This is a genomic window from Promicromonospora sp. AC04, assembly GCF_003058225.1.
Taxonomy (GTDB): Bacteria; Actinomycetota; Actinomycetes; order Actinomycetales; family Cellulomonadaceae; genus Promicromonospora.
The window spans coordinates 282,469-339,386 of sequence record NZ_QBUG01000006.1 but is presented as its reverse complement, the minus strand read 5'-3'; the positions used below and the strand labels follow the sequence as shown (position 1 = coordinate 339,386).

Below are 56,918 nucleotides of genomic sequence, written 5' to 3'. Positions count from 1 at the left end.
ACCCTGGAGCTCCCGGGCCCGTACCAGCAGGTCCGGCTGGCGTGCACCGACCCGGCCGCCCCGTACGACGTGCTGGGTTTCGCCTTCCCGGGCGTGCCCGGCATCCCGCACTTCGGGCATGCGGTCGGCCCCGACGGCGGTTCCGTGGCCTGGGGCATCACCAACGCGGCGGCGCACCACGTGGAGGTCGTGTCGGACGACGGGGCCGGCTGGCGGCTGAACTGGCCGGCCCGCGAGCTGTCCGACGTCGGCGTCGGCGCCTGGCGCGCGCTGCTGCACGCCCGCACCGCGCGTGACGTCGCGGGAGCGTTCGGCCGGTGGGTCGACCCGGTGAACCGGGTGCTCACCGCCGACAGCGCCGGCGACGTCCTCAGCCTGACCGCGGGCAAGGTGCCCGCCGTGCTCGCCGGCACGCCGGACCGCGCGCTGCCGGCCGCGAAGCCCGCTGAGGGCTTCGTCGACCTCCCGGCGCCGACGCCGGTGACCCAGGTCGCCGTCGACGCGAACGAGCGGCCCAGGAACCAGCCGCCCGCCGAGGTGGACGGCCGGCCGGGTACGGGACCGCGCGACGTCCGCCCGGGCCGCGAGGCGCACGACCTGGGCTGGTCCTACGTGCCGTACCGCGCGGAGCGCATCCGGCAGCTCCTCGCAGCGGGGACGGTCCCGGAGTCGCCCGAGACCCAGGCCCGGATCCACGGCGACACCCGCGACCTGGGCGCGGCCGGCCTGGTCGCGCACCTGGCGGGCGACGCCTCCGAGGCCGCCGCCCGGCTGCGCGCCTGGGTCGCCGACGGCGCCCACGTGGAGGCCGCCTCGACCGACGCCGCCATGTACATGCGCTGGCGCCACGCGCTGGCGCACCGCCTCGCGGCCCACCCGGTGTTCGCCGCGCTGCACGAGCCGCACGGGCAGGACCCCGCGCTCGCCCCGACGCTCGCGTCGGTCTTCGACGTCCCGACGGCGGTCGGGGCCGGGCTCGCGCGGATCCTGGCCGCGGACTGGCTCGTCGTCGACGGACCGGACGGGCGGCGCTCGCGCATCGACGCCGCGGCGGAGGCGAGCGCGGCGCTGGCGGAGGTGGGGCGTGCCGCCGCCGGGCAGGGCAATGGGCAGGGCAATGGGCAGGGCAATGGGCAGGGCAATGGGCAGGGCGAGCGGACCTGGGGAGACCTGCACGTCCCGGCCCCGCTGCTGCCGCTCCCGCTCCCGGCGTTGATGCGGAACCCGAGCCCGGCGGACCTCGCGCCCGGCGTGACCCCCGCTCCGGTCTCGGGAAACAACGAGACCGTGCGCTGCACGGGCGGGTCGCCCGGGGTCGCGCCGACGGCCTACCGCGGGTCCGTGGCACGGTACGTCTGGGACCTGTCGGACCGCGCCAACAGCCGGTGGGGCGTCCCCTTCGGCGCCGACGGCCGGCCGGGCAGCCCCCACTTCGACGACCAGCACGCCACCTGGGCCGACGCCCGCACCACCGCCGTCGTCACCGACTGGGACCGCCTGCACGCCGTGGACACGAGCGGGCGCCTGCTCAACGGCGCCCGCGGCGAGGAGGTCTGGCGGGGGAGCTTCGGCGCGCACGGCGTCGTCACCGTGCACGTGCTGGACCCCGACGCCGACGCCGACCTCCTGCACGGGTGGTTCACCCAGCCGCGCGCCGCGTTCTGGGGGATGGGCGAGCACACCCGGGACGAGGTGCGGGACACCTACGCGTTCGTCGACTCCCTGGAGACCCACCACGCGTACCTGGTCCGGTGGGACGACGAGCCGGTCGTGCTCCTGCAGGCCTACCACCCCGAGCACGACCCGGTCGGCACCGCCTACGACGTCCGGCCCGGCGACCTGGGGATCCACTTCTTCCTCGGGAACCGCGGGCCCACCGCGCGGCACGGGGCGCCCGCCGACCCGTGGACCGTGCTCGGGCCCGCCATGGCCGCCTTCCTGTTCGCCGGGCCCGGCACCCGCCGCCTCGTCGGTGAGCCGGACGCGCACAACGAGAAGGCCCTGAGCCGCATGGTCGCCATGGGCTTCACCGCCGGCGAGCTCGTCTCGTACGAGTCGCCCCAGGGGCCCAAGGAGGCCCGTATGGCGTACCTGACCCGGAAGCGGGCGTTCGCCGGCACGGGCGTCGGATAGCGTCGGATCATGGCCTCCGCACCCACCGCATCATCGACCGCTTCGTCGCCCACCGGGCCGGCGCACCGCACCCTGCTCGTCCGCCCGCCGTCGCCCCGCCTGGCCGACGGCGAGCTGACGCACCTCGAGCGGGTCCCCGTCGACGCTGGCCTGGCCGCCCGGCAGTGGGGCGCGTACGTGGACGTGTTCCGCGGCCTCGGCTGGGACGTGCGCGAGCTGCCGGCGGCCGACGGCCACCCCGACGGGGTGTTCGTCGAGGACACGGTGGTCGTGTTCGACGGCCCCGCCGACCGCCGTACGGACAACGGGTCCGTCGGTCTCGCCGTCCTGACCCGGCCCGGCGCCCTGTCCCGGCGCGGCGAGGTGGAGTCGATGCGGCCCGCGGCCGAGGCGACCGGGCGCGAGATCGCGGGGATCGTCGACCCCGGCACCCTGGAGGGCGGTGACATCCTCAAGGTCGGACGCACCGTCTACGTGGGCCGCACGGCGCGCACCAACGCCGAGGGCGCGGCCCAGCTCCGGGCGCTGCTCGAACCGCGCGGCTGGCACGTCGTCGAGGTGCCCGTCACCAGGGCGCTGCACCTGAAGTCCGCCGTCACCGCCCTGCCCGACGGCACGGTGATCGGGTACGAGCCGCTCGTCGACGACGTGACCCGCTTCGAGGCATTCCTGCCGGTCCCCGAGGCGGAGGGCACCGCCGTCGTCGTGCTGGACGACGCCACCGTGCTGCTGTCCGACGCCGCGCCGGCCACCGCCGAGCTGCTCCGCGGCCGCGGGCTCACCGTGCTCACCACGCCCGTCACCGAGTTCGAGAAGCTCGAGGGCTGCGTGACCTGCCTGTCCGTGCGGGTGCGCTGACGCCGGGCCATGCTGGGCCGGGCCGGGTGTGGCCCAGGTCACGGTCAAAGAAGGGTGCTTACCCAAACTAACAACTTGCGCCCCGCGAGACAATGGAGGCGATGCCTCCCACAGACGAACGCTCGAATCGATCCGACCCTTCCTCTGAGCGCAGCACATTCGCCTCGATCCGCCGCCTCTACCCCTACGTCCGCAGCGCCCTGCCGCGCCTGATCGGCGGCCTGGTCGCCTCGCTCGGCGCCAGCCTCATGGCGCTCGCCATCCCACGGGTCCTGCAGTGGGTCACCGACGGCCCGCTCACCGCAGGCGCCCGCGAGCACGACTGGTCCGGCCTGATCTGGTCCGTCGTCCTCGTGGCGCTGCTCGGCGCGGGTGAGGCGGGCCTGATCCTGCTGCGCCGCACCCTCGTCATGTTCCCCGGCACGCGCGTCGAGGCCGTGATGCGCATGGCGCTGTTCCGCCACCTGCAGGACCTGCCGATCGCGTTCCACGACCGGTGGCCCGGCGGGCAGCTGCTCAGCCGCATCATGGGCGACCTCGGCCTGCTGCGCCGCTGGCTCGTGTTCGGCATCCTGCAGCTCGTGGTCAGCTTCGTGACCATCGTCGTGGGTGTCGGCATGCTCGTGGTCACGGGCGGTTGGCTCGGCATCATCTTCCTGTGCGGCGCGATCCCGGTGACCATCCTGGCCTTCCGGTTCTCCCGCAAGTACCGGAAGATCTCGCGGCTCTCGCAGGACCAGTCGGGCGACCTCGCCACCACGGTCGAGGAGTCGGTGCACGGCATCCGCGTGCTCAAGGCGTTCGGTCGCGGCCCGGACGCCCTGGACTCGTTCACCGACCAGGCGTCCGAGCTGCGCGAGACCGAGATCCGCAAGGCCACCACCGACGCCGGGCTGACCACCGCGCTGCGCGTCATCCCGGAGGTCACGAACGGCGTGGCGCTCGTGGTGGGCACCTACCTGGTGGCCCAGGGCGACATGACGCTCGGCGCCCTGGTCGCGTTCTTCACCACGACGGCGGTCATCAACGGCCCCGTCGTCGACCTCGGCATGACCCTGTCGATGACGCTGAACGCACGCACCGCCGTCGACCGGTTCTTCGAGGTCATCGAGACCGTCAACCCGCTGACCGACCCGGCGCGGCCGGCCGGCCTTCCCGCCGTCGGCCACGGGCGGGACGGTCAGCCGGGCGGGGCGTCCGGCGGGCACGTCGCCTTCCGCAACGTCACCTTCCGGTACGACGACGCCGCGCGCCCCGTGCTCGACCAGGTCGACCTGGAGCTGCCGCCCGGCACCACCACGGCCCTGGTCGGCCTGACGGGCTCCGGCAAGTCGACCCTCGCGATGCTCCCGCCGCGGCTCTTCGACGTCACCGCGGGCGTCGTCGAGGTGGACGGCGTCGACGTGCGCGACATGACGCGCGCCCAGGTGCGCGAGCGGGTGGCGGTCGCGTTCGAGGACCCGACTCTGTTCTCCGCGTCGGTGCGGGACAACGTGCTCCTCGGCGTCTCCGACACCGTGCCGGCGGCCGAGCGCGAGGCGCTCATGACGCAGGCCCTTGAGGTCGCCCAGGCGCACTTCGTGGCCGACCTGCCCGACGGCGTCGACACCCGCATCGGGGAGGAGGGCCTGTCGCTGTCCGGCGGGCAGCGACAGCGCCTCGCCCTGGCCCGGGCCATCGCGGCCCGGCCGCGCGTGCTCGTGCTCGACGACCCGCTGTCCGCGCTCGACGTCACCACCGAGGAGGCCGTCACGGCCCGCCTGCGGGAGGTGCTCGTGGCCACGACCAGCCTGATCATCGCCCACCGGCCCTCGACGGTCGCGCTCGCCGACAGGGTGGCGGTGCTCCAGGGCGGCCGGATCACCGCCGTCGGGACGCACCACGAACTGCTCGCGAGCGACCCGCACTACCGGTACATCATCTCGAGCCTCGAGGAGGACTACGAGGCGCACGACCATGACTGCGCCGACCAGGACGCCGATGCGCAGAGTCCCGATGCGCAGAGTCCCGATTCGCAGAGCTCCGATCCGAAGAGCCAGCAGAGCCAGGAGGCGCTGTCATGACGGCAACCACTGAGCCCACTTCCGGGCCCACCACCGAGCCGGCCGACCGCCGTCGGCCCACCGACGCCGCCGCGGACGACGAGACGCGCCTCGGCAAGGACGCGTCGCGCAGCGTGCGGCGCCGGTCCATGCAGCTGCTGGGGGACCTGCTGCGCCCCCACAAGCGGGCCCTGGCCTGGGCCGCCGTGCTCGTCGTCGCGTCCACGCTCGGCCAGGTGGCCGGGCCGTGGCTCGTCGCCGTCGCTATCGACCAGGCGGTGCCGGCCCTCCAGGACGGGTCGGTCACACCGCTCGTCCTCACGGGCGCGGGCTACCTCGTCGCGGCCGTGCTGGGCGGCGTCGCAGCAGGCGCCTACGTGCGGGCCGCCGCCCGCATCGCGCAGGCCGTGCTGCTGGACCTGCGCCGCCGCGTGTTCCGCCAGACCCAGCGGCTGTCGCTGGAGTTCCACGAGTCGTACACGTCGGGCCGCATCATCTCCCGGCAGACCTCCGACCTGGAGGCGCTGCGCGAGCTGCTCGACGGCGGCCTGACCGGCGTCGTCTCCTCGCTGCTGCTCATGGTCTTCACGTTCGTGGGCCTGCTGCTGCTCGACTGGCGGTCCGGCCTGGTGCTCGCCGTGGCGTTCATCCCCGCGTGGCTGCTCACCCGCTGGTTCCAGCGCATGTCGCAGCGGTTCTACCGGGAGCAGCGCACGGCGTCGGCCCGGCTCATCGTGAAGTTCGTCGAGACCATGACCGGCATGCGCGCCGTGCAGGCGTTCCGCCGCGAGCCCACCACCGAGGCCGACTACCGCAAGCTCGGCGAGGACTACCGCGACGCCAACCTGCAGATCTTCGGCGTCAACGGCCGGTTCCAGCCGGGCCTCATCCTGATCGGCAACATGACGGTAGTGGCGGCCCTGGCGGTCGGCGGCTGGCGCGTGCTGGACGGGACGCTCGCGGTGGGTGTGCTGGCTGCCGTGCTGCTGTACTGCAAGCGGTTCTTCCAGCCCGTGCAGCAGCTGGGCATGTTCTACAACTCGTTCCAGTCCGCGACGGCGGCGCTGGAGAAGGTGTCGGGCCTGCTCTCGGAGGAGCCCACCGTGACGGAGCCCGCCAGCCCGACGCCGCTGCCGCTGACGGAGGGCCGGGCCCTGGGCGACCTCAGGCTGGACCACGTGCGGTTCCAGTACGGCGACGGCCCGGTGGTGCTGCCCGACCTGGACCTCACGATCCCCGCAGGCCAGACCGTGGCCGTGGTGGGCACCACCGGCGCCGGGAAGTCGACGGTAGCCAAGCTCGTGACGCGGTTCTACGACGCGTCCGCGGGCGCGGTGCGCCTGGACGGCATCGACGTGCGTGACCTGGCGTCGCCCGACCTGCGGCGTGCCGTCGTCATGGTCACGCAGGAGGCGTACCTGTTCAGCGGGTCCGTGCGCGAGAACATCGCGCTCGGCCGCCCGGGCGCCACCCAGGCGGAGATCGAGGCGGCGGCCCGAGCGGTGGGCGCGCACGAGTTCGTGCTCGACATGCCCGACGGCTACGACACCGACGTGAACAAGCGCGGCGGGCGCGTGTCGGCCGGGCAGCGGCAGCTGCTGTCGTTCGCCCGGGCGTTCCTCGCGGACCCGGCGGTGCTGGTGCTCGACGAGGCGACGTCGTCCCTCGACATGCCCGGCGAGCGGCTCGTGCAGCGCGGGCTGCAGACCCTGCTCGCCGACCGGACGGCGATCATCATCGCCCACCGACTGTCCACCGTCGCGATCGCCGACCGGGTGCTCGTCATGGAGCACGGGCGGATCGTCGAGGACGGCACGCCGGCCGAGCTGATCGCCGGCGACGGCCGGTACGCCCGGCTGCACGAGGCCTGGCAGGACTCGCTGGTCTGACGGTCTCAGCGGTCGCGCGTCGGTGATCGGCGCGGGACGTTGGGGCTGGTCCGACTGTCTGACCGGCCTGGTCGTCTCGACCGGCCTAGCCCTCTCGCCTGCGCGAGCGGTGCTGCGTGCCCTGCGCACGCAGGCCGCCCGCGATCGCCGCCAGCGCGCGGTCGAGCTCGGCGTCGGTCACGCCGCCGAAGCCCAGCACCAGGCCGGTCAGGCTCGCGCCGCGGCAGTACTCCGCCAGGAGCCGGACGTCGAAACCCGCGGCGCGCGCGGCCGTCCGTGCGGCAGCGGCCGCGGCCGGGTCCGTGAGCCAGGTCGAGTACATCCCGGCCAGCGGACCGGCCAGCTCTGCGTGCGACCCCAGCGCGGCTGCGACCCGGGGCGCACGATCGGCGTAGACGCGCCGGGCGGTGCGCACCACCTTGTCGACCCAGCCGTCGCGCAGCAGGGTCAGCAGGGCGCGCTGGCTGGGCCAGGGTGGTGTGTCGTGGGTGATCGTGCGGCGTCGGACAAGACCCTCGTGGATCTCCGGGGGCGCGACGAGCCAGCCGAGCCGCAGGCTCGGGCTGACCGACTTCGACGCGGTCCCGAGGTACGCCACGCGCGACCTGTCGAGGGCCGCGAGGGCGGGCACGGGGGCGACGTCGTACCGGAACTCGGAGTCGTAGTCGTCCTCGACCACGACGGCGCCCGCGGCACGGGCGGCGGCCAGCAGCGCGAGCCGGTCCGCCGCGGGCATGACCCTGCCCAGCGGGTGCTGGTGGGCGGGCGTGACGTAGGCGGCGGCGCAGCCGGTCAGGTCCATGACGGGCGCGAGCGCCGGATGGTCGACGACGCCGCGCCCCGACAGCCGGATCGTCTCCACCGCGGCGCGGTACCCGGGGTCCTCGACGAGGACGTCCCCGCGGCCGAGCACGCCCAGGAGCTGGCGCAGGCCGTCCGTGGTGCCGGCGGTCAGCAGGATCTCGTCCGGCCCCACGGTGAGGCCGCGGGTGCGGGCAAGCCGCTCGGCGAGCGCCTCGCGCAGCTCGGGGAGCCCGCTCGGGTCGGGGTAGCCCCGTGGCGGTCTGGTCGTGGAGACCTCACGCCACGCCCGACGCCAGCCCGCGAGGTGACGCGGATCGATCCAGGGCGTGCCCGCGTCCAGGTGGGTGTACTGCGGCGCTCGTGTCGCGGGCCGGGGCGGCGGGGGCTGCGTGGGGAGCGTCTCGCCCGACGCCACGAACGTGCCGGACCCGCGCCGCGTCTGCACCCAGGCCTCGGCCAGCAGCTGGTCGTAGGCCTGCTCGACGACGGCGCGCGCCACACCCAGGTCGGCCGCCAGCGCGCGGCTCGAGGGCAGCCGGTCGCCGGTGATGAGCGTGCCGTCGGTCACGAGCGCGCGGACGGCGGCCGCGAGCTGGGCGGGGAGCGGCTCGGCGCGGGCGCGGTCGAGGTGGACGGGGAGCATGGTTCTGTCTCCGGGGTGGGTTGTTCGGCTGGTCGGCTCGGTTGAGTCACTGGTTGGTAGGAGAGCGAGGTGGTCGGTCAAGTGGCCTGTTCAGGTGGCGGCGAACTGGCCCGTGTCTCTGAGCCACTCCTGGGTGAGGCTAGCGGTATGACGACGCAGCAGCTCTCACCGACCCCCCGCACAACCCCGACCCGCGGCCGGAACCGCCAGGTCGACGACCGGCGTCGGCTCATGGCGTTGCTGTCCGACGCACTTGTGGCGCACCTCGGCGTCCTGGCCGGCGCGCACCCGGTGGTCCTGCCCACCGCGTTCGGCGTCGATGCGTCCGGGCCGGACGACGGCGGCTCGCTCTACCTGCACGGATCGGTCGCCGCGGGGTGGCTCGCGCCGGCGCTCGAACAGGACGTGTGCGTGACGGTGACCGAGCTGGACGGTCTGGTCCTCGCACGGACGGGCTTTCACCACTCGATGAACTACCGGTCGGCGGTCGTGATCGGGCGACCGCGGCGAGTGACCGATCTGGAGGAACGGCGCCGAGCGCTCGACCTGATCGTGGACCACATGGTGCCGGGCCGCACTGTGATGCTGAGGCCCGCGACGCGCAAGGAGCTCGCGGCGACCGTCGTGATCGCGCTGCCGCTGGCCGAGGCCTCGATGAAGCAGCGCGACGGAGGCGCCACGCTCGAGCCGGGCGACCTCGACCTCACCGGGTGGGCCGGGATCGTGCCGGTGCGTCGGGTCGCGTCGGTGCCGGTCACCGAGGACTACGTGTCCGAGCCCGTGCCCGAAGCCGTGCTGCGACGTGTGGCGGAGCTCGGGAGGGGGTGACGCGCGGATCGGGCGCCAATGCGTGGGCGTGGACGGACACGTCGAGGGCGGCGGGCTGCCCCCTCAGAAGGGCGGATTGTCGGGGAAGGGTCGCGGTTGTTGTTCGCTGGTCGGTTGTTGGCTGCTCCGTTGTTCGGCGGTCGGCTGGTTGGCGGTGGGCTGGTTGGCGGTGGGCTGGTTGGCGGTGGGCCGGTTGCCGAGTGGTGGTTGTCCGAGGCGGGCTCGGGTGTCGTCGGTGAGGCTGGTGGTGTCGTTGCTGACGTGCCCGGTCGTGGGTCCGGTGGTGGTGGGTGGTCGGGTGTAGCGGTGACCGGTGGGTGCGGTCCAGGTCGTGATGCCGGTGTCGGGGTCGCGTTCGGGGTTCCAGCCGTGGTGGGTCTTGGCCAGGTGGTGTGCCCGGCACAGCGGTTGCAGGTTGGTGGCGCGGGTCTGCCCCGGGGTGTCGGGCGGGAGCGTGGTCGGGTCGAGGTCGTGGTCGTAGGGGTGGATGTGGTCCAGGTCGGCCCAGCGGGCGGGCCGGTCGCACTGGGGAAAGCAGCAGGTCTGATCGCGGTGGGTGACTGCTTGGCGCAGGACTTTGCCGGGTTGGTAGGTGGTGGTGGAGTAGTCGGTCAGGATTCCGGTGACCGGGTCGGTGACCAGTCGTTGCCAGGTCGCGTCGGTCGCGATGCGTGCGGTCAGGTCGGCCGGGATCGGGCCGTGGCCGTCCAGGTGGCCGGGGGTGTTGTCCAGTCCGAGGAGCATGGTGGCCGGGACGGTGATCCGGATGTGGGGTTTGACCGGGATGATGCGGATGGTCGTGCCGCCGCAGAGGCAACCACCACATGTGCAGCCGGTCGTGGCCATGGTGGTGCGCGGCAGGGCAGGCGTGTCCGGCTCACCGCCGCCGCTCGGGCCGGCGGCATCCTCGCTGGTGCTCGTGCCGGTGGCATCCGTGCCGGTGCTCGTGCCGGTGGCATCCTCGCCGCTGCTCGGACCGGTGGCATTCTCGCTGGTGCTGGTGCTGGTGCTGGTGCTGGTGCTGGTGTCGGTGTCGGTGCTCGTGCTGGTGCTGGTGCTCGTGCCAGCGCTCGTACCGGTGCCGGTGCCGGTGCCGGTGCTCGTGTCGGTGGTCGGTGTCGGTGTGCATTCGGGGTGTGGCGGGACGATGATGCGGCCGGTCGTGATCGCGACCAGGGCGTCGGCGCGGGCCTGGGCCAGGGTCCGGGTGGCGCCCGGGGTGCGGCGCAGGGTGTGCGCGGCCTGCTCGATCGCGTCCCAGACCGCTGCGGCATCGGTGGCGGGCAGGTTCGCGCTGAGCCAGGCCATGGAGTTGTCGGCCGGGTCGAGGAACACCGCGCGACGTGTCATCGCATGCTTCGTCGTCTCGATGGTGCCCTTGAGGCCAGTGGCGAACTCGTTCATCTTCTCGCGTAGCCACCGGCGGGTGTGGTCGGGCGCCTGGGGCAGGTAGAGAGTGATGGCCTGGTCGCGTTCCTCGGTCGTGAGGGGGTTGCCCGAGCGGAGCAGGATGTCGGCCTTCGCGGTGTCGATGACTGCGTCGTGCAGGGCGTCCATGACCTGGGGGTGCTCGGCCAGGCCTGCGCCGCGGGCCATGTGCTTGTTCGCCTCGCCCTGCGGGATACGCAGCCGGGCACTGATCTCCGCCGCTGCGGCGTTGTGCTCCTCGGTCCACGCCCGGCGGCGCGCGATCTCACCCACTGCACGCGACTGCATCGCGGTGGCCCAGGAGATGACTTCCTGCCACCGCGCCGCCACATCGACCAGCCCGGCATCGTCGGAGTCCGCGACCTCGACGCGGGCCAACGCATCCACCAAGCCCGCACCCACCGGCAACCCACCAAGCTTGCCCAGGTCGGTCGGCTCGTCCGCCCGGTCACCCGGGTCGGCTACACCTGCGGCGTCGGCCACAGCACCGGACCTGCCAGCGGCAGGGATCGCGAAGGTGGTCGAGATGTCAGCGGTGGGGACGGCGACGGTGGGGACGGCGACGGTGGGGACGGCGACGGTGGGGACGGCGACGTCGGTGGAGGCGGCAACGGTGCCGACAGCAGGATCAGCAGCCGGATCGGCAACGGACTCGTGACCAGTCCACGTGACGCTGGCCCCGCGCAGGACACCCTCCTGACCGGGCGGCAGCACACCCCAGTTCAAAGAAGGCGAGCTCAACGCCGGCGGCAGGAGCGCGGCCGACGCCCTGGCAGATCGCACTACAGATTCTCTGGCGGTGAGGGCATGCGCCAGGGAGGTTTCCACGGCTGTAACCCGGCCCGTGCTCGCGCCAATGTCTCCGTCCATGCCTGCCCCCATTCACCGGTCGAGCCGTTCAATATCCATCTAGGCATCGAATATATGTTCGATTCAGTGCGGCCGCATCCTCAGATCCGAAGATGTGGATAACTCCGCTGGCCCGGTATGCCATGGTCCTGGTCATCGCCGAACGCCGCCGGCCGCTCACGGACCCACGGCTCGCCCTGCGCCGTCGGCCCGAAGGACCCTGCGCCGCTGACCCTAGCCGGACCCACCGACACCCCGGCCGAGACTCCCCACCGACACACGAACCACCGCTGCTAGCATCCCGTTCGTGACTCCGATCTGCTCCGTCCTGCCGCCCCCGGTCGTCTGACCGGAGCGGCACAACGACCGGCCCGAGCGGGCCGGCGACCAGGCGTGCTCCGCGACGAATCCTGTCCTCGGAAGTCCCTCGGATCAGGCCGGAACCTGCTGGAACCGGCCAGGAGCACACATGTCATCCACTCGAATCGGCCTGCTCTTCGTATGCCTCGCCGGAGTCCTCTGGGGCACCGGCGGCCTCGCCCTTGAAATTCTCCGCGACCACTCGTCGATGTCCGTCCTCACGGTCAGCGCGTACCGCATGCTCATCGCCGCCGTCGCGCTGGTCGCGGCCTCGCTCGTCCTGCGGCGCGGGCCGCAGCTCGTGGCGCTGGTGCGGGCTCACCCGGCGCGCGCCGCCGTCGTCGGGCTGGGGACGGGCGCCTACCAGGCGCTCTACTTCGGGTCCGTGGCGACCGCGGGGGTCACCGTCGCCACGGTCGTCAGCCTGGGCCTGGCGCCGGTCCTCCTCGCGGGTGTGGACCTCGTCCGTGCCCGACGGCGGACGGCGGTCCGTCCCCGCAGCACCCTTCGCCTGGCACTTGTCGTGACCGCCGCGCTGTCCGGCCTCGTGCTGGTGAACGCGGCGTCGGGGACCGGCACCGTCGGTGCCCGGCCGGTGCTCGGGCTGTTGCTGGCAGTCGCCTCCGGATCCGTCTACGCGGCGACCACGACGCTAGGTGGCACCTTGCTCGCGTCGCCGGGCGTGGACCCGCTCGCCCTGACGACCGTGGCGACGACGGCGGGCGCCGTCGGCCTCGTTCCGGTGGCCCTGGCCGGCGGAGGACCGTTCGTCACGGGCGACCCCACGACGCTCGGCACGCTCGCCTACCTCGGGGTGTTCACGATGGCCCTCGCGTACGGGCTGTTCTACGCGGGGCTGCGGACCACACGCAGCGGTGCGGCGGTGGTTGCGACCCTCCTGGAGCCGGTGACGGCGGCGGTCGCCGCGGCAGTCGTGCTGGGGGAGCGGCTGGGGCCCGCGGGGATCGTCGGCTCGGTGCTGATCCTGGCAGCGGTGGCGGGACTGGACGAGTAGGGCTCCCGAACCGCTGTCAGGCGTACGACCAGCGCCCGTCCTGGCGCGGCTTCGGCTGTGCCGGGGCGGGCAGGTATTCGACGGCGGCCACCTGGCCGGTGTTGTACTGGTCCGCGATGTACTGGCTGAACTGGCCCGAGTCGACGGTGTGGGAGTTGTCCTCGTAGTCGTACCCGCGGGAGGCGCCCTGCGGGACGTGCCCGGCCGCGGCCGGAGCGGCGGCGTGCGCCCCCACGGGCGCGGCAGCAGGTGGCGCGTAGGCGGCGGCCGGCGCGTAGGCGGCTGGGGTCGGGTGCGCCACGGGTGCGGCGGCGTAGGAACCGGTGCCGTAGCTCTGCTGGCCGGCCGCGTAGTCCAGCTCGGAACCGGCCGCGTACGCCGTCTCGTACCCGGTCTCGGGGACCGGCTGGTACGACGGGTAGGCGCCGGTAGGCACCTGCTGCGCGGTCGGTTCCCACGGGTCTGCCTGCGGGTTGGGCGAGTCGAAGGACGAAGCGGCAGCGTTCTGGGCCGCCTGGTTCTCGGCAGCGAACTTCTGCGCGGCGAACAGGGCGGACGCGCCGGCGTCGGGCTGCACGCCGTTGAGCTCGCCGTGGATGCGCCCGGCGAGGTTCGCGGCGATGGCGAAGCGCAGCGGCGCGAGCGAGTCCACGGACATGGTGCCGGTCACCGCGGGCGGCGGGAGGAACGCGAAGACCTCGTCGTCGCCGAGTCGGAGGCCTTGTCCCAGCGCCGTGTTGAGCGTCTCCTCCAGGAGGTACTCGGCGCGTCCGTCGTCGCCCTGCAGGTCGGCGAACATGGCGTCCATGGAGTTCCAGCGGCGCTCCAGCGTGCCCTCGACCGTGTCGAGGAACCACCACCCGTCGAGAGACTCGAGGAACATGTCGCCGAAGCAGGAGGCGAAGCGCGGGGTCTTGTCACCGGTCCCGATCCACGACCAGGACGACAGCGCGAACTCGTAGGCGTCAGGTGCGAATTCTCGGATCAGGTGCACCTTGCGAATGTTGCCACGGTCACACTCCGAGCAAAAGAGGCGTACTGGACATGTAACGATTCGGCTCGGGTGAAATGCCCAAGTGTTTTCCTGCCGGAAACACTTGGCGTCCAGGTGCCGGACGTCGTTACGGTCGCGCCATGGAGAGCAGTGGGCAGGGCGGCGGGCAGAGCGACCAGCAGGGCGGCGGGCGGGTCACCGGGAGCGGGACCGGCCAGCACGAGAGCGACGGGCCGCACCGAGCGGGCCAGAGCGCGCTCGACGCGCGAGTCCAGGAGTACTACTCGGGCCGGAGCGGCTGGGACGAGCACGCCCGCCTCACGTCCCGCTCGGCGCAGGGCCCGCTGGAGCACATCAGGACCCAAGAGCTGATCCGGCAGCGGCTCGCGCCCGGCGCCCGGGTGCTCGACGTCGGCGGCGCCACCGGCGTGCACGCGGCGCCGCTGGCAGCGGACGGCTACGACGTCCTGCTGGTGGACCCGGTCGCCGGTCAGGTGGCGCGCGCGGCGGAGCACGGCACCTTCGAGGCGCGCGTCGGGGATGCCCGGGACCTGTCCGCGGTAGGGCTGGACCTGGGCGACGACGAGTTCGACGCCGTGCTGCTCCTGGGCCCGCTCTACCACCTCGCGACCCGCGACGACCGCCTGCGCGCCCTGCGGGAGGCCGCACGCGTGACGCGTCCGGGCGGCACGGTGGCCGCCGCGGGGATCACCCGGCTCGCGGCACTGGTCGGCGGTGGCTACGAGCTGTTCGAGCCGTCCACCTGGCAGCCGATCCTCCAGCTCGGTCTGCCCCCTACGGACATCAGGTTCCCGGCCGCGCACTTCCACGACGCCGCGGAGCTCGGCGCGGAGGCGGCGGAGGCCGGCCTGTCCGACGTCGTCGTGCACGGCATCGAGGGGCCGGCCGGCGCGGCGCTGGAGCGGATCGCGCTCGACGCCCCGGAAGCACCCGCGCTGATCGACGCCGCGCTCACGCTCGCCCGCGCGCTGTCCACGACACCGGGCGTGCCGGACATGAGCCAGCACGTCGTGGCGATCGGTACTGTCGCGCCATGAGCTCCGTACCCGGCCAGGCGTCCAGCCCCGTGCCCAGCCAGGCGCCCGGCCCCGCGGCCGACGCCGTACCCAGGACCGACCCGCCGCTCGCCGCGGACGAGGTGACGATGCTGCGGTCGTTCATCGACTTCTACCGCGCCACGATCCGGCGTCAGTGCGCGGGCCTGACGGTCGAGCAGCTGCGAACTCCGCACCCGCCGTCGACCATGACGCTCGCCGGGATGCTCAAGCATCTCGCGTACGTCGAGGACATCTGGTTCAACGTGCGGCTCGCCGGCAACGAGCCCGCCCCGCCGTGGGACACGGTGGACTGGGCGGCAGACCGGGACTGGGACTGGAACAGCGCCCTGGCGGACACGCCGGAGCAGCTCACCGCCCTGTTCGACGGCGCTGTCGCGGCCTCCGAGCGGATCCTCGACGAGTTCCTCGGGCGGGCCGTCGACCAGGCGCCGGGCGCCGGCGCCCTGGACCAGCCCCTGGCGCGGTCCGGCGGGCACGGCGGGAGCATCACGCTGCGCTGGCTCCTGGTGCACATGGTGGAGGAGTACAGCCGGCACGCGGGGCACGCCGACCTGCTGCGGGAGGCGTTGGACGGCGCGACCGACCTCTGAGCCCGAGGGCGATGACGCCAAGCCGACCGGCTCAGAGCAGGAACCACGCGTAGTCGGCGGCCTCGAGCACTATCCAGAACCGGAAGAACCGGCCGACCAGGCCGGTGCTCAGGAACAGCCACATCCGCACGCGCAGCACGCCCGCGACCACGGACATCACCATGAACGGCGGGATCCCGGCAAACGCGGAGGCGAGCAGCACCAGGCCGGTGTAGACCGGGCGGCCGTCGGTGCGGTCGCGCCAGCGCGTCATCGAGGCGGCGACCTTGGGCGACTCCAGCTTGCGGCGCAGCCACGGCAGACGGGTGGTCCCGGCGCCGGCCCAGTACCAGAGCAGCTTGCCGGTGATCTGGCCTGCGGCGGCGACCGCGGCCAGGACGACGCTCGGGTAGGCGTCGTTGGTGGCGGCGACCGCCAGGTACGCCTCGAGGGCCATGAATGCCGCGACGGCGGCGCCCGCGGAGTAGAAGAACGTGGACAGGAGAAGCATCAGGCCGGGTCTGTCAGGTCGCCCGGGTCGCCCAGGTCGCCCGGCTCGGGCTCTGTGGCCGTGGTCACACGGGGACGTTAGCGCCTGCGGCCACGAGCTGCCGAATCAGGGCCGCCGCTGGCGGGGCGGGCGGGCCGACAGTCAGGGCCATGACACGCCGGAGCGCGCCCGGCAGGGGAGCGGTGGCGATCCCCGGGTGGCGGTGGGCGAGGAGGGTGAGGCCGGGCAGGAGGCTCACGCCCGCCCCGGCGGCGACCAGGGCCTGCACGGCCACGTAGTCGTCGGTCTCGAACGCGATGCGGGGGGCGAAGCCGACCGCGGCGCAACGGGCGACCAGGTCGGCGCGACAGCGTTCGCAGCCGGCGATCCACTCGGCGTCGTGCAGTGCCTTCAGGTCAGGGACCGAGCCGGGCATCGGCGCGGCGTCGAGGTCCGCCGCGGTGACGAGGTTGACGGGCTCGTCGAGGATCGTGGTCGACTCGAAGCGGGACAGGTCGTCCATGGAGCGAGCGTGGCGCACGTCGATGTGCTCGAACACCAGCGCGACGTCGACCGCCCCGGACTGCAGGGCGGCGACGGCGTCCGGCGGCTCGTGCTCGACCAGGCCCACGGAGAGGCCTGGATGCTCCTGCACGAGGCGCGAGACGGCGTCGGGCACGAGGGTGGCCAGGGCGGAGGGAAAGGCGGCGAGGCGGGCCCGGCCCGCACGCAGGCCGGCCAGGGCGTCGAGCTCACGGCGGGCGCCCTCGACGCGGCCGAGGATCTCCTCGGCGCGGCTGGCGAGCAGGCGCCCGGCCTCGGTGAGGCGGACGCCGCGCCCGTGGCGCTGCAGCAGGGGGATCCCCGCGTCTGCCTCGAGGCGGGACAGGTGGTGGCTCACGGACGGCTGCGCGTAGTGCAGCTCCTTCGCTGCTGCCGTGACGGAGCCGGTACGGGCCACCGCCGCGAGGACGCGCAGCCGGGTCAGGTCGAGCTCTGCGGTCATGTCCCCAGGCTAGCGCAGAAGGATAGGCGCCATCGATGGAAAGTCAACGTAACAAGTATTGGACCTATGGGTCATGTGCGGGTCACGCTGGGTTCATGATGCTTGCGACCGCACCACCCACGCCGACGACGGAGGCAGGGCTCCCGACCATCGCCGACGTCCTCGTCGCGCAGTCGCGCCTGGACGGCATGGTGGTCCGGACACCGGTGGGGGAGTACCCCGACCTCGATCGCGCCGCCGGCGCCGCCGTCGTCGTCAAGCACGAGAACCTGCAGCGCACCGGCGCCTTCAAGGCCCGCGGCGCGAGCAACCTCCTGCTCTCGATGTCCGACGCCGAGCGCGCCCGCGGCGTCGTCGCCTACTCCACGGGAAACCACGCGCAGGGTGTCGCCTATTCCGCCCGCCTCACCGGGACCGCCTGCACCATCGTCATGCCCGACGACCCCAACCCCGTGAAGCTGCGGGCCGTGCTGGACCAGGGCGCCGACGTCCTGCTGCACGGCGCCACCTTCGACGACGCCCGCGCCCAGGCGACCGCGCTGGCCGAGGCGTCCGGCGCCCGCCTCGTGGGCGCCGCGAACGAGCCAGCCATCATCGCCGGAGTCGGCACCCTGTACCTCGAGCTGTTCCAGCAGGCACCCGGCCTCGACGTGCTCGTGGTGCCCGTCGGCGGCGGGTCCGGCGCCGCGGCGGCCGGCCTCGTCGCGGCCGCCGTCGCCCCTCGCACCGAGGTGATCGGCGTCCAGTCCGCTGCCTCGCCCGCGGCGCACGACTCCTGGCACACCGGGGTCCTCGTGGAGCGCGAGAACACCACCCGCGCGGAGGGCCTCGCCGTCGGCTGCGGGTTCGAGATCACCCAGGCGCTGATGCGCCAGGACCTCACCGACTTCGTGCTCGTCACCGACGAGCAGATCACCGCCGCCCAGCAGCTGTACCTCACCGGCGCGCGCACCGTCGCCGAGGGCGCGGGCGCTGCCGCGCTCGCGGCGGTCCTGGCCGACCCGGGGCGGTTCGCGGGGCGCCGCGTCGGCGTCGTCTGCACCGGTGGGAACGCCAGCGCGGACGAACTGCGCCGCGCCCTGGCCTGAGCGCCGGACCACGCGTCCGGGCACGTGCCCGGCAACGCGCCCGACCAGGCAACCGACCATGCGCCCGACTAGGCTCGGGCGCATGGCCCGCTACTTCGACGTCCACCCTGTCGACCCCCAGCCGCGCACGATCGCGCAGGTCGTCGCCATGTTGCGCGACGACGCCCTGGTCGCCTACCCGACCGACTCCTCCTACGCGCTGGGCTGCCGCATGGAGTACCACGACGGCGCGGACCGGATCCGCAGCATCCGGAGGCTCGACGACAAGCACCACTTCACGCTGGTGTGCTCGGACTTCGCGCAGCTCGGCCAGCTCGTGAAGCTCGACAACTCCGCGTTCCGGGCCATCAAGGCAGCCACCCCAGGGCCATACACGTTCATCCTCCCGGCCACCTCGGAAGTACCCCGCAGGCTCGCGCACCCCAAGAAGAAGACGGTGGGCGTGCGCATCCCCGACTCCGCCGTCACCCAGGCGCTGCTGCGCGAGCTCGGGGAACCCCTGCTGTCCTCCACGCTGATCCTCCCGGACCAGGCCGAGCCCATGACCGACGGCTGGACCATCAAGGAGGAGCTCGACCACGTGCTCGACGCCGTCGTCGACGGCGGGGACGCCGGGACCGAGCCGACCACTGTCGTCGACTGGTCCGACGGCTACCCGCAGGTGGTGCGCGCGGGCGCGGGCGACTCCTCCCGCTTCGAGTGACACCGGCCTACAGAGTGTCACCGGCGTCGAATAACCTGTGGCCATGACGGACGCTCCCACCGCCGAGGCCCCCGGGCTCGAGCAGGCCCGCACCAAGATGACCGAAGCAGGCGTGGCCCCCGCCGCGATCGAGACGTTCACGCGGTTCTACCACCTGCTGGAGTCGGGCGAGACCGGTCTGATCCGCGAGGACGACATCGACCCGCTCGTAGACATCCCGAGCCGCGCCGAGCTGACCATCAGCGACGACGACGCGTCCGCCGCCCTCGCGCGCACCGCGATGCTCAAGCTCAACGGCGGGCTCGGCACCTCCATGGGCATGGACCAGGCAAAGTCGCTCCTGCCCGTGCGCGAGGCGCCCGGCGGCGCCGGTGAGATCCTGACCTTCCTCGACATCATCGTCGGTCAGGTCCGCGCCGCCCGGCAGGCCACCGGAGCCCGCCTCCCGCTCCTGTTCATGAACTCGTTCCGCACCCGCGACGACACGCTCGCCGCCCTCGAGCGGTACCCCGACGTCGCCGTGGACGGCCTGCCCGTCGACTTCCTGCAGAACCGCGAGCCCAAGCTCCTCAGCAACGACCTCACGCCCGTCGTCTGGGAGCGCGATCCCGACCTCGAGTGGTGCCCGCCGGGACACGGCGACCTCTACCCGGCCCTGCACGCCTCCGGCGTCGTCGTCGCCCTCCTCGAAGCCGGCTTCCGGTACATGTGCGTGTCCAACTCCGACAACCTCGGCGCCACCCCCGACGCCACCATCGCCGGGTGGTTCGCCGCCTCCGGCGCCCCCTACGCCGCCGAGCTCTGCCGCAAGACGCCGGCCGACGTCAAGGGCGGCCAGCTCGTCATCCGCAAGGCCGACGGCCGCATCGTCCAGCGCGAGACCGCGCAGACCCACCCCGACGACGTCGCCGCGTCGCTGGACCCCACCCGCCACCCGTTCTTCCACACCAACAACCTCTGGTTCGACCTGGAGGCGCTCGCCGCCGAGCTGGAGCGGACCTCGGGTGTGCTCGAGCTGCCGCTGATCCGCAACGACAAGACCGTGGACCCGGCCGACTCGTCGTCGCCGAAGGTGGTCCAGATCGAGTCCGCGATGGGCGCCGCCGTCGCCGTCTTCGAGGGCGCGACGGCGATCGAGGTCGAGCGGTCGCGGTTCCTGCCGGTCAAGACGACGAACGACCTGCTCGTCCTGCGCTCGGACATCTACGCCCTGACGCCGGACTACCTGCTCGAGGCGCAGGCGCCCGCGCCCCTGGTCGACCTCGACAAGGACCACTACAAGCTGATCGACGGCTTCACCGAGCGGTTCGCCGCGGGCGCGCCGTCGCTGCGCGACGCGGACTCCCTGACGGTCCGCGGCGACTGGACCTTCGGCGCGGGTGTTCGGGCCGAAGGAAAGGCGGAGCTCGCGGGGGAGGGCGGCACGGTGCCCGACGGCGCGACGGTGGGACCGGAAGGCTTCTGAGCCCTACCTCTCCGCGCCTTGGACCAGGCCCGAGACGATGTACCGCTGGGCAAGGAAGAAGACGATCACCACCGGAACGGTCACCGCGATCGAGCCGGCCAGGAGCACCGTGACCGGCACCTGGAAGTCGCCGAGCTGGGCGATGCCGAGCGGCGCCGTCCAGCGCTCGCGGTGCTGCACCAGGAACAGCAGGGCGTAGAAGTACTCGTTCCAGGCGATCATGAACACGTAGATCGCGGTGGCGACCACGCCAGGGACGGCGATCGGCAGCACCACCCGGACCAGGAGCTGGCCCAGGGTGCAGCCGTCCATGATCGCGGCCTCCTCGACGCTCTGCGGCAGTGCCAGGAAGAAGTTCCGCATCATGTACAGCGCGACCGGGACCGTGGCCGCGACGTAGACGATGAGCAGCCCGATCAGGGAGCTGGTCAGACCCAGCCGGGACAGGATCACGAACTTCGGCACGGCCAGCACGATCCCGGGGAACAGGTAGACCGCCAGGATGATGCCGTTCGTCAGCGCCCGGCCGCGGTAGCGCAGCCGGGCCGCTGCGTACGCGCCGAGTATGCAGACCACGATGCTCAGCACGACGGTCCCCGCGGCGACGCCCAGCGAGTTGAGCACGAACCGGCCGAGCCCGAACCCGCCGTCCGCCTCGTCCCGCATGGCCGTGGCGAAGGCGGACAGGTCCAGCCCGGACGGCAGGCCCAGCGGGTCGCGCGTCACCTCCGCGTACGGGCGCATGGACAGCACGACGCCGTACGCGACCGGGCCCAGCGACCACAGCAGTGCGATCGCGACCACGAGGGCGCGGCCTGCGCGCGCCGCGCGGGTGGGGCGGGCGCCGCTCATGACTCGTCCGTCCGTCGGGACAGCACCACGTACCCGATCAGGAGCACGCCCAGGATCAGGCTCATGAGCAGCCCGAACGCGGCCGCGCTGCCGATGTCGGCCTTGGTGACGAGCTCGGTGTAGACCTGGATGGCCATGACCTGGGTGCTCCCGGCGCCCTCGGTGAGCAGGTAGACGTCGTCGAAGCTCTGGAACGACCAGATGAACCGCAGCAGCAGGAGCAGCAGCGCCACGGCCCGCAGCTGCGGCAGCAGGATGAACCGCAGGGCCTGCCGCCGGTTCGCGCCGTCGAGCGCGGCGGCCTCCTCGATCTCGCCGGGCACCGACTGCAGCCGGGCGGTGAGGAACAGGAACGCGAGCGGCGCCGACTTCCAGATGTCGAACAGCACCACGACCAGCAGGGCGACGGGTACGGGGATGCCCCAGACGTCGGCGGTGGTGGTGCTGAGGAAGCCCACCGGCGTGTCCCACCCCAGATAGGCGCGGCCGAACGCGTTCACCACGCCGTACTGCGGGTTGAGCATCGTCCTCCAGATGGTCGCGGCCGCGACGACCGGCAGCACGTACGGCACCAGTAGCAGGGCCCGGACCAGTCCACGTCCGGCGAACGGCCGCCGCAGCGCCAGCGCGAGCACAAGCCCCACGGCCAGGGAGCCGACGGCGGTCAGCCCCGCGTACAGGACAGTGGTCCACAGGGCACCCCAGAAGGCCTGCGACGCCATCGCCCCGCGGAAGTTGTCCAAGGTCCACTCGATGGGCTCCGTCCCGAGGTAGGGGATGTCGACCAGGCGGATGTCGGAGAACCCGAACACGACCACCAGCGCGAACGGCAGCAGGACCACCAGGCCCACCACCGCAAGGGACGGGGAGACGAGCAGCCACCCCGAGCGGTTGGTCCGCTGGGCCTGCGTGGTCAGGCGAACCTTTGGCGGGCGCGCGGTCGCCGGGCTGGCCGTCCTCGAGCGGGCCGTCACTGGTCCTGCTGCAGCGCCGTCACCTCTGTGGCCATCTGCCGGGTCACCTCGGCGGGGTCGGTGCCCTGGTACAGCGGGTCGAGCTGCTGGGCGAGCGTGCCCTGGGTGGCCACCAGGCCGGCGAGCGTCGCGTCGGGCGTGCCCTGGCCCCACCGGGCGACGGCGGCCATGCCGTCACCCATGGCGGCGACCAGGTCGTCGCCGTACACCTCGGCGACCGAGGACTCGACCTTCGGCCCGAAGCCCAGGTCGCCCCACGCGTCGAGGTACTCGGTCGGGTTCTCCGGCGTCCCGGTGCGCAGCGGGAGCCTGCCCTCGGTGGCGACGGCGAGCGTGTCCGCGTAGCCCTCGCCCAGGACGTACTCGATGTACTGGCGCGCCTCGGGGCTGTCGGCGTGGGCGGGGACCGCGTAGGCGAGGGTCGCGCCGAACTGGGCCGGGTGAGCCTCGTCGAGCACCGTGATGAAGCCGGAGCTCTCCGCGAGGAACGCCGGGGCGTCGGCGCACTCCTTGCACGAAGGCGGCACCGCCTCGTCGAGGTCCGCCAGCTCGTCGAGGATGTGGGTCGAGAAGAGCAGCATCGCGGCGTCGCCGGCCAGGTACGCGGCGCGCGCGGACTCGACGTCGTAGTCGCCGGCGACCGACGAGTCGCGCAGCTCCTTGAAGTAGCCGGCGGCCTCGGTGCACTCGGGCGAGTCGATGGTGACCGCGCCGTCGGACACGAGCTCGCAGCCCGCCGACTGGAAGATCGACTCGATGCCCTCCGTAGCCGATGCTGTCCCCGACTGCGTGCCCAGGGCGATGCCCGTGACGTCCAGCTCCTGCTTGACGGTGGTAGCGGCGTCGGCGAGCTCGGCTACGGTGGTGGGTACCGCGACCCCCGCCTCCTCGAGCAGGTCGGTGCGGTAGGCGATGAGGTGCACCCAGCCGTCGCTCGGGACGGCCGCCGCCACGCCGTCCACCGTGACCGCGCCGAGCGCGTTCTCGTTGAAGGTGGCCGGGTCCAGCGTGTCCATCGCCTCCTGGACGACGTCCGTGTCGAGCAGCCCCTGGGCCTGCCAGGAGGTGACCTGCGAGGCGCCGGCCAGGATCACGTCGGGCACCTCGCCCGAGGCGGCGCCAGTGACCAGGGCCTGGTCCTGGTCGGCCGCCGCGAGCGGGACGACGTCGACCTCGATGCCGGTCTCCTCGGTGAACCGCGCGGCGACCGCTTCCTGCGCGGCCACCCGCTCGGGCGTGGACTGCGGCGTCCAGAAGGTGATGGGCTCTGCCTGCTCTTCCTCTGCGGCGGGTGCGCCGCAGGCGGCGAGGAGGGCAGCGGTGGCGGTCAGTGCGACGACGACGGCGGACGAGCGGATGCGACGGTGCATGGACTCTCCTCTGCGGGGTGCCTCGGAGCGGGGGTGCCCCAGAGACTTCACCCGCGTGCGGGGCCAGTCAAGGACGACGCGCCGGTGGGCCGGGGTCGCCGGGCAGCGAAGGCGACCCCTACACGCTGCACGCGACACGCCGACGACGGCGCGCAGTGTGTAGGGGTCACTACGGGTGGACAGGCATGGCCACCACACGGGCGTCGCCGATGGTGGGGGCGAGGGTGCCTGCCGAGGCGGCAGCGACGTCGGCGAACAGGGACTCGAGCTGGTCCTTGGGGACCAGCAGGTTCAGGTGCGCGACGGCGTCGTAGGCCGGTGGCTCGATGACCGAGCCGTGCGAGGCCGCCCAGTCGCGCAGGACGTTGTCGATGCGGCCGGCGTCCGCGTGGGGGACTGGCACCTCGACCTCGAGGAGGAGCTCCCGGCGGAGCATCGCCCCCGAGGAGGCGGCGACGTCGAGCGCCGCGGTCACCGCGCCCGAGTAGGCCCGGACGAGCCCGCCCGCCCCGAGCTTCACGCCCCCGAAGTACCGGGTGACGACGGCGACCAGGTCCGTGACGTGCCGGTGCCTGAGCACCTCCAGCATCGGGACGCCCGCGGTGCCGCTGGGCTCGCCGTCGTCGGAGGAGCGGGCGGTCAGGCCCGCACCGTCGGCGTGCGTGCCGAGGACCAGCGCGACGCAGTGGTGGCGCGCGTCCCACAGCTCCTTGCGGAGGCGGGCGATGACGGCGTCGGCCTCCGCGACGCTGCCGACGGGGGCGAGGTGGGCCAGGAACCGCGACTTCTTGATGACCAGCTCGTGGTCGACGGGGCGGGCGATCGTGCTCGGGAGGTCCACCGAAAGAGCGTATCCCGGCGTTTCTCCCTTGATTAATAGTGTGCCAAGCGTAGATTTACACCCATGACCAGTAGCGATACACCCTCACCGGAAGCACGGAGCGGAGAGCTCGGCCGGTACCCGCGACCACCGGTGACCCTCAATGAGGCCGAGTGGGTGTGGCGTGAGCTGTCCACGGAGGCGATGCGGCCGGGCGCGAAGCCGGAGATGGCACGGCTGGCGGTGATCACGGGGCTGGTGCGCGCGACCGGTGCCCGGTACGGCGACCTGCTGCGAGTGCGCGTCGAGGACATCGACCTCGGTCCGGCGCGCGCCAAGGCGTCCGAGGGGAGCGTGCTGGTACGGCACGGCAAGCACCGCACGCCGCGGCGGCATCTGCTGCCGGCCGACCTGGTGGTGCTGCTCAGGCACTGGATGATGGTGCGCGAGGAGCTCGCGTCCGAGCTGGAGGGATCGATCCCGCGGGCGCTGCTGCTCACCGTGCACCACACCCACGACAACGGGACCACCGTCGCGTCCGGCCTGCCGATCACCCGGCAGGGGCTGGTGCTCTCGTGGCGCCGTTTCGTGCACCGCACCAACGCCCGCTATGGCGCCCTGCGCCCGCCGCTACCCACCCGCTTCGAGCAGATCCGCCGCGCCTGGACGGACGCCGCCCAGGAAGAACGTTGAGTGCTGGATATTCGCCCTTTTCCGTGTGCCAGGAGGGCGAATATCCAGCACTCGACGAAGGGGTCAGGAGGTGGTTGCGATCCCGAGCAGCGGCGCCTGGGGGGTTGAGGACGGGAGCTCCGCGAAGCCGTACCGGTCGTAGAACACCCGGGCCGCGGTGTTCTCGGCCGCGTAGCCGAGGTGCACGCCCGGCACGCCGCGCTCCGCGAGGGCCGCGCGGAGCGTGTCGATGAGGCGGGAGCCCAGGCCCCGGCGCTGGAGCACGGGCAGCAGGTCGATGTGCAGGTGCGCGGGGTGCGTCGTGAGCTCGCCGTGGCGCAGGCCGCGGACCATGCGCTGGGGGTCGGCGCCGTCGTGCAGGAGCTGGGCCTCGGTGTAGCCCGGGTTGCGGCCGGTGGCAGGGCCGGGCGCGGGGTGCCGGGCGACGAAGCCCGGCGTCCACTCGCGTGCCCACCAGTCGGCGAACGCCAGGGTGTCGGCGGCCGCGATGATGTACCCGGTGGCGCGGCCCTCGTGCTCGACTACCCAGGCGAGGTCGGGGGAGTGGTCCACGTACGGCAGCGCGTACACGTCGGGCATGAGCAGGTCGGACGAGTAGACGCCGCGCGCGTCGCCGCCGGCCGCGGCGGTGCGGACGCAGATGTCGGCGACGTCGGCGCGGTCGGCGACGCGGTACGGGCGGATGTAGGGCTCGGTCACCCCGGAACCCTAACGCGCCGGCGGGGCCTGGTCGGAGCCGGTCGCCAGCGCGACGAACGCGATCCCGGCCACGGCGAGCGCGGCGAGCAGGACGGCGCCCGGTACGGTCGCCCCGGAGGCGAGCATCGCGAGCCCGCCGAGGAGACCGGTCCCACCCAGGACGACGACGTCGCGCCGCCAGCCGGTCAGCAGGGCCGCGACCTCCGCGCGTCCGCCGAACGGGACGTGCGCCGCCCACCAGGTCAGCCGGACCACGAGGTAGGCGAGCAGCGCGACGAGGAGCGACCACGGGTCGAACGGCTCGGCGGTGAAGCCCCACACGAGCACGCCGGACACCACGACGACGCCGCCCGCCGTCGTGGGGGTAGGGCGCAGCACGACGAGGCCCGTGCACAGGGCCACCGTGGGCCAGACGAGCGCCGTCGACAGACCCGGCGTGCGGGAGGCGGCGGTGAGGACCAGCAGGGGCACGAGCACCAGGAGGGCGGCGCGTAGCACCCAGCCGCGCACGGTGGGGCCGGTCTCGACGGTCACCTCGGGCAGGGGCCGTCTGGCCGGGTCGGCCAGGTGGAGCTTGAGACGGGCCCACACCCGCTCGGTCCAGGCGTTGCGGATCATGGCGCTGCCGTCCCCGGGACCCGGCCGGGTACGTGCCGCTGCGCGGCCCGGGCCAGGGCCTCGAACCGCACGGCGGCTCGTTCGCGCTCCTGTCCTGCCCAGCGCAGCACGGGTACCGCCTCGCGTTCCAGGGCGGCCAGCCGGTCCTCGCGTTCCATGCGGGCGATGCGCCACGCGATCCACAGGTGGTTCTCGGCGATGGGGTGCACGTCCGGCAGGGTGTCGACGACGACCACGGGGTGGCCCTTGGCCCGCCAGGTGCGCACCAGGTGGAGCGGCTCGTCGTCGAGCACGGTGGTGAACAGGTAGACGATCGCATCGGCCGGGACCTGCGGCGGGCGGACCCGGTGCCCCGCTGCCCGGTCTCTCGGGTGGGCCAGCGCCAGGCCGTGCACCACACGGCGCAGGTGCCGGCGCCCGGCCGCGGGCGGGAGCGGACGACGTCGGCGGGCCAGGTCCTCCAGGCCTACCCGGTCGCCCGCCTCGAGGAGCGCGCGGGCCACGGAGGCGGCGGCGTGCCGGGCGAGGTCGAGCGACGTCGGCTCGTCGACGCGGAGCGTGCCGTAGCCGCGCCAGGTCCGCAGGTCCGGCCCGACGTCGTCGCGGGAGTCCACGACGAGCACCGCCGTCGCCTCGGCGGTGGCGTACGTGCGGCGCACGTACAGCGTGTCGAGGTCGGGCGACCGGCGCGCGGTGGTTCGCCAGTCGATCCGGCGCAGCCGGTCGCCGGGCGTGAAGGGGTGGATGTCGCGCAGCTCGGAGCCGTCGCCCAGCCGGCGCGACGAGTGCGGGCCGGTCAGGCCGCGCAGGCGCTGCGGCAGCGGCAGCCGGCCCAGGGGTGCCGCGGCCGGCAGCACGAGGCGGCTCGCCCCGCCGACCTCGATCGGCTCCTGCTCCCAGGTGCCGTGCCGGGACGCGCGCAGGTCGATGGCGAACGTCTCCTGCGGTCCGGTGCGCACGGAGGAGAGCCGGAGCGGGACGCGCCGCTCGCCGGGTTCCTCAGCGCGCGAGCGCGCCGCGAGCGCCACGTGGGTGGTGCGGTGGCCTGCGGCTTTGATGCGGAGGTGGGTGATGTCGGCGGTGTCGGGGGTGGTGAGGTGGAGGGTGGCGGTGAGCTCGCCTGCTGTGGCGGGGGTCTCGGGTTCGTGGAGGGTTCCGTGCTGGGGTGCCTGGGGGCGGGTGGCGTGGGCCCAGGCTGCGGTGAGGAGGGCGGGGACGCCGATGAGGGCGATGTCGGCGCGGCCTGCGAGTACGCCGGTTCCGAGGAGGATGACGCCGGTGACGACGGCGGCGGTGTGTGCGGAGGTGGGGCGCCAGCCGTGGTGTCCGTCGGCTGGTTTGCCCTGGGGGGTTCGTCCGCGGGCGACGATGATGCCGCCGATGGTCATCGGGTGGGGACCGTGGTGGGTGTGGGCACGGTGTGCAGGAGGTCGGTGACGATGGTTTCGGGGCGGGTGGCGGATGCCCAGGCGGTGGGGGTGAGGGTGATGCGGTGGGCGAGGACGGGTACGGCGACGCGTTTGACGTCTTCGGGGAGTACGTAGTCGCGTCCGTCGAGGACGGCGATGGCGCGGGCGAGGAGGACGAGGTTCTGTGATCCGCGGGGTGAGGCGCCGACTTCGAGGGCGTGGTGGCCGCGGGTGGCGGCGGTGAGGTCGACGCAGTAGCGGACGACGTCGGGGTCGATGGGGACGGCTTCGGTTCCGGCTTGCATGGCGAGGACGGTGGTGGGGTCGACGACCTTGCGTACGGGTGCGGCTTCTTGTCGGCGGGCGAGGCGGCGGGTGAGGACTTCTGCTTCTTGGGTGGTGTCGGGGTAGCCGATGGCGAGGCGGACCATGAAGCGGTCGAGCTGGGCTTCGGGCAGGGGGTAGGTGCCTTCGTACTCGACGGGGTTGGAGGTGGCCAGGACGTGGAAGGGGTTGGGCAGGGGGCGGCTGGTGCCTTCGATGGAGACCTGGCGTTCGGCCATGGCTTCGAGGAGTGCGGACTGGGTCTTGGGGGCGGTGCGGTTGATCTCGTCGGCGAGGAAGAGGCCGGTGAAGACGGGGCCGGGGCGGAACTCGAAGGTGCGGGTGGCGGGGTCGAACACGGAGGAGCCGGTGATGTCTGCGGGGAGCAGGTCGGGGGTGCACTGCAGGCGGGCGAAGTCGAGGCCGAGGGCGGTGGCGAGGGAGCGGGCGGCGAGGGTCTTGCCGAGGCCGGGGACGTCCTCGAAGAGCACGTGTCCGCCGGCGAGGATGGTGGCCAGGGCTACCTGGAGTGCGTCGCGCATGCCGACGACGGCGGTGCCGACCTCGGCGAGGACTCGTTCGCCCAGTGCCGCGACGTCGGCGACGGGGAGGGGGCCGGGGGTGTCCGGCGTGTTCGGGCTGAGGGTGTTCGGGTCAGGCACGGTTCTCCTCGGTGGTGGGCACGGTGGTGGGCGCGGCAGTGGGCACGACGGCGGGCGCGGTGGTGGGCGCGGCGCCCAGGCGTTCGATCGCGTCGAGCCAGGTCTGCATGGTGCGCGCCGTCGGCGGTGCGTGGGACAGGAGCTGCCGGTGGACGCGGGCGCCGAGCAGGCGTTCGGCGTCGGGCCGGGCGGCGGGGTCGGACGGGTCGACGCCGTGCGCGCGCAGCCGGTCCGCGGCGAGTGCCCGCACGCGGCGCACCACCCGGTCGGTGATGAGTCCGTCGCGGCCGAACACGGACCAGCCGAGGTCGGACACGTCGTGCCGCCCGCCGGCGCGGGCCTCGATGGCGACGGGTGGCCACTGCGGGTCGTCGACGGTGGCCTCGGTCCCGGACCACAGGACGCTCGCGGCGACGGCGAGCGCCACGGCTGCGATGGCGTGCCAGAGGCTGATGATCTGCCAGAAGACGAGCCCTGCGGCGATCAGGCCGGTCACTGTCGTGACGGTGACGATGCGCCGCCGGTTCCAGGGCCTCACGCGGGGTCCCGCTCGCTGTCGGTGCGGTTGGCGGGAGGGTCGAGGGCGGGCTCGTGGACGTCGAGGCTGCGGGCGATGTCGGCGAGCGCCGTCCGGGCCTGGTCGACGGCGGGGCGGTCGATGGGCCGGTCGGTGAAGCGGGCGCGTTGGTAGAGGGTGCGTAGCCGGTTGACGGCGGTGGGTGGTGCGGGGGTGGCGGCCAGGACGGTTCCGGCGAACTCGGTGGGGGTCTGGGCGGGGTCGCGGTGGGTGCCTGCGCGTTCGGCGGCTTCTTCGAGGGCTACCCAGGCGGCGATGACGGCGTCGCGGGGGCGGGCGTGGCCGTCGAGGTGGGCGAGGGCGCGGGTGACGGCGTCCTGCAGCTCGGGGAGGTCGACGTCGGTGCCGATGCTGCCTGCGGCTGTGCCGGCGGCGAGGTTGTCGGGTTTGGTGCTGGTGCGTTCGCGGTGGGTGGCGAGGAGCTGCCGTACGGCGGCCGTGATGATGGCGGCGACCAGGAGTCCGAGGAGGACGGTGGCGACCAGGACGATCCAGCGGGTGTCGAGCGGAGGGGGTTGCTGCGCCGGGGCCGGGGACGGGCTGGGGTCGCTGGATGTGCTGGGCTGGGCCTGGGGGATGGAGAGCTCCGGGGTGGGTAGCTGGGGCGGGCTGAGCTGCCAGGGGGTGGCGGTGGCGGCGCCGAGGACCACTGTGGCGACGAGTGCGCAGGTGATGGCCAGGCGGGTGGTGGCTTTCATGCGGGCTGTGCCGGGTTGCGGGCTGCTGGGGTGTCGGTGGTCGTGAGGTGGTGGGCGTGGAGGCCTGCGACGGCGGCTGCGACGAAGGAGGCGGGGTCGCGATCGAGGCTGCGGCCCATGGTGCGTAGCCCGGCGGGGGAGGTGCGCAGGGTGTCGAGGAGGGTGGTGTCGGCGGGGATGTCGACGAGGGTGTGCCGGGCGGCGTTTCGGCTGGTCTCAGCGGGCGGTACCAGCGATCGGGCCTGTTCGTGGATGCGGTGGGTGAGGTCGGCGCCCCAGGCGGGCAGGTTCTCGACGTCGGCGGTGGGGGCCGGGACGGGGATGTCGGCGGGGGCGAGGGCGACGCGGCCGTAGGCGGTCAGGGAGTGGTGGGAGATGCCGAGGTGCCGGTCGCGGGGGTCGGCGCCGGACACGCGCAGGGAGGCGACGGGCCGGCCGCCGAGGGCGGCGGCGGCGTTGACGGCTTCGCCGGCGGCGACGCCGGAGTAGCCCCAGCGGGTGCCGGTGCCGAGGTTGCCGGGGCCCTGGGTGACGATCGCGACGTCGCACCCGGCGACGTGCCTGGCGGCCAGGAGGCCGGTGTGCACGGTGACGGCTTCGAGGTCGCCGCCGTAGGCCTGGCCGACGGTGACGCAGGTGGTGAGCCAGCCGGTCTCCCGCAGGGCGGCGATGGTGCGGGAGAACGCGGCGGGCAGGGCGCCGCCGTCGGTCATGACGTAGGCGACCTTCAGCGTGTCGGGAGCGGTGCCGGACACGGCGGCGGCGTGGCGCAGCCCTGCGACCACGGCGGGCAGTGCGGAGTGCAGGTCCGCGACGACGACGGGCAGGCCGTCGAGGCTGTCGGCGTCGGCCAGGGTGGCGTGGTGGGGCGACTCCTGCTCGTCGACGCCGAGCACCATGGTCTGCAGGGGGGTGTACCGGGCCTTGACCAGGTGGCCCGGTCCGACGGGCGGGTCCGGCGGGAGGCTGGTCGTGCCGGCCGCCGGGCCGACGACTAGGGCGTACCCGCCGGTGCCCAGCCCGCGCGCCAGGGCGGACACGTTCAGCAGCAGGGCGTCACCCGGGACGGGCTCGCCGACGAGGTCCGTGTACGCCAGCGCGCGCACGGTCACGGGCGCGACGGCGCCGTCGGCTCCACCCGCGGCCGTGCCCTCGACCGCCCGGCCGGGCAAGGGCCGGTTCAGCGTCACCTCGAGCTCGAGGGCACCCCGCCACGCCTTGCCTGTGGAAATCACGGTCCCGATCCGCCACGTCATCACACCGTGGAGGCTACCCAACGATAGCGTTGCCCTGATGTCCACCGACCTGCCCCCCACCCTGAACCCCGCCGAGCGGCTCCTGAACCTCGTCATCGCGCTCGTGAACACGAACGCGGCAATGACCAAGCAGCAGGTGCGCACCGCCGTCGCCGGCTACTCCGACGCGCCCAGCGACGAGGCGTTCGAGCGGATGTTCGAGCGGGACAAGGACATGCTGCGGGCCCTGGGCGTCCCCGTGGTGACGGTCGGCACCGGCGGGCACACCGACGAGCTCGGGTACCGGATCGACCAGGACGCCTACGCGCTGCCGTCGATCGACCTCACGCCGGCCGAGCTCGGCGTGCTGTCCCTGGCGGCCCAATTCTGGCAGGACAAGACCTTGCAGACCGACATCACGCGCGCCATGGTCAAGCTCCGCGCCGCCGGAGCCGGGGACCCGTCCGCCGACGCGCTGGCCGGGCTCGCGCCGTCCGTGCGCGCCGTCGGCGACGCCTACGGGCCCCTCATGGAGGCGATCGAGGCCCGCCGCGTGGTCACGTTCGCCTACCGCGCCGCGTACAACGGGACGGTCCTGACCCGGCACGCCGAGCCCTGGCGCATCGCGGCGCGCGACGGCGGCTGGTACCTCATGTGCTTCGACCGCGACCGGCAGGCACCCCGCGTGTTCCGCATGTCCCGCATCGAGTCCCGCGTCCGCGTCACCGGCCCGGCGAACGCCTACGAGATCCCCGACTTCGAGACCGACGTCATGCTCGGCAAGGCCCACGGCGAGGTCAAGGAGGCGGTAGTCGCCGTCCGCCCCGAACGTGCCGGGGCCCTGCGCGCCCGCGCCAAGGCCGTGCCCGACGGCGAGCGCGCGGCCTACACCGAACGCCTGGCCGGACCAGGCGGTGGCGCCGGCGGCCCCGTCGGTGATCCGGCCGGCTGGGACATCCTGCAGGTGCCCTACCGGTCCCTGACCGGCATGGCGTCCGAGGCCGCCGGGTACGGCGCCGCGCTCGTCGTGCTCGAACCCGAACCCGTCCGGGCCGAGACCCTGCGCCGGCTCACCGCCGCGGCAGCGCTCGGCACGGCCGCAGGCACCGCTGTACCGGGCACCGGGACGGAGGCGTCCCGTGGCTGAGCGCGCCGACGACCGGCTCCTGCGCCTGCTCGGCATCGTCGCCTACCTCGACGGCGCCGGCCCGGTCTCCGTGGCCGACCTCGCCAGGAGGTTCGGGACCACACCCGCACAGATCCAGAAGGACGTCGACGCGCTCTGGGTCTCCGGCACCCCCGGGTACTGGCCCGACGACCTCATCGACTTCGACGCCGCGTCCATCGACCGCGGCGTCGTGCACCTCACCGAGGCCCGCGGCATGACCAGACCCCTGCGGCTCGGCACCCGCGAAGCGGTCGCCCTGGTCGCGGCCCTGCGGGCCATGAAGGCCACCGACGCCGTCAAGGCCGACCCCGCACGCTCCGCCGTCGTCGAGTCCGCCCTGCGCAAGCTCACCGACGCCACCGGCGAGGCCGCGAGCGCCGTGGACGTGCGGCTCGCGCCGGGCGGGGACCGGCAGGTGGTGTCGGCGATCTCGTCGGCGCTGGCGGCGCGGCACCGGTTGCGGATCAGGTACGTGACGTCGTCGGACGTGGTCAGCGAGCGGGACGTGGACCCGGTGCGGCTGCACACGCAGGACGAGTTCGCCTACCTCGCGGCCTGGTGCTACCGGGCCGAGGCGCCGCGAACGTTCCGGGTGGACCGCATCCTGGAGGCCACGGAGACGGACATCCCGGTGCGGTCCCATCCGGGGGAGCCGTCGGAGATTGATTTCGGTGCCTTGTTCGCGGGTGGTTCGTCGCCGCTGGCGACGATCCGGTTCGCGCCGCGGGCGCGGTGGTTCGCGGAGGAGACCCCGGTGGAGTCGGTGCGTAACCTGCCCGACGGCGACTTCGAGGTGACCCTGCGGGTGACCAACCCGGGCTGGTTGCGCAGCTCCCTGATCCGGCTCGCCCCGTACGTGCGGTCCGTCTCGCCCAGGGCGTTGGCCGACGACGTCGCGGGCGCCGCCGCACAGGCGCTGGCGGTGTATGGAGCGGGTGCTGGTTCCTGGGATGCGGACCGGGTGACGGCCGCAGACGCAGCCACATCGCCGAATCCGCACTAGGCTGAGCGACCATGTGGTTCTGGGTGTGGACCCTGCTGATCATTGGCAGCCTCGTCGGAGCGTTCTTCCTGGCCCGCTCGCTGTGGCGGTCGGCGAAGGGCCTGATGCAGGAGCTGGGCCGGGCTTCGCGTCGGATCGGCGAGTCGGCCGACCGGCTGCAGGAGCTGTCGGACCGGGCGCGGGAGACGGCGACGCAGCACGCGGGCCCGAGCCTGTTCGACGACGTGACGATCCACTACCAGCGCGTCAACGCGCAGCGGGTGGCCCGTGCGGGGCGCAAGGACGCGCGCCGGGCGAGGAACGTGGCGACGTGGCAGAAGTGGAAGCACTTCAACGACTAGGTCTCGGGGAACCGGCCGTTCACCCGGTGGTCACCGTGTCACACAGGAGTCGTCGTACCATCGCGGCGTCGATCGCGCATAGGATCGACCTGGACACCGCATTTATCCGAATGGAGTTACACCATGGGCGCCATGCAGTGGCAGCACTGGGTCCTCATCCTCGTCATCGTCCTGCTGCTCTTCGGTACGGCGCGGCTTCCGGGTCTGGCCAAGAGCGTGGGTCAGTCGATGAAGATCTTCAAGAAGGAGATCAACGAGCTGCGCGACGACAAGGCCGATGGCAAGACCGACGCGGACGACGGCAAGGTTGCCGACCGGACGGCGGATGCGCCGACGGGTTCCTCCACCGGCTCGACGACGAGCTCGGGCACGGGTTCACCGGCGGACAAGGGCGGCGACGCCCCCAAGGCCTGACCGGTGGCACGTACGGGGCGGTCGTCCGACGGCCGGATGCCTCTGCTCGAGCATCTTCTCGAGCTTCGGAAGCGTTTTGTTCTCATCGCGGCGGGGCTCCTGGCCGGGGCGATCGTCGGCTGGTTCCTCTACGATCCGCTGCTGGTCATGCTCCAGCGGCCGCTCGTGTCCGCCGCGGAGATCACGGGCAACGACGTCACGCTGAACTTCACGGGGCCGGCATCGGCGCTGGACCTGAGGATCAAGGCGGCGTTGTTCCTTGCCGTGTTCCTGTCGTGCCCGTGGTGGCTGTTCCAGGTGTGGGCGTTCATCACGCCCGGCCTGAACAAGCGGGAGAAGTACTACGCCTACGGGTTCGTCGGCGCGTCCGTGCCGCTGTTCCTCGGCGGCGCATACATGGCGTGGGTGGTGATCCCGCACGCGGTGCGGATCCTGACGGGGTTCCTGCCCGACAACGCCACGAACTTCACCGACGCCCAGATGTACCTGGACCTCGTGATGCGGCTCCTGCTGGCGTTCGGCGTCGCGTTCGTGTCCCCTGTGCTGCTGGTGGGCCTCAATTTCGCGGGCCTGATGTCGGGCAAGGCACTGCTCGGCGGCTGGCGGTGGGCCATCCTCGTCGCGTTCGTGTTCGCCGCGATCGCGACGCCGACGCCGGACGCGCTCACGATGATCCTCGTGGCGCTGCCGATCTGCGTGCTCTACTTCGGCGCCGTCGGCGTATCGCTCATGCATGACCGGCGCGCCGAGAAGCGACTGGCGGACGCCGAGGTCTGACAGCCCGCCCCGCCCGATGGGCGGGGCGGGCTGTCACCCTCCGCCGTTCCCCGCTGCTCGTCACCCGCTGGGTGTCGCACACGGCTGTCACACACGGACCGTAGGCTGTGCCCCATGAGCGACCTGAGCCCCGCCGAGCGGTACACGGCCTTCCGGTCACAGAGCCGCCACGTGGCCGAGCACCCTGAGCTGAGCCGGTTCCGGGAGGTCATCGGATTCCAGCTCGACGACTTCCAGGTCCAGGCCTGCGAGGCCCTCGAACAGGGACGAGCCGTGCTGGTCGCGGCCCCGACCGGGGCGGGAAAGACCGTGGTGGGCGAGTTCGCCGTCCACCTGGCGCTGGCCTCCGGCCGCAAGGCGTTCTACACGACGCCGATCAAGGCCCTGTCCAACCAGAAGTACGCCGACCTCGTGCGCCGCCACGGCCCCGAGAACGTCGGCCTCCTCACCGGCGACTCCACGATCAACGGCGACGCACCGGTGGTGGTCATGACCACCGAGGTGCTGCGCAACATGCTCTACGCCGGGTCCACCACCCTGGACGGGCTCGCCTACGTCGTCATGGACGAGGTGCACTACCTCGCCGACCGGTTCCGCGGCCCCGTCTGGGAAGAGGTCATCATCCACCTCTCCGACGACGTGCAGCTCGTCTCGCTGAGCGCCACGGTGTCCAACGCCGAGGAGTTCGGCGACTGGCTGGAGATGGTGCGCGGCGACACCGCCGTCGTCGTCTCCGAACGCCGGCCCGTGCCCCTGTGGCAGCACGTGCTCATGTCCTCGCCGGAACCGCGCGGCACGCCGCGCCTCCTGGACCTGTACGCCGGGCACGTCGACCCGACCGACCCCGGCACCAGCCCGCCCATCAACCCCGACCTGACCGCGGCCTTCCGGTCCGGGCGCGGCGGCAACCGCCCCGGCGACCACGGCGGCGGACGAGGTCGCGGGCGCGGACGAGGCGACCGCGGGTACCGCGGCGGCAACGGGCGACGCACCGGCGACGGCGGAGGGGGCATCGGGCCCAGCCGGCGCACCCCGCCGCGGTTCATCGTCATCGACGCCCTCAACGCGGACGCCCTGCTGCCCGCCATCTACTTCGTGTTCTCCCGCGCGGGCTGCGAGGCCGCCGTCGACCAGTGCCTCAAGGCCGGGCTGCGGCTGACCAGCCCGCAGGAGGAAGCGACCATCCGCTCGATCGTGGAGGAACGCACCGCCGCCCTCCCGCCCGAGGACCTCGACGTGCTCGGCTACTGGTCCTGGTCCCAGGCCCTGGCCCGCGGCGTGGCCGCCCACCACGCCGGCATGCTTCCGGTGTTCAAGGAGACCGTCGAGGAGCTGTTCTCGCGCGGCCTGGTCAAGGTCGTGTTCGCCACCGAGACCCTCGCGCTCGGCATCAACATGCCCGCCCGGTCCGTGGTCCTGGACAAGCTCGTCAAGTGGGACGGCTCCAGCCACGTCCCGGTCACGCCGGGGGAGTACACCCAGCTCACCGGCCGCGCCGGACGCCGCGGCATCGACATCGAGGGCCACGCCGTCGTCGTCGACCACCCCGCGCTCGACCCCGTGGCGCTGGCCGGCCTCGCGTCCAAGCGCCTGTACCCGCTCAAGTCCAGCTTCCGGCCCACCTACAACATGGCCGTCAACCTCGTCGCCCAGGTCGGCCGCGACCGCGCCCGCGAGGTCCTGGAGACCTCGTTCGCGCAGTTCCAGGCCGACCGCGGCGTCGTCGGCCTGGCCAAGCAGGCCCAGGCGCACGCCGAAGCCCTCGACGGGTACGCCAAGGCCATGTCCTGCACCGAAGGCGACTTCGGTGAGTACATGGAGCTGCGCCGCGCCATCAAGGACCGCGAGAAGGACCTGTCACGCGCGGCATCCGGCGCCCGCCGGGCCGAGGTCGTCGCCTCCCTGGAACAGCTGCGCCGCGGCGACGTCGTCGAGGTGCCGTCCGGGCGCAGGCGCGGCTACGTCCTCGTGCTCGACCCCGGCGAGCCCGGCGGGTTCGACGGGCCCCGCCCCACGGTCCTGACCCAGGAACGCCAGGTCAAGAAGCTCACCCTGGCCGACGCGCCCGACGGCCTGGAGACCGTCACCACCGTCAAGATCCCCAAGGCGTTCAACCCCCGCAAGCCCGACGCCCGCCGCGACCTCGTCTCCAGCATGCGCAACGCGCTGGGCGTCCTGGCCGACGACGTCCCCTCCGCCCACTCCACCAGCAGCCCCGCCAACAGGGCCGCACGCGGCGGCAGGACTCCCGTCGGACGCCGCTCGGACGCCGCCACCGACGCCGAGCTCGCCCGCCTGCGCAGGGCCCTCAAGGCACACCCGTGCCACGCCTGCTCCGAGCGCGACGACCACGCCCGCTGGGCCGAACGCTGGAACAAGCTCAAGCGAGAGCACGACCAGCTCGTGCGCCGCGTCGAGGGACGCACCGGCTCCATCGCCCGCACCTTCGACCGCACCCTCGACGTGCTGCTCACCCTCGGCTACCTGCAACGAACCGGCACCGGAACCGGCGCAGGGAACGGGCAGAGCAACGGGCACAGCGCCGGCAACAGCGGCCGGATCCGCGTGACCGACGACGGCCGCTGGCTGCGCCGCCTGTACGCCGAGAACGACCTGCTCCTGGCCGAGTGCCTGCGCCGCGGCGTGTGGGACGGGCTCGACCCGGCCGGCCTGGCCGCCGTCGTCTCCACCGTCGTGTACCAGGGTCGCCGCGACGACGCCCCCGACCCGTACATCCCCGGCGGGCCGACCGGCCGCCTCGCGGGCGTGCTGGACGACACGCAGCGCGTGTGGTCCGAGGTGGACGACCTCGAGGAGGCGCACGGCATCGAGGCCACCGGACCGCTCGACCTGGGCCTGGTCGGCGCGATGTACAAGTGGGCGTCCGGCAAGGGCCTGGACAGCGTGCTGCGCGGCTCCGACCTCGCCGCCGGCGACTTCGTGCGCTGGTGCAAGCAGGTCATCGACGTGCTGGACCAGCTCGGCGGCGCCGCGCCGTCGGACAAGCTGCGCTCGACCGCACGCAAGGCACAGGACGCGGTCCTGCGCGGGGTCGTGGCCTACTCCAGCCTCTGAGCAGGCCGCAGCACTGCCGGTCGCCCGGCGAGCACACGCCGGGCGACCGGGGGTGAGCGCCGGGTGACTGTGGCGGACGACGCCCCGCTGACCAGGGCACGGATCGTCCCGATCGCATACAGTTCCCACCGTGAGCCAGCCCGCCCGATCCATCCTCTACCGCAACGGAGTCGTCCACTCCGCCGCCGACCCGTTCGCCGAGGCGATCCTCGTGGACGACGGCGTCGTGGCCTGGCTGGGCGCCGACGACACCGCCGCCGGGCTCGCGGCACGCGCCGACCGCGTGATCGACCTCGACGGCGCGCTGGTGACCCCCGGTTTCGTCGACGCGCACGCCCACGTGCTGGAGACCGGCCTGTCCACCGACTCCGTGGACCTCACCCCCGCAGGCGGCGTGCACTCGCTCGCCGACGCGCTGGCGGCCCTGCACCAGGGAGCCCGCCGGCTCGCGGCGACCGACCCGTCCGGGGACGAGGTCCTGCTCGCCTACGGCTGGGACGAGCAGTCCTGGCCCGAGCAGCGCACCTTCACCCGCGAAGAGCTCGACGCCGCCTGCGGCGGCCGCCCCGTGTACGCGGCCCGCGTCGACGTGCACTCGGCGGTGGTCTCCACCTCGATGGCCGCCCGCGCGGGCATCGAGCGCGACCCCGCCTGGACGGGCATGGGCCTGTCCGGCTCCGGCTGGTCCGACGCCCCCTCCGACACCGGCCTCGTCACCGCCGACCTGCACCACACCGTGCGCGACGTCGCCCACGCGCTGTCACCCGAACGCCGCACCCGCATCTACCGCCAGACCCTCGCCGCGTGGGCCGCCCGCGGCATCGTGTCCGTGCACGAGATGAGCGGCCAGCACCTCGACACCCGCGCCGGCCTGGCCGAGCTGTACGCCATGACTGTCGACTCGATGACGGCCGACGCGCTGTCCGAACCGGGCGCGCTCGCCCTGCCGCACCTGGCCGCCTACCGCGGCGAGCTGTGCGAGAGCGCGGACGACGCCGGCGCCCTGCTCGACGAGCTGCCCTTCCTCACCGGGATCGGCGGGGACCTCAACGTCGACGGGTCGATCGGCTCGCGCACCGCCGCCATGCGCAGCCCGTACTCCGACCTGCCCGCGGACCCGTCCTCCGGATCCTTCGCCGGCGCCCTGACCAACGCCGACGGCACACCGTGGACCGGCAACCTGTACCTGACCGCAGGCCAGATCGCGAACCACCTGTCGGCAGTACAGAACGCGCGCGGGCAGAACGCCGGGGTGCAGGCCGCGTTCCACGTCATCGGCGACCGCGCCATGGACGAGATGGTGCTCGGCCTGCAGCTCGCGGCCCAGGTGAGCGGGGAGAGCGCCCTGCGCGCAGGGCACCACCGCATCGAACACGGGCTGTTCGTCGACGCCGTGACCCTCGCCGCGCTCCTGGTCCACGGCATCGGCCTGTCGATGCAGCCCGCGTTCGAGTCCGCGTTCGGCGGGACCAAGGGCGTGTACGCCTCCCGGCTCGGCGCGATGCGCGCCGGATCGATCATGCCGTTCGCCGACCTCGCGCAGGCCGGCGTACCGCTCGCGTTCGGCTCCGACACACCGGTCACGCCCGTCGACCCCTGGCAGGGCGTCCGCGCCGCGACCAGCCACGAGGACCCCGACCAGCGCATCTCCGCGGGCGCCGCGTTCCGCGCCCACACCCGCGGCGGCTGGCGCCTGGCCGGGCTGGACCACACCGGCGCCGGACAGCTCCGGGTCGGCGCACCCGCGCACCTCGCCGTCTGGCGGGCCGAGCAGCTCGGCGTGCAGGCCGCGCCCGGGCGGCTCAGCTCCTGGAGCGAGGAGGCCCGCGCGGGAACGCCCCTGCTGCCCGACCTCGCGCCCGACGCCGTCGAGCCCGAGTGCCTGCACACGATGCGCGACGGCGCCGTCCTGTACGACACCCTCTGACCAAGGGCTCCGACCAAGGGCTCGGCGGGCAGCGCCGGGGCGGGTGTACACGCAGGTAGGCTGCGAACGTGCGCCTGCGTGAGCCGTCCCGGCTGCTGTCCCTGTTCCTTGCGGTGGCCGGTGGCCTCGTCCTCTGGTCAGCGTTCCCGAACGCCGGCGTCTGGCCCGCCGCATTCGTCGCGATCGCCGTCCTGTACTGGGCGCTCGGCCGCGACAGCGCCTGGTGGAACCTCCTGGCCGGCTTCCTCTTCGGCCTCGCGTTCTTCCTGCCGCACCTGTGGTGGGCGTACGAGTCGACCGCCACCGCCCCGTGGATCGCGATGTCGGTCGTGGAGGCCCTGTTCCTCGGCGCGTTCGGCGTGCTGTGGACGTGGGCCCGCCGAGCGCGGTTCCTGCGCCGCCGGGGCTGGCGGCTCGCCGCCGCGTTCGCCGTGCTGTTCGTCGCCGTGGAGCAGTGGCGCGCCGAGGTGCCGTTCGGCGGGTTCCCCTGGGGTCGCCTCGCGTGGACCATGGTCGACGCCCCGACCGGGCGCGCCGCCTGGCTCGGCGGCACCGTCGCGGTGAGCCTGCTCGTCGCCTTCTCGGGCGCGCTGCTCGCCCTGGCCGTGGCGGGCCTGCTCCGCGCGGTACGACGCCGGAGCCAGCAGGGCGGCCGGCACGACGGCCCGCAGAGCCAGGGTCAGCCGGGCCGGGCCCTGCCCGACGTGGGCCGCGCCGTGGGAGCCCTCGCGCTGGGTGTCGCGGTCGCCGTCGTACCGCTGGTGCTGCCGCTGCCCACGTCCGCGAGCGCCGGTCCCGTCGAGACGCCGGACGGGGCCGAGGTGTACGACGCCGGGAGCGACCTGGCCGAGGACGGCACGCTGTGGGCCGGCGCGGTCCAGGGCAACGTCGCGGAGCCGGGTGCTGGTGCGTTCGCGAATCGTGCGGAGGTGCTGAACAACCACCTGGAGGGCACGTACGTCCTGGCCGAGGACTTCGCGGGTGAGCTGGACGTGGTGCTGTGGCCGGAGAACGGCAGCGACCTGGACCCGCAGACGACGCCCGAGGTCGCGCGTGGGCTGGATGCGGCGTCCAGCGCGGTCGGTGCGCCGATCCTGGTGGGGGCGCAGGAGTTTCCGGAGACGGGTGGGCGGTACAACGTGTCGCTGCTGTGGCAGGCGGGTAACGGTGTGATCGGGCGGTATGCGAAGCAGCACCCGGCTCCGTTCGGTGAGTACATCCCGATGCGGTCGATCCTGCGGCTCCTCTCCGACCAGGTGGACCGGGTGACGACGGACATGATCGCGGGGGTCAACCCGCCGTTCGTCGATGTGCCGAGCCGGCTGGGTCAGGGTGCCTACCGGCTGGGCACGATCATCTGCTTCGAGGTGGCGTACGACGAGATCATCCGGGACGCGGTCCTGGACGGTGCGCAGGTGCTGGTGATCCCGACGAACAACGCGTCGTTCGGGTTCACTGCGGAGTCGACGCAGCAGCTGGCGATGTCGCGGATGCAGGCGATGACGACGGGGCGGGCGGCGGTGCAGATCTCGACGGTGGGTGTGTCGGGTGTCATCACCCCGGACGGCACGGTGGTGCGGCGTACGGGCCTGTTCACCGACGACCAGTTCGTGACGAACCTGCCGCTGCGGTCGTCGATCACGCCGGCGGTGGCGGCCGGGTACTGGCCGGGCTGGGTGGTCGGGGGTCTCGCCGTCGTCCTGGTGGTCGCGGGCGTCGTGGGCGGGATCCGGTCCAGGCGGCGGGCGCGGCAGGTGGCCCGGGCCAAGGCCGGTGGCGCGGAGCTGGTGGGCCACGGCAGCAGGTGAGCGCCGGGGAGCTGCACGGGGTAGACACGAGCAGACACAGAACGACCGTCGGTCCGGGCCTTGTGGCCCGGACCGACGGTCGTTGTCCTGCTAGCTGCTCAGGCTGCTCGTTGCTCAGGCCGAGCGGCGGAGCTTGCCGGCGCGCAGCAGCTCGAGGCGCTCGTCGAGCAGGTCCTCGAGCTCCTTCACCGTGCGGCGCTCGAGCAGCATGTCCCAGTGGGTGCGCTGCGGCTTGGTCGCCTTCGGCTCGGGCTTCTCGGCGTCGCGCAGGAGGGCCTCCTCGCCGCAGCGGCATTCCCAGATCGGGGGTACGTCCGCGTCGGTGGCGAAGGGCAGGATGATGGTGTGGCCGTTGGGGCAGTCGTAGTAGGCCTGGAACCGAGGGGCGAAGTCCACGCCCTCGTCGGACTCCATGCTCTTACTACCGATGCTCATACCGCGCAGGGACCGGTCAGGCACGATGTCCTCCAGAGGGTTGTCGGGATAGGTGGCGGAAAAAGGTCCGTAGTGCCAACGCAGGGACCCTCTGTGATGTTCCAGCCCAGTTTTCGGCCGTCCATATTCCAGCCGTCTCATCAGGCTACGCGTCAGAAGTGCGCTCGCAAGCGCACTCCGGTCAAACTGGGCGTGGATGTGCGCGATCTCACGTACGTCGCGGCAGGTGGGAGGGTTGGTGGTGGGAACAATCGACACCGCAGGCCAGTTGAGGGCCATGTGCATGCATCTGCATGGACAAACCTGAGAGGGAGCACAGCATGCAGTTCGGGATCTTCAGTGTCAGCGACGTGACGACGGACCCGACCACGGGCCACACCCCGGACGACACCGAGCGCGTCCGGGCCATGCTCACCATCGCGAAGCACGCGGACGAGGCAGGCCTCGACGTCTTCGCCACCGGTGAGCACCACAACCCGCCGTTCGTGGCCTCGAGCCCGACGACGATGCTCGGCTACCTCGCCGGAGTCACCAAGAACATCACGCTGTCCACGGCGACGACGCTCATCACGACCAACGACCCGGTCCGCATCGCCGAGGAGTACGCGATGCTCCAGGTCATCTCCGACGGGCGGATGGACCTCATGATGGGCCGCGGCAACACCGGCCCCGTCTACCCGTGGTTCGGGCAGGACATCCGCCAGGGCATCCCGCTCGCGATCGAGAACTACGCGCTCGTGCGCCGGCTGTGGACCGAGGACGTCGTGGACTGGGAGGGCAAGTTCCGCACCCCGCTGCAGGGCTTCACCGCCACGCCGCGCCCGCTGGACGGCGTCCCGCCGTTCGTGTGGCACGGCTCGATCCGCAGCCCCGAGATCGCCGAGCAGGCCGCCTACTACGGCGACGGGTTCCTGCACAACAACATCTTCTGGCCGATGAGCCACACCAAGCAGATGGTGCAGTTCTACCGCGAGCGCTTCGAGCACTACGGCCACGGCCGCGCCGACCAGGCGATCGTCGGGCTCGGTGGCCAGGCCTTCATGCGCAAGAACAGCCAGGACGCCTGGAACGAGTTCCGCCCGTACTTCGACAACGCGCCCGTCTACGGCCACGGCCCCACCATGGAGGACTTCACGCGCGACACACCGCTGACCGTCGGCTCCCCGCAGCAGGTCATCGACCGGTACGGGTCCTTCATCGACGACGTCGGCTACTACCAGCGCCAGATGTTCCTCACCGACCACGCCGGCCTGCCGCTCAAGACGGTCCTGGAGCAGATCGACATCCTCGCGTCCGACGTCGTGCCGGAGCTGCGCAAGATCGCCGACGCCAAGCGGCCGGCCGACGTGCCCGCCAACCCGCCCACCCACGCCGAGCGCGTGGCCGCGGCGCAGGCCAAGGGCGAGGCCGGCGCCACGCACGTCGGCGACGGCGAGGACGAGTACACCGGCAAGCGGGCCGAAGAGGTCCTCTCATGACCGTCGAGGACCGGACCCACCGCACCATCGCCGTCGTGCACGCCGGGCTGGGGCAGCCCTCGTCCACGCGCCTGCTGGCGGACCGCCTGGCCGACGCCACGGCGCGCGAGCTGGAGGCCCTCGGCCGCGACGTGACCGTCGAGGTGGTCGAGCTGCGCGACCACGGCCACGCGATCGTGGACGCCATGCTCACCGGGTTCCCCACGGGCGACCTCGCCCGTGCCATCGAGGTGATCACCCAGGCCGACGGCGTCATCGCCGTCACCCCGCTGTTCACCACCACCTACTCGGGGCTGTTCAAGTCGTTCGTCGACATCCTCGACAAGGAAGCGCTGACGGGCATGCCTGTACTGCTCGGCGCGACCGGTGGCACGCCGCGGCACTCCCTGGCGCTCGAGTACTCGCTCCGGCCCCTGTTCACCTACCTGCGGGCCGACGTCGTCACCACGTCGGTCTTCGCGGCCACGGACGACTGGGCGCAGGCCGGGGACAGCACCAGGCACGACGACGGGGCCAGCTCCCTGCCGCAGCGCATCGAGCGGGCGGGCCGATCCCTCGCCGAGCTCGTATCGGCACGGGAGGAGCACGCCAAGTCCGCCGACCCGTTCTCGAGCACCCCGAGCTTCCTGGACATGCTGGGCGGGGACTGAGTCCTCAGGTCGGCACGCCATGTCCGGGGCTTGCATGCCCAGGGCATGGCGGGGAACATATGGGACAGCGGTCGCAACGGGTCGTGGCCGAGACGATGGTGAGGGAGCGGTCATGGCGGACGGTACGCAGGACCAGGTGTCGGACGGCTCGAGCACTGAAGGTCCGGGCACGCACGGTCCCCACGACAACGTTCGCCACGCAGATGGCCCCGACCTGAGCGGTCCGGACCTGAGCGATTCCGAGGCGGACGCAAGGGACCCGCGCGCCGACACCGGACGAGTCGCCCGGATCGTCGCGGCCCTGCGGAAGGCCCACGCCGAGCAGGCTGCCGCCAACGCCAACGCCGATGCCGTCGCACCGGACGTTCCCGCTGTTCGCCGGGAGACCACCGGGGTGCGGCCTGCCCCGCCGAGCACCCCGAGCCTGCGCTGGAACCCCGGCGCCCGCTACCGCGCCTCGCGGCTCGCGAGCCAGCCGGCCGCGCACCAGCCGACCACGCAGGGGCCGCCCGCACCGAGCGTGTCGCCCGCTCAGACTCCTCCCGTTCCGGCACCCCCCGTTCCGGCACCTCCTGCTCCTGCGTCTTCCGCTCCCGCGCCCGCCGGCGCCGCTGACGCGCCCACGCCGCAGCCCACGGGCCCGCTCACTGGGCACGGCCCGGTCCCGCCGCCTCCCGTCCCTGCGCCCCCTGCCCTGGCCGGCCGGCTGTTCCGCGGCCCAGCCCGCCGGACGGCCGTCTTCGAGCGAGAGATCTGGCACCCCGTGGCGCGGTCCTCGCGTCCGTCACGCGATGTCAGCGAGGCCCTCGTCGCCGCCGTCGAGCGCTACCGCCAGGGTTCGATCTCCACGTCGGGCCTCGTGCGCGCGATCGGCCGAGCACACGCCGCCTGACCGGCCCCCTTCTCGGCGTTTCTCGGCCGTTTTTCCCGGCTACCCGCCGGGTTTTCACATCGTGGAAAACTAGCCGCCCGATCCTGTCGGGTTCGCCCAGATAGGCCCTTGTCCCGGGTTCTTGCAGCGGGGGAACATTCGTTGCACTGCACGCCGATGCGTGCAGCAGACGCACCAGGCAGCGCGTCTCGTCGCTCTCTCAGACAGAGGGCGTCGAACGGGGCACCTGACGACCAGGACGAGGGGGCAGGACCGGGCGATGCGTACTCACGCGTGGACACTGCTCGGGGCACTCGTCGTGGCCGGGCTCCTGAGCGGTTGCGTCCAGGACGCCAGCGCCGCCAACTTCACGGTGCCGGAGGAGTACGGGACGATCGAGCAGCTGGTCGCCGACGCGGACGTCGTCGCCCTGGTGCAGGCGGGCAGCTCGGCGGTCGACGTCGTCGACCGGGTGCCGTACACCCGCACCGAGCTCCAGCTGCGCAAGGTGCTGCTGGGCGCGGTGGCGAAGAACGCCGGGCTGGCCGTCACCCAGGTCGGGTCGGCCTCCTCCCCGCCCGGAGCGGGCCTGTCGTCGGTCCTGCGGGACGGCCACGAGTACGTGGTCGCACTGCACCGCACCGCCGCGGGGGAGTTCGAGGTGGTGGGCCCCGGCGTCTGGCGAGCCGACACCCTGGGCGCCAGCCTGACGCTGTACACGGCCGAGCCGTCCTGCGTCCCGGCGGCCATCCCGCACGTGACCACGCCCTGGGAGCTCGAGGTGGAGCTCGCCAAGGTCAAGTCGGTCCTCGACACGAGCGTCATCGGCAGGCTCTGAGCTCATCGGTACTGGTCGGCGGCTGATTCCGGTGGGTCGCTGGGCCAGACTGGGCGCATGACGCGCAGCCTCGTCCTCACCGCGGACGACGCCGGGACCGACCCCGACGCCGACCGCGAGATCGCCGCACTGCTGGCCGGCTCGCCGCTGACGGCGGTCAGCGTGATAACCACAGGACCGGAGACCGGACAGGAGAACCCGGGCGCCGCACGCGCCGTCCGGCTCATCGCCCGGTCCGCGCCCGGCGTCGCGCCCGGGGTGCACATAGTGCTCCCGACACCCGCGCCGGACGGCGGGTTCGACGACGTCGTCGACCGGATCACCGCCCAGACCGATGCCCTGGCACGGGCCGCGGCCGCCGCGGGCTCGCCCCCGCCCGACCGCCTCGACTCCCACCAGGGCACGCTGTACGGGCTGCTGGGCCGCTCCTACCTCACCGAGGCGATCGGGGTGTGCGCGGAGCGGGGACTCGCGTTCCGCCTGCCACGCGGCCTGGACCTGTACGGCGACGGCGACCCGGTGCTGACCTCGCCCGCCGTCCGAGCGCGGCACGCGAGCGCCGTCGCGGCCGCCGACGCCGCGGGGGTGCGCCTGCCGCAGGTGATCGCCACCCATCGAGGCGGCGACGCCGAGGCCCGGGACTACCCGACGCTGCGTGACCACTACCTGCGGCTGCTGGGCCGGCTGCCCGAGGGGGCGAGCGAGATCTTCCTGCATCCCGCCCCGGACACCGCGCGCGTGCGGGAGCTGTCGGCGCCGTGGTGGCGCAAGCGGACGTGGGAGCTGCGCCTGCTGGGCGACGCGGTTTTCATCCGGGAGATCGAGCGGCAGGGCATCGACCTGGTCAGCCGGTGGTGAGTAGGCTCACCAGCGTGGACGCCGAGGACGCGCCGAGGGTTGCAGGGACGACGTCGCCGCTGCGCTACGGCGCCGGCATGTTCGGCACCTCGCTGCCGATCAACCTGGTCAAGGGCTCGATGCTCTATGTGTACGTCGAGCTGCTCGGCCTGGACGCCGTCGTCTACGCGACCGTGTACGCGGTGTACGGGGTGCTGGACGCGCTGGACAACCCCGTCTTCGGGTATCTGTCGGACCGGACGCGGTCGCGCTGGGGGCGGCGTCGGCCCTATCTGGTGACCGGTGCGCTGGTGCTGGCCGGCACGACGATCGCCCTGTTCTCCGTGCCGGGTCCGGTGGCCGAGTCCGCGGTGGGGCTGGCGGTGTGGTTCGCCGTCTTCGCGATCACCACCGAGATGGCCGACTCCCTGATCAACGCCAGCTACGGCGCGCTCCTGCCGGAGCTGTTCTCCGACGAGCGGCGCCGGGCGACCGCGAACGCGGTGCGGCAGGGTGCGCAGCTGATCGCGCTGGTGATCGCCCTGGCGCTGACGCCGGTCCTGGCGCGGAACGTGCTGGGCACCGAGGGGTCCGCCGGCGGCTACGGGCGGCTGGCGGTGATCTTCGGTGTGGTCGCGGCGGCCGTGATCCTGTGGACGGCGTTCGGGGTGCGGGAGGACCCGGCGCTCGACGCGGAACCCAAGCCGCAGTTCTTCCGGTCGGTGGGGCAGATCCTGTCGACGTCCCAGTTCTGGACGGTCGGGGTCGTCAACGCCTGCTACGGGGCCGCGATGGCGCTGGTCCTGGGCGGGCTGCAGCTGTACGTGGACCACACGCTCGGCGGCTCGGCGCTGGATGCCAGCATCCTGCAGCTCGTCGTGATCGCCGTGTCGATCGGCATGCTGAGCGTGTGGGCCGCCGTCGTGCGGCGTAAGGGTGCCGCGTGGACCTGGCGGCTCGCGCTGCCGGTCGCTGCCGTCGGGTTCGTGCCGATGTACTTCGCTACCGACCTGATCACGGGGATCCTCGCCGGGCTCGCGGTGGCCGTCGGGTACTCCGGTGTGCTCGCGACGAACGACCTGGTCATCGCCCGCGTGCTCGACGCCGACGCCGCCCGCTACGGAACCCACCGCAGCGGGCTCTTCCTGGCGGCGTTCGGTGTGCTGGGCCGGCTCAACGGCCTGGTGACGGCGGGGGCGCTGGCGTCGCTCGCGCTGTGGTTCGGCTACCGGTCCGGCGCCGATCCCGGGCCCGACCCCGGGCAGGCGTTCCGGGTCTACCTGTCCCTGTACCCGTTCGCGCTGCTCGTGATCGGTACGACGGTCTCGCGGTTCATCCGGCTGCCGGCCGCCCCGCAGGCAGCACCGACGCCGGAGCCCGAGCCCGAAGGCGACTCGAAGCAGGAGCCGGTCACGCGCTGATCGCGAGCAGGGTCCGGTCGGCGGCCTCCAGCCGGTACGGGCCGCGCTCGGGCGGGGCGGAGAACGTCACCCGCTCGCCGCGCACCCGACGCCGGCGGCCCGTGCCGCCTTCCGGGTTGTCGAACGCGAGACCGTCCGCCGCCGGACCGCCCACCAGGACCGTGCCGTCCGCGTCGACGGCCACCAGGTCGTCGCCCACCCGGACCAGGACGGGCTCGCCCGGCCCGGGGAACCGGCTGAGGGCGGTCCGCCCGTGCCGGACGGCGTCGAGGATCGCCTCGGGTGTGCGGTCCTCGGCAGCGACCCAGGTGGTGGGTGTGCCGGGCGGGAAGCCCTGGTCGGGCGTATGGAAGTCGCTGCCGCCCAGCAGCACCGGGTAGCCGGGCAGGCCGGGCGCTCCCGCTGATGCCCGCAGGTGGGCCCAGGGGCCGGTGGCCGTCAGGTCGAGGAACCACGAGATGTGCCACAGCTCGAGGAACCCGGTCCGCACGGGATACAGCCAGCCGCAGTCGTCCTGGATCGGGTGGTTCACGGACAGCAGGCCGCCGCGCTCCTCGACGTCGGACAGCCACCGCGCCGCCGGACGGCGGAAGTCGACCCAGCCGATGTCGCCGAACGCGTTCGCGTGGCCCGCGTGCGTGGTCACCTCCTGCCCGGGCAGGAGGCAGATGTCGTACGCGGCGCCGACGCCGGGCAGGTGCGGGTGGTGGGAGACGGTGTTGTGGTCGGTCACGGCGAGGAAGTCCAGGCCTCTGCCGACCGCGGCGGCCGTGAGCTGCGCGATGCTCAGCGTGCCGTCCGAGTGCGTGGTGTGCGCGTGCAGGTCGCCCGCGTACCAGGTCAGGCCGTCGGGCGCGGGCAGGCCCCGGCCGAGCCTGGTCCGGCCCCCTGGGCCGCTCGAGCCGGACCCGCCCTCCGACGGCGGCGGTGCCGTCGGCTCGTCCTCGACGCCGCCGGCGTCGACGCCCGTGGCGATGGTGACCGTGACGTCGACGGGCTCGGCCGGCATCCCGTGCAGGCCCAGCACCACCGCCCAGTGGCCCGGGACGAGCTCGCCCGGCTCGTACCCGGGCGTGGCCGCGGCCGGCTGGATCGCGAAGCGGGACCGGGCGCCGCCCGACCAGCCGCGCCAGCGCTCGGGGTCGCGACAACCGAGATCGATCACCGCGGCGTCCCGGTCGTAGGCGAGCGTGACCTCCAAGGCGTCCGCGCCATGTCCTGCCGGGATCTCGAACGGCACCTCGAGGTACCGGTTCTCGATCTGGTCGTCGATCGACAGGCGCAGACGGCGCTCCTCGCGGGTCACGCCATGAGCCTACGGCGTGCTTCAGCTACGCTCCGCGAGACCGATACCGGCACGCGATGCCGGACGAATCGCGCATGCCAGTCACACACTGCGGCCCTGACTCGACCTATCCGGTACGTCGAGCCAGGGCCGCAGTGCTGTTCTCAGCGCCCGAGGATCTCGGTGAGGAACTCGATGGCGGCCGGGTAGGCGTCCTTCCGGTTCGCCCGCTTCGCCAGCCCGTGGCCCTCGTCGTGATACACCCGCAGCTCGTGCCGGATCCCGCGGTCCGCGAGCGCCGCGGCGATCTGCTCCGCCTCGGACAGAGGGACGCGGGGGTCGTTGGCGCCGTGGATCACGAAGAGTGGTGCGCGGAGCTGGTCGAGGTAGGTGATGGGTGAGGCGGTGACGAGGAAGTCGCGGTCGTGCTCGAGGCTGCCGTACTCGCGTTCGCGGGCGGCGCGGCGGTACTCGGAGGTGTTCTCGAGGAACGTCACGAGCGATGACATGCCGACGATGTCGACGCCGGCGGCCCACAGGTCGGGCTGCATGGTGGTGCCGGCCAGCACCATGTAGCCGCCGTAGGAGCCGCCCCACAGGGCGCTGCGCTCGGGGTCGAGGCCGAGCTCGGGGAGCCAGGCGCGCAGGGCGGCGAGGTCGGCGACGGAGTCGAGTCGCTTGTCGACGTCGTCCAGGCTGACCCAGCGCTTGCCGTAGCCGGCGGAGCCGCGCACGTTCGGGACGAGCACGGTGAGTCCGGCGCCGGCGAGCGCCTGGATGACGGGGGAGAACAGGCGGGTGGCCTCGCCTTCGGGGCCGCCGTGCACGACGAGGACGGACGCGCCGGAGACTGCGGAACCGACGCCTGTCGCGCTTGCCGAACCGGCGGCCGTGTCGGTGTCGGACGCCGGGCGGTAGACGAAGCAGGGCACCTGCTCGCCGTCCGGGGTGGGGACGCGGTGCACGGTGGGCAGGGAGATCGGCAGGCCTTCGGGGATCTGGGCGCGTCCGTCGACCAGGGTGGTGACGGTGCCGGTGGCGGCGTCGACGAGGTGGATCGAGCCGGGGTCGCCGGAGGTGGTGAGGTGCACGGCGAACCGGGAGGAGTCCGGGGCCCAGATGACGGTGGGCATGCCGGCGTCGGGCAGGGCGACGTCGCGGCGGTGGGCGCCGTCCTGCTCGTGCACGGCCAGGGTGGTGACGCCGTCCTGGTGGTGCCCGACGACCATGGCGGAGCCGTCGGGGGAGAGGACCACCTCGAGGTCGTGGTCGTCGGCGGCGACGAGGGTCTCCCAGACAGTGCCGTCCGCGCTGTCATCCGCACTGACGTCGGCACTGCCGGCAGCGCTCACCCGGACGACGGCGGCGTACTCCCGCTCGTGGTCGGAGGCCATGACCAGCGCGTCGTCGGCGGCGGTCCAGCTGGCCTGCGTGTGGTGGGCGTGCTCGTCCGGTGCGGTGACGGCACGTGTGCGGCTTCCGGTGTCCTCCGTCCTTGCGACGTCCTTTCCTGCGATGAGGATCTGGGTGGAGCGCGGACGGCTGCTCAGCACGGTGATCGCGACGGTGCGCCGGTCGTGGGAGGCGACGGCGTTCACGAGGTACCCGCCGCCGTCGTACAGCGTGGTCTCGGTGCCCGTCGCCAGGTCGTGGACCACCACGTCGAAGTCGACGCCGTTGCGCCGGTTGGTCAGGAACACCACGGACTCGGCCGAGACGTCGGCCAGGTCGTGCTTGTGCGCGGGATCGTGGACCAGGGGAGTGAGGTCGGCCAGGGTCGCGGGCAGGGACGCCGTGCCGGATGCGGGCGCGAGGTCCAGGAGGCTGAGCTGTATCTGCTCGTCGCCACCGTTGTCGTGCTGCACCACCACGCGGCGCGTGCCGGGGATGTACCGGCCCGAGCAGCGGGATGGCAGCGCGGTGAGCTGCGTCCGGGTGCCGTCGGGCGCGATCTCGACGAGCTGCATGCTGCCGGACTCGTCGTTCCCGGCGAGGATCCGGCCGTCCGGGTCGACGTCGAACGCGGTCCAGGCCGTCAGGTCGAGCAGGGAGCCGATGATCGCCGGCGCTGAGGTCAGGGGTGCGGAAGTCACGGAGGCAACCTAGCGGGGGAACGCCCGGTAGTCGTTCAAAAGCGGGGCACGCCGGTTATTCGCTCGCGGTGACCGCGGCCCCGGTGGTCTGATTCCGGCGTGTATCTCACCCCCTTTCTGCTGGAGTTCGGATCGTGGCACTGGTCGGAGTACTGGCACGCCGAGACCGCGGATCCTGAGCTGCAGAACTGCTACGAGGCGACGAGCGACCCGACAACCCCCGAAGAGTTCGAGCGTGGATTCCTCACGTTGCTGCGCAGCGAAGGGACTATCGCCCGGAGCATCGCGCTGGACTACTTCGACCGCGCAGAGATGACCGAACGCTACGTGGGCGGGAACCCCCTCGAGGCGCACTGGGACGAAGTGCTGCGAGTCGGCCGGAAGCTGCTTCACGAGCCGCCCAGCCCCGCAGGCGAGTCGACTTTCGAGGGCGCCAGCCACGCGAGCGCGCTGAGCATGCTGCTGCGCGGCGGCTACCTGGGCGAGGAGGACGGCGACCGAGCCGCCGGTCCGGGCCCGAACCTCCCGGGCCCAGCTGGTCCGAGTCGGGCCGACGAGACCGTGCGAACCGACAGGGACGTGATCGTCGACATCTTGAAGCGGTTGCCGGCCGACGAGCTGATGGAGCATGCCTTGGAGGCCGCAGACATGCTCCTGGAGTCTCAGACGGAGGAGCCGTCGGGAGATCAACCCGGGGACGCCGACCGCGACCACCAGGACGACCATGACGCCGACCATGACGCCGACCATGACGCCGACCATGACGCCGACCATGACGCCGACGGTGGGGCGACTCGCGACCCGGAGCTGGCAGCGCTGACCGCTCGGGTCCGACGCTGCAGGAAGCGGCTCGACGAGATCCAGGCGCTGCGCAGCGTATCCACCGGCGATGGCGGTTACGTGCCCAGTGGAGTGCCCAGCGACATGTCCGCCGACGAAGCCACCGCGACCCTGGTCGAGGCGACCAACGACGACGAGTGGCGGGTCCGGCAGGAGGCGGCCGCAGCGCTGGCATCGGGCAGGAACTTCTACGCGCACCGGTCCCTGCTGGAGCGTCTCGTCGACGCCTGGACCGAGGACGAACGCTCCGCCGCCGCGGACGAGGTCCGCGAGGCGCTGTCCGACGGCCCGCACAGCCTGTACTGGGAAGGGAGCGAGGTCGGGAGCGCACTGCCGACGGACGCGGAGCTGCGTGCCGCGCACAGGGAGCTGCGCTCACCCACCGGCGAGGCCAGCCACCGGGAAGCGTTTCGCACCCTGCTGCACAGCGGCTCCCCGGTCGCAGTGGGAGTTGCGCTGGACCACTTCCACAGCACCGAGGGCCTCACCCGATTCGGCCTGGACGATCAGGAGCACGCCCCCGAAGCACTGGCCACAGCCCGCGAAATCCTGAACCAGCCGCCGTCAGCGGCCGCCCTCAGTCCACGGACCGGAGCCGGAGCGAACCACGCCGGCGCGCTGAACATCATGCTGGAGCTCGCGGGCCCCGGCGACGCGCAGTGGATCGCGAACGCACTTCGGTCCGACGGCGCTCCGCTCGTTCGGCAGCGTGCGGTGCAGGCCGCATGGGCCTGCCTGGAACGGTGGGAGACGCCGGACGAGCAGGTCGTGGCGGCACTCGAGGAGCTGGCCTTCGACACCTCCGAGGACCTGGACCTGCGCGTCCTGGCGATCGGCGCGCTGTTCAACCTGTCCACGCCGCAGGTCACCGCGGTCCTCCTGCGCGCTGTCCGGTCCGCCGAGCTGCCGATCCAGGCAGAAGCGGCGGTCTGCCTCAGCACCGAGCACCTGCTCGACGAGCATCAAGGGCTGCTCCGAGACCTGCTCGCGTCGTGGCCACAGGACATGGGCGACTATGAGCCCGGAGCCCGGATCGTCCGGTCCGCGCTGGAGACCCGTGACGCTGAAATCGGGTCACGCTGAAAGGCCGAGCCGCTGATGAGCCGTGACGGGCAAGTCTGCTACTCGGGACCAGGCTTCCCCGGGCCGAACTGCTCCACGTAGTGCGGGTTGTACATGACCCCGAGCACGTTCCCGAACGGGTCCACGACGGCAGCCGTGACGAATTCGTGCCCACGCTGCGTGACGGGCTGGTACTCGGTAGCGCCCAGCTCCAGCAGTCGCGCGACCATGCCCTCCAGGTCGTCGACGTGCCAGTAGATGAGCGCCCCGCCGGGCTCTGCCGGCAGGCCGGGCGGCGCGAAAGCCCGGCTGACGAGGCCGAGCTCGGCCTCGTTGTCGCCGATCCGGAACTCGGCGTAGGCGAGCACGCCGTCCGGCCCGGGACGCTGGAAGTACGGCTCGATGCCGAGCAGCTCGGTGTACCAGGCGGCGGCCGCTGGGACGTCGTCGGCCCAGTAGCTGATGGTGGCAAATCCTCGAAGGTTCATCAGGCCATCACAGCACCAGCTACTGACACTCGCGTCGCCACGACCACCGCCACGACCACCGCCACCGCCGTCGACTGCGGCATCGGGCTTGGCACTGGGCTCGCTGTCGGAGGCAGGCCCTACGATCTCGGCCATGACAGTTTTCACCCCCGTGATCGTGAGCGCCCCGCCCTTCGAGGGCCGGGTCAACGACTTCGACGTCGTCCTCCTCGACGGTCGTCAGCTGCTCGTCTGTACCCACGAGGTCAGCCTCCGCGCCTGCACGTGGGACCCGGCGAGCGATCACTGGACCGAGTACTCGCTCGATGACCCGTACGGAGACGACGGGGACGGATACACCGAGCTCACAGCGCTCTGCGCGGCGGTCATCGACGACCGCGTAGTGATCGGAGGCGGTGGCGACCATCAGGGATTCGCGCAGTGGGACCTGGAGTCCGGCAAGGTCAGGTTGTCCGCGTGGGAGGGCGGCGTCGCTTCGGCCACCACTGCTGACGTCGGCGGGCGCCCGCTGTTCGTCGTCGGCAACACCTCGGGCACCGGCATTCAGCTCTGGGACCCGTCGGCGGCCGAGCCCGACGATGACAGCGAAGACATGGGCAACAAGATCGAGGCCGACAGTGCGTCCGAGCCATCGCCCTACGACCTCTTGGTCGAGACCGAGGAGCTGCGAGCCGACTCCTACGCCGCCTCTGCTGTCGCCGCAGGCGTGCTGGGGGACCGTGCTGTCGCGGTCGGGATAGGCGACGGCGCGGACGACCACGTCCTGGTCTGGGACATCGCGGAGGAGGAGCCGCTCACCGAGTTCGACGAGCACGAGGAAGACCTGCACCAGTTCGCCCTGGCGATCGTGGACGGCGCCACACGCGTGGTGGCCGCCGGCGACCGGAGCATCGTGGTGGGCAACCCGGAGACCGGGGCGTGGGACGAGCCGTTCACCGGCCCACCCCTGCTCACAACCACAGGAACCGGCTCGGGAGCAAGCGATGAGGGCGGCGGCAACATCCGCTGCCTCGCCGTGGGCCTCGCGAACGGCCGCCCCGTCGCGGTGACCGGGGCCGAGGACGGCACTCTGCGCGCGTGGGACCTGTCGGCACGGCGGATGATCGGCGAACCGTTCCGGGGGAGCGACGCGGAGATACGCGCCATCGCCGTCATGGAGCTCGACGGTCCGCCAGTCGTTGTCACCGCGGGACACGACGGCGAAGTGCGCGTCTGGGCATTCGCCGCGTAGCTCCGCCGGTCAGCCGGGCTGGTCAGCGCCCATCAGCTGCTCGACGTCTCCGGTGTCTTCACGGATGTCTTCACGGCGGCAGCCTCCAGCGCCTCCCGCAGGCCGGCGGCCGTGCCCTCTGCCTGCGCCTGGCCCGCGATCGCCGCGATGCGTGCCTGCTCGGCCTCCGCCGCCTGCTTGCGCGCCGACTCCAGTGCGTCGCGTGCCGCGGAGAGCTCGCCCTCCAGCCGCGCGACCGAAGCCTCCGCGGCAGAGCGCGCCGCCTCCGCGCCAGCACGGTCACGGTGCGCCTGGGCGACGTCGCCCCGTGCGGCCTCGAGCGCGCCCCGCACGTCTGCCAGGGACTCCCGCAGCCCGACGGCGGCGCCGTCCGCCTGCGCGCGGGCCGCCTCGGCGTCGGACCGGGCACGCTCGGCGGCCGCCACGGCGGACCGCTCCTGAGCCAGCTCGTCACGCACGGCGTCGAGCGACCGCTGCGCGGCAGCGAGCTCGCCCTCCGATCGTGCGGCGGCCGTCGCGGCGTCGGCCCGGCCCTTCTCCGCCGCGCCACGCTCCTCCTCCGCGGAACGGGCGTGCTCACGCGCGGTCTCCAGCAGCGCGCGGAACTGCGCGAGCTCGGCATCGGCCTCGTCCACGCGGGCGGCCAGGGCGTCCGCCTCGCCGACGACGGCGGTCAGCGCCTCCTCCGACGCCGCGGCCGCCGCCTCGTGCTCAGCCCGAGCCACCTCGACCGCCGCGCCCCACAACGCCTCAATGCCGCGCTCCGCCAGGGCGCTCACCGCGGCGGGCAGCTCGGGGAGCGCCTGTCGCGCCTCGTTCTCCGAGGCCTTCGTGTCGCGCCACTCCCGCAGGTACTTCGTGGCCGCGGCATTGGAGCAGCCGGCGCGCTCGCGCACGTTGGTCACCGTGACCGCCGCACCCTCGGCCGTCAGCGCCTCCGCGGCCTGGAAGACCCGTTCCTTGTCTCGCACGTTGTTCCCCGCTCAGCTTGTCCGCAGCACACTTTTGGCGACTCGTAGTAGTACGAGTAGTACCGCAATACTACTACTACTTTTGATCCCACACAGTGCGCACCCGCTTTCCTGAAGCGGGTGCGCACTGGTTATCAGAGTGGCTAGATACGAACGATTGATGGCCCTCCCGGGCGCGCCAGAGTCGCTCCCGAGAGCACATAGTGAGCAGCGAATGCGTGCGCGATTCGCCGGCGCCGCAGGGTCGCCGCCGGCGCTCCGGGACGACGACCGAGGTCAGGACGCGTAACGGAGCACCTTCTCCGGGTGGATGACCACGCGGAGAAAGTCGCCACGCAGCATCGTGGCGAGGTCGTCGGCCCGGGCCTGGTCCTCGAGGTCCCAGTAGCGGGCAGCGAGACGCGAGCACAGGTCGGCGGCGCCGTCGGCCTCCATCGTGGTGCGGCCGGCGACAGAGACCCAGTGCTCCCGCTCGCCCACTGGGGTCGCGACCACGATCGACGCACGCGGGTCGCTGTTCAGGCGCCGCACCTTCAGCGAGTCCGGCTCCGTGAAGAGCTGGAGGGTCCCCTCGGCGGTGACCTCGAACCACACCGGCCGCGGCTGCGGCGGCTGGGTCGCGCCCGCCACCGACAGGAAACCGTGCAGCGGTCGGGAGAGGAGCTGGAGATCCTCGGCGGTCAGCGGACCGGCGGTGCTCATGGGGGTGCTCATGCGGCGATTCAACGGCA

The 56,918-nt window shown here is 72.8% G+C and carries 50 protein-coding genes (1 of these 50 running past the window's edge); 28 read left to right on the top strand and 22 right to left on the bottom strand.

The window, feature by feature from the left end; translation table 11 throughout:
- The 4 genes from C8K30_RS17890 to C8K30_RS17875 all read left to right on the top strand — a co-directional run.
- Nucleotides 1–2,133: the 3' portion of a GNAT family N-acetyltransferase gene (locus C8K30_RS17890; RefSeq protein ID WP_158281043.1), read on the top strand. The gene continues 591 nt to the left of window position 1, outside the view; the window shows 2,133 of its 2,724 coding nt (coding positions 592–2,724); its start codon lies beyond the left edge, outside the window; it ends in the stop codon at nucleotides 2,131–2,133.
- Between the two features lie 9 nt (nucleotides 2,134–2,142).
- Entirely contained in the window at nucleotides 2,143–2,991 is an 849-nt protein-coding gene (gene ddaH, locus C8K30_RS17885) for a dimethylargininase (protein ID WP_108494236.1), read from the top strand.
- Nucleotides 2,992–3,092: 101 nt separating this feature from the next.
- Entirely contained in the window at nucleotides 3,093–5,054 is a 1,962-nt protein-coding gene (locus C8K30_RS17880) for an ABC transporter ATP-binding protein (protein WP_233257250.1), read from the top strand.
- Nucleotides 5,051–6,922 carry an ABC transporter ATP-binding protein gene (locus C8K30_RS17875; protein WP_108494235.1) on the top strand — a complete coding sequence of 624 codons (1,872 nt, stop codon included), beginning with the start codon at nucleotides 5,051–5,053 and terminating at the stop codon, nucleotides 6,920–6,922. The genes C8K30_RS17880 and C8K30_RS17875 overlap by 4 nt, the downstream gene beginning before the upstream one ends.
- An 85-nt stretch (nucleotides 6,923–7,007) precedes the next feature.
- On the opposite strand, the gene C8K30_RS17870 is transcribed toward C8K30_RS17875, so the two are convergent.
- A complete protein-coding gene (locus C8K30_RS17870) occupies nucleotides 7,008–8,369 on the bottom strand; it encodes a PLP-dependent aminotransferase family protein (protein WP_108494234.1) in 1,362 nt (453 codons plus the stop codon).
- A gap of 147 nt (nucleotides 8,370–8,516) precedes the next feature.
- On the opposite strand from C8K30_RS17870, the gene C8K30_RS17865 reads away from it, so the two are divergent.
- Nucleotides 8,517–9,197: a pyridoxamine 5'-phosphate oxidase family protein gene (locus C8K30_RS17865; RefSeq protein WP_108494233.1), complete on the top strand. Its 681-nt coding sequence runs from the start codon at nucleotides 8,517–8,519 to the stop codon at nucleotides 9,195–9,197.
- Nucleotides 9,198–9,260: 63 nt separating this feature from the next.
- Here the strand turns inward: C8K30_RS17865 and C8K30_RS30390 are convergent, their stop codons facing one another.
- Nucleotides 9,261–11,408, bottom strand: a complete 2,148-nt coding sequence (locus C8K30_RS30390; RefSeq protein WP_158281042.1) for an HNH endonuclease signature motif containing protein — start codon at nucleotides 11,406–11,408, stop codon at nucleotides 9,261–9,263.
- 535 nt (nucleotides 11,409–11,943) lie between these two features.
- On the opposite strand from C8K30_RS30390, the gene C8K30_RS17845 reads away from it, so the two are divergent.
- A complete protein-coding gene (locus C8K30_RS17845) occupies nucleotides 11,944–12,849 on the top strand; it encodes a DMT family transporter (RefSeq protein ID WP_108494230.1) in 906 nt (301 codons plus the stop codon).
- 16 nt (nucleotides 12,850–12,865) lie between these two features.
- Here C8K30_RS17845 and C8K30_RS31000 read toward each other — a convergent pair whose 3' ends face one another.
- The gene (locus C8K30_RS31000) at nucleotides 12,866–13,843 is read right to left on the bottom strand and encodes a hypothetical protein (protein ID WP_108494229.1); all 978 of its coding nucleotides are present in this window, start codon (nucleotides 13,841–13,843) and stop codon (nucleotides 12,866–12,868) included.
- A 140-nt stretch (nucleotides 13,844–13,983) separates the two neighbouring features.
- Between C8K30_RS31000 and C8K30_RS17835 the strand changes: the two genes are divergently transcribed.
- Both C8K30_RS17835 and C8K30_RS17830 read left to right on the top strand, forming a co-directional pair.
- Nucleotides 13,984–14,901, top strand: a complete 918-nt coding sequence (locus C8K30_RS17835; RefSeq protein WP_108494228.1) for a bifunctional 2-polyprenyl-6-hydroxyphenol methylase/3-demethylubiquinol 3-O-methyltransferase UbiG — start codon at nucleotides 13,984–13,986, stop codon at nucleotides 14,899–14,901.
- Entirely contained in the window at nucleotides 14,898–15,512 is a 615-nt protein-coding gene (locus C8K30_RS17830; protein WP_108494227.1) for a DinB family protein, read from the top strand. The genes C8K30_RS17835 and C8K30_RS17830 overlap by 4 nt, the downstream gene beginning before the upstream one ends.
- 31 nt (nucleotides 15,513–15,543) lie before the next feature.
- On the opposite strand, the gene C8K30_RS17825 is transcribed toward C8K30_RS17830, so the two are convergent.
- Nucleotides 15,544–16,002, bottom strand: a complete 459-nt coding sequence (locus tag C8K30_RS17825; RefSeq protein ID WP_108494226.1) for a hypothetical protein — start codon at nucleotides 16,000–16,002, stop codon at nucleotides 15,544–15,546.
- A gap of 64 nt (nucleotides 16,003–16,066) precedes the next feature.
- Nucleotides 16,067–16,987: a LysR family transcriptional regulator gene (locus tag C8K30_RS17820; RefSeq protein WP_108494225.1), complete on the bottom strand. Its 921-nt coding sequence runs from the start codon at nucleotides 16,985–16,987 to the stop codon at nucleotides 16,067–16,069.
- Between the two features lie 95 nt (nucleotides 16,988–17,082).
- Between C8K30_RS17820 and C8K30_RS17815 the strand changes: the two genes are divergently transcribed.
- The 3 genes from C8K30_RS17815 (at nucleotide 17,083) to C8K30_RS17805 (ending at nucleotide 20,243) form a co-directional block, all read left to right on the top strand.
- Nucleotides 17,083–18,075, top strand: a complete 993-nt coding sequence (locus tag C8K30_RS17815) for a threonine/serine dehydratase (RefSeq protein ID WP_233257249.1) — start codon at nucleotides 17,083–17,085, stop codon at nucleotides 18,073–18,075.
- A gap of 82 nt (nucleotides 18,076–18,157) precedes the next feature.
- Nucleotides 18,158–18,778, top strand: a complete 621-nt coding sequence (locus tag C8K30_RS17810) for an L-threonylcarbamoyladenylate synthase (RefSeq protein WP_108494224.1) — start codon at nucleotides 18,158–18,160, stop codon at nucleotides 18,776–18,778.
- A 43-nt stretch (nucleotides 18,779–18,821) separates the two neighbouring features.
- Entirely contained in the window at nucleotides 18,822–20,243 is a 1,422-nt protein-coding gene (locus tag C8K30_RS17805) for a UTP--glucose-1-phosphate uridylyltransferase (protein ID WP_108494353.1), read from the top strand.
- A gap of 3 nt (nucleotides 20,244–20,246) precedes the next feature.
- Here C8K30_RS17805 and C8K30_RS17800 read toward each other — a convergent pair whose 3' ends face one another.
- The 4 genes from C8K30_RS17800 to C8K30_RS17785 all read right to left on the bottom strand — a co-directional run bounded on the left by C8K30_RS17800 (nucleotide 20,247) and on the right by C8K30_RS17785 (nucleotide 24,280).
- The gene (locus tag C8K30_RS17800) at nucleotides 20,247–21,095 is read right to left on the bottom strand and encodes a carbohydrate ABC transporter permease (protein ID WP_108494223.1); all 849 of its coding nucleotides are present in this window, start codon (nucleotides 21,093–21,095) and stop codon (nucleotides 20,247–20,249) included.
- Entirely contained in the window at nucleotides 21,092–22,069 is a 978-nt protein-coding gene (locus tag C8K30_RS17795; RefSeq protein WP_233257248.1) for a carbohydrate ABC transporter permease, read from the bottom strand. The genes C8K30_RS17800 and C8K30_RS17795 overlap by 4 nt, the downstream gene beginning before the upstream one ends.
- Nucleotides 22,066–23,439 (bottom strand): ABC transporter substrate-binding protein, encoded by a 1,374-nt coding sequence (locus C8K30_RS17790; protein ID WP_108494222.1) that lies wholly within the window; start codon nucleotides 23,437–23,439, stop codon nucleotides 22,066–22,068. The genes C8K30_RS17795 and C8K30_RS17790 overlap by 4 nt, the downstream gene beginning before the upstream one ends.
- 169 nt (nucleotides 23,440–23,608) lie before the next feature.
- The gene (locus tag C8K30_RS17785) at nucleotides 23,609–24,280 is read right to left on the bottom strand and encodes a YigZ family protein (RefSeq protein ID WP_108494221.1); all 672 of its coding nucleotides are present in this window, start codon (nucleotides 24,278–24,280) and stop codon (nucleotides 23,609–23,611) included.
- Between the two features lie 63 nt (nucleotides 24,281–24,343).
- Between C8K30_RS17785 and C8K30_RS17780 the strand changes: the two genes are divergently transcribed.
- Nucleotides 24,344–24,952, top strand: a complete 609-nt coding sequence (locus C8K30_RS17780) for a tyrosine-type recombinase/integrase (protein ID WP_233257247.1) — start codon at nucleotides 24,344–24,346, stop codon at nucleotides 24,950–24,952.
- A gap of 63 nt (nucleotides 24,953–25,015) precedes the next feature.
- Here the strand turns inward: C8K30_RS17780 and C8K30_RS17775 are convergent, their stop codons facing one another.
- From C8K30_RS17775 to C8K30_RS17745, 7 genes are read right to left on the bottom strand one after another with little or no spacing between them, the layout of a single operon-like run.
- Nucleotides 25,016–25,651 carry a GNAT family N-acetyltransferase gene (locus C8K30_RS17775; protein WP_108494219.1) on the bottom strand — a complete coding sequence of 212 codons (636 nt, stop codon included), beginning with the start codon at nucleotides 25,649–25,651 and terminating at the stop codon, nucleotides 25,016–25,018.
- Between the two features lie 9 nt (nucleotides 25,652–25,660).
- The gene (locus C8K30_RS17770; protein WP_108494218.1) at nucleotides 25,661–26,269 is read right to left on the bottom strand and encodes a hypothetical protein; all 609 of its coding nucleotides are present in this window, start codon (nucleotides 26,267–26,269) and stop codon (nucleotides 25,661–25,663) included.
- A complete protein-coding gene (locus C8K30_RS17765; RefSeq protein ID WP_108494217.1) occupies nucleotides 26,266–27,657 on the bottom strand; it encodes a DUF58 domain-containing protein in 1,392 nt (463 codons plus the stop codon). The genes C8K30_RS17770 and C8K30_RS17765 overlap by 4 nt, the downstream gene beginning before the upstream one ends.
- On the bottom strand, nucleotides 27,654–28,664 hold the full coding sequence (locus C8K30_RS17760) for a MoxR family ATPase (RefSeq protein WP_108494216.1): 1,011 nt from the start codon (nucleotides 28,662–28,664) through the stop codon (nucleotides 27,654–27,656). The genes C8K30_RS17765 and C8K30_RS17760 overlap by 4 nt, the downstream gene beginning before the upstream one ends.
- Nucleotides 28,657–29,202 carry a hypothetical protein gene (locus C8K30_RS17755; protein WP_108494215.1) on the bottom strand — a complete coding sequence of 182 codons (546 nt, stop codon included), beginning with the start codon at nucleotides 29,200–29,202 and terminating at the stop codon, nucleotides 28,657–28,659. Before C8K30_RS17755 ends, C8K30_RS17760 begins: the two co-directional genes overlap by 8 nt.
- The gene (locus C8K30_RS17750; protein ID WP_108494214.1) at nucleotides 29,199–29,939 is read right to left on the bottom strand and encodes a DUF4129 domain-containing protein; all 741 of its coding nucleotides are present in this window, start codon (nucleotides 29,937–29,939) and stop codon (nucleotides 29,199–29,201) included. The genes C8K30_RS17755 and C8K30_RS17750 overlap by 4 nt, the downstream gene beginning before the upstream one ends.
- Entirely contained in the window at nucleotides 29,936–31,198 is a 1,263-nt protein-coding gene (locus C8K30_RS17745; protein ID WP_233257246.1) for a DUF3866 family protein, read from the bottom strand. Before C8K30_RS17745 ends, C8K30_RS17750 begins: the two co-directional genes overlap by 4 nt.
- A 34-nt stretch (nucleotides 31,199–31,232) precedes the next feature.
- Here C8K30_RS17745 and C8K30_RS17740 point away from each other — a divergent pair, with 34 nt between their 5' ends.
- The 8 genes from C8K30_RS17740 to lnt all read left to right on the top strand — a co-directional run bounded on the left by C8K30_RS17740 (nucleotide 31,233) and on the right by lnt (nucleotide 41,687).
- On the top strand, nucleotides 31,233–32,321 hold the full coding sequence (locus C8K30_RS17740) for a YafY family protein (protein WP_108494212.1): 1,089 nt from the start codon (nucleotides 31,233–31,235) through the stop codon (nucleotides 32,319–32,321).
- Entirely contained in the window at nucleotides 32,314–33,345 is a 1,032-nt protein-coding gene (locus C8K30_RS17735; RefSeq protein ID WP_108494211.1) for a YafY family protein, read from the top strand. The genes C8K30_RS17740 and C8K30_RS17735 overlap by 8 nt, the downstream gene beginning before the upstream one ends.
- A gap of 11 nt (nucleotides 33,346–33,356) precedes the next feature.
- Nucleotides 33,357–33,686, top strand: a complete 330-nt coding sequence (locus tag C8K30_RS17730; RefSeq protein ID WP_108494210.1) for a hypothetical protein — start codon at nucleotides 33,357–33,359, stop codon at nucleotides 33,684–33,686.
- A gap of 123 nt (nucleotides 33,687–33,809) precedes the next feature.
- A complete protein-coding gene (gene tatA, locus C8K30_RS17725; RefSeq protein WP_108494209.1) occupies nucleotides 33,810–34,100 on the top strand; it encodes a twin-arginine translocase TatA/TatE family subunit in 291 nt (96 codons plus the stop codon).
- Between the two features lie 3 nt (nucleotides 34,101–34,103).
- Nucleotides 34,104–34,877, top strand: coding sequence for a twin-arginine translocase subunit TatC (tatC, locus tag C8K30_RS17720; RefSeq protein ID WP_369940343.1), 774 nt, complete (start codon nucleotides 34,104–34,106; stop codon nucleotides 34,875–34,877).
- Nucleotides 34,878–34,991: 114 nt separating this feature from the next.
- Nucleotides 34,992–37,952 (top strand): RNA helicase, encoded by a 2,961-nt coding sequence (locus tag C8K30_RS17715; protein WP_108494207.1) that lies wholly within the window; start codon nucleotides 34,992–34,994, stop codon nucleotides 37,950–37,952.
- 130 nt (nucleotides 37,953–38,082) lie between these two features.
- Entirely contained in the window at nucleotides 38,083–39,879 is a 1,797-nt protein-coding gene (locus tag C8K30_RS17710; RefSeq protein ID WP_233257245.1) for an amidohydrolase, read from the top strand.
- A gap of 68 nt (nucleotides 39,880–39,947) precedes the next feature.
- A complete protein-coding gene (gene lnt / locus C8K30_RS17705) occupies nucleotides 39,948–41,687 on the top strand; it encodes an apolipoprotein N-acyltransferase (protein WP_108494206.1) in 1,740 nt (579 codons plus the stop codon).
- 114 nt (nucleotides 41,688–41,801) lie between these two features.
- Here the strand turns inward: lnt and C8K30_RS17700 are convergent, their stop codons facing one another.
- Nucleotides 41,802–42,146 (bottom strand): RNA polymerase-binding protein RbpA, encoded by a 345-nt coding sequence (locus tag C8K30_RS17700; RefSeq protein WP_026365682.1) that lies wholly within the window; start codon nucleotides 42,144–42,146, stop codon nucleotides 41,802–41,804.
- Nucleotides 42,147–42,442: 296 nt separating this feature from the next.
- Between C8K30_RS17700 and C8K30_RS17695 the strand changes: the two genes are divergently transcribed.
- The 6 genes from C8K30_RS17695 (at nucleotide 42,443) to C8K30_RS17675 (ending at nucleotide 48,217) form a co-directional block, all read left to right on the top strand.
- A complete protein-coding gene (locus C8K30_RS17695) occupies nucleotides 42,443–43,600 on the top strand; it encodes an LLM class flavin-dependent oxidoreductase (protein ID WP_108494205.1) in 1,158 nt (385 codons plus the stop codon).
- Entirely contained in the window at nucleotides 43,597–44,250 is a 654-nt protein-coding gene (locus C8K30_RS17690) for an FMN reductase (protein ID WP_108494204.1), read from the top strand. The genes C8K30_RS17695 and C8K30_RS17690 overlap by 4 nt, the downstream gene beginning before the upstream one ends.
- A 112-nt stretch (nucleotides 44,251–44,362) precedes the next feature.
- A complete protein-coding gene (locus C8K30_RS30375; RefSeq protein ID WP_146197517.1) occupies nucleotides 44,363–45,142 on the top strand; it encodes a hypothetical protein in 780 nt (259 codons plus the stop codon).
- A 259-nt stretch (nucleotides 45,143–45,401) separates the two neighbouring features.
- Nucleotides 45,402–45,959 (top strand): hypothetical protein, encoded by a 558-nt coding sequence (locus C8K30_RS17685; protein ID WP_108494203.1) that lies wholly within the window; start codon nucleotides 45,402–45,404, stop codon nucleotides 45,957–45,959.
- A 57-nt stretch (nucleotides 45,960–46,016) separates the two neighbouring features.
- Nucleotides 46,017–46,817, top strand: coding sequence for a ChbG/HpnK family deacetylase (locus C8K30_RS17680; RefSeq protein WP_108494202.1), 801 nt, complete (start codon nucleotides 46,017–46,019; stop codon nucleotides 46,815–46,817).
- Nucleotides 46,818–46,831: 14 nt separating this feature from the next.
- Nucleotides 46,832–48,217, top strand: coding sequence for an MFS transporter (locus C8K30_RS17675; RefSeq protein WP_233257244.1), 1,386 nt, complete (start codon nucleotides 46,832–46,834; stop codon nucleotides 48,215–48,217).
- Here C8K30_RS17675 and C8K30_RS17670 read toward each other — a convergent pair.
- Nucleotides 48,207–49,523 carry a CehA/McbA family metallohydrolase gene (locus C8K30_RS17670; protein WP_108494201.1) on the bottom strand — a complete coding sequence of 439 codons (1,317 nt, stop codon included), beginning with the start codon at nucleotides 49,521–49,523 and terminating at the stop codon, nucleotides 48,207–48,209. The two genes, C8K30_RS17675 and C8K30_RS17670, sit on opposite strands and share 11 nt — an antisense overlap.
- A 143-nt stretch (nucleotides 49,524–49,666) precedes the next feature.
- Entirely contained in the window at nucleotides 49,667–51,595 is a 1,929-nt protein-coding gene (locus C8K30_RS17665; RefSeq protein WP_199230548.1) for an alpha/beta fold hydrolase, read from the bottom strand.
- Nucleotides 51,596–51,694: 99 nt separating this feature from the next.
- Here C8K30_RS17665 and C8K30_RS30735 point away from each other — a divergent pair, with 99 nt between their 5' ends.
- Entirely contained in the window at nucleotides 51,695–53,518 is a 1,824-nt protein-coding gene (locus C8K30_RS30735) for a HEAT repeat domain-containing protein (protein ID WP_158281041.1), read from the top strand.
- Nucleotides 53,519–53,556: 38 nt separating this feature from the next.
- Here the strand turns inward: C8K30_RS30735 and C8K30_RS17650 are convergent, their stop codons facing one another.
- A complete protein-coding gene (locus tag C8K30_RS17650) occupies nucleotides 53,557–53,985 on the bottom strand; it encodes a VOC family protein (protein WP_108494199.1) in 429 nt (142 codons plus the stop codon).
- Between the two features lie 133 nt (nucleotides 53,986–54,118).
- Here C8K30_RS17650 and C8K30_RS17645 point away from each other — a divergent pair, with 133 nt between their 5' ends.
- Nucleotides 54,119–55,216: a hypothetical protein gene (locus C8K30_RS17645; protein ID WP_146197516.1), complete on the top strand. Its 1,098-nt coding sequence runs from the start codon at nucleotides 54,119–54,121 to the stop codon at nucleotides 55,214–55,216.
- 32 nt (nucleotides 55,217–55,248) lie between these two features.
- Here C8K30_RS17645 and C8K30_RS17640 read toward each other — a convergent pair whose 3' ends face one another.
- Together C8K30_RS17640 and C8K30_RS17635 are read right to left on the bottom strand one after the other, a co-directional pair.
- On the bottom strand, nucleotides 55,249–56,187 hold the full coding sequence (locus C8K30_RS17640; protein ID WP_108494197.1) for a DNA-binding protein: 939 nt from the start codon (nucleotides 56,185–56,187) through the stop codon (nucleotides 55,249–55,251).
- A 276-nt stretch (nucleotides 56,188–56,463) separates the two neighbouring features.
- The gene (locus C8K30_RS17635; RefSeq protein ID WP_233257243.1) at nucleotides 56,464–56,901 is read right to left on the bottom strand and encodes a pyridoxamine 5'-phosphate oxidase family protein; all 438 of its coding nucleotides are present in this window, start codon (nucleotides 56,899–56,901) and stop codon (nucleotides 56,464–56,466) included.
- Nucleotides 56,902–56,918 lie beyond the last annotated feature (17 nt).

What these genes read in the sequence shown, in the direction of transcription:
- ddaH (WP_108494236.1), top strand. Translation starts at nt 2,143, where the DNA reads ATGGCCTCCGCACCCACCGCATCATCGACCGCTTCGTCGCCCACCGGG.
- C8K30_RS17880 (WP_233257250.1), top strand. Translation starts at nt 3,093, where the DNA reads ATGCCTCCCACAGACGAACGCTCGAATCGATCCGACCCTTCCTCTGAG.
- C8K30_RS17875 (WP_108494235.1), top strand. Translation starts at nt 5,051, where the DNA reads ATGACGGCAACCACTGAGCCCACTTCCGGGCCCACCACCGAGCCGGCC.
- C8K30_RS17870 (WP_108494234.1), bottom strand. Translation starts at nt 8,369, where the DNA reads ATGCTCCCCGTCCACCTCGACCGCGCCCGCGCCGAGCCGCTCCCCGCC.
- C8K30_RS17865 (WP_108494233.1), top strand. Translation starts at nt 8,517, where the DNA reads ATGACGACGCAGCAGCTCTCACCGACCCCCCGCACAACCCCGACCCGC.
- C8K30_RS17845 (WP_108494230.1), top strand. Translation starts at nt 11,944, where the DNA reads ATGTCATCCACTCGAATCGGCCTGCTCTTCGTATGCCTCGCCGGAGTC.
- C8K30_RS17835 (WP_108494228.1), top strand. Translation starts at nt 13,984, where the DNA reads ATGGAGAGCAGTGGGCAGGGCGGCGGGCAGAGCGACCAGCAGGGCGGC.
- C8K30_RS17830 (WP_108494227.1), top strand. Translation starts at nt 14,898, where the DNA reads ATGAGCTCCGTACCCGGCCAGGCGTCCAGCCCCGTGCCCAGCCAGGCG.
- C8K30_RS17825 (WP_108494226.1), bottom strand. Translation starts at nt 16,002, where the DNA reads ATGCTTCTCCTGTCCACGTTCTTCTACTCCGCGGGCGCCGCCGTCGCG.
- C8K30_RS17820 (WP_108494225.1), bottom strand. Translation starts at nt 16,987, where the DNA reads ATGACCGCAGAGCTCGACCTGACCCGGCTGCGCGTCCTCGCGGCGGTG.
- C8K30_RS17815 (WP_233257249.1), top strand. Translation starts at nt 17,083, where the DNA reads ATGATGCTTGCGACCGCACCACCCACGCCGACGACGGAGGCAGGGCTC.
- C8K30_RS17810 (WP_108494224.1), top strand. Translation starts at nt 18,158, where the DNA reads ATGGCCCGCTACTTCGACGTCCACCCTGTCGACCCCCAGCCGCGCACG.
- C8K30_RS17805 (WP_108494353.1), top strand. Translation starts at nt 18,822, where the DNA reads ATGACGGACGCTCCCACCGCCGAGGCCCCCGGGCTCGAGCAGGCCCGC.
- C8K30_RS17800 (WP_108494223.1), bottom strand. Translation starts at nt 21,095, where the DNA reads ATGAGCGGCGCCCGCCCCACCCGCGCGGCGCGCGCAGGCCGCGCCCTC.
- C8K30_RS17790 (WP_108494222.1), bottom strand. Translation starts at nt 23,439, where the DNA reads ATGCACCGTCGCATCCGCTCGTCCGCCGTCGTCGTCGCACTGACCGCC.
- C8K30_RS17780 (WP_233257247.1), top strand. Translation starts at nt 24,344, where the DNA reads ATGACCAGTAGCGATACACCCTCACCGGAAGCACGGAGCGGAGAGCTC.
- C8K30_RS17770 (WP_108494218.1), bottom strand. Translation starts at nt 26,269, where the DNA reads ATGATCCGCAACGCCTGGACCGAGCGGGTGTGGGCCCGTCTCAAGCTC.
- C8K30_RS17765 (WP_108494217.1), bottom strand. Translation starts at nt 27,657, where the DNA reads ATGACCATCGGCGGCATCATCGTCGCCCGCGGACGAACCCCCCAGGGC.
- C8K30_RS17750 (WP_108494214.1), bottom strand. Translation starts at nt 29,939, where the DNA reads ATGAAAGCCACCACCCGCCTGGCCATCACCTGCGCACTCGTCGCCACA.
- C8K30_RS17740 (WP_108494212.1), top strand. Translation starts at nt 31,233, where the DNA reads ATGTCCACCGACCTGCCCCCCACCCTGAACCCCGCCGAGCGGCTCCTG.
- C8K30_RS17730 (WP_108494210.1), top strand. Translation starts at nt 33,357, where the DNA reads ATGTGGTTCTGGGTGTGGACCCTGCTGATCATTGGCAGCCTCGTCGGA.
- tatA (WP_108494209.1), top strand. Translation starts at nt 33,810, where the DNA reads ATGGGCGCCATGCAGTGGCAGCACTGGGTCCTCATCCTCGTCATCGTC.
- C8K30_RS17715 (WP_108494207.1), top strand. Translation starts at nt 34,992, where the DNA reads ATGAGCGACCTGAGCCCCGCCGAGCGGTACACGGCCTTCCGGTCACAG.
- C8K30_RS17695 (WP_108494205.1), top strand. Translation starts at nt 42,443, where the DNA reads ATGCAGTTCGGGATCTTCAGTGTCAGCGACGTGACGACGGACCCGACC.
- C8K30_RS17690 (WP_108494204.1), top strand. Translation starts at nt 43,597, where the DNA reads ATGACCGTCGAGGACCGGACCCACCGCACCATCGCCGTCGTGCACGCC.
- C8K30_RS30375 (WP_146197517.1), top strand. Translation starts at nt 44,363, where the DNA reads ATGGCGGACGGTACGCAGGACCAGGTGTCGGACGGCTCGAGCACTGAA.
- C8K30_RS17685 (WP_108494203.1), top strand. Translation starts at nt 45,402, where the DNA reads ATGCGTACTCACGCGTGGACACTGCTCGGGGCACTCGTCGTGGCCGGG.
- C8K30_RS17680 (WP_108494202.1), top strand. Translation starts at nt 46,017, where the DNA reads ATGACGCGCAGCCTCGTCCTCACCGCGGACGACGCCGGGACCGACCCC.
- C8K30_RS17650 (WP_108494199.1), bottom strand. Translation starts at nt 53,985, where the DNA reads ATGAACCTTCGAGGATTTGCCACCATCAGCTACTGGGCCGACGACGTC.
- C8K30_RS17645 (WP_146197516.1), top strand. Translation starts at nt 54,119, where the DNA reads ATGACAGTTTTCACCCCCGTGATCGTGAGCGCCCCGCCCTTCGAGGGC.
- C8K30_RS17635 (WP_233257243.1), bottom strand. Translation starts at nt 56,901, where the DNA reads ATGAGCACCCCCATGAGCACCGCCGGTCCGCTGACCGCCGAGGATCTC.